Source organism: Veillonella sp. 3_1_44 (genome assembly GCF_000163715.1).
Lineage (GTDB): Bacteria > Bacillota > Negativicutes > Veillonellales > Veillonellaceae > Veillonella > Veillonella parvula_A.
Genome location: NZ_GG770199.1, coordinates 289,687 through 341,954, shown reverse-complemented (window position 1 = coordinate 341,954; position 52,268 = coordinate 289,687). Strand labels below are relative to the sequence as shown.

Below are 52,268 nucleotides of genomic sequence, written 5' to 3'. Positions count from 1 at the left end.
CTACGTTGTTTTATTTTATACTGATATTTTATTTTAGATATTCTGCTAATGCTTTATCAATATATGCTGCTTCATCGGCCGTTGGTTCACACATTGGTAAATTAAATTTTCCCACAGGTAAGCCAATTTTACGGGCTGCATATTTAACAGGAATCGGATTTGTGGTGATGAACATCGCTTTTATAATTTCTGATAAAGCTTGATGAATACGAATCGCTTCGTAGTTATGGCCAGATTCATAAGCTTGAATCATAGCATTCATATCTTTGCCTGCTACATGAGATACTACAGATACGACTCCACATCCTCCAATAGATAACATCGGTAATGTAAGACCATCGTCCCCACTATATACCATGAAATCATCTCCAGGCATTAAACGCTTAATTTCAGAAGCAATCATTAAATTACCACTTGCCTCTTTGATAGCACAAATATGTGGATATTCGTTATGTAGTTGAACTAAGGTAGTTGGGAAAATACCTGTCCCCACACGACTTGGTACATTATACACCATAATTGGCAATGTAGTAGCTTCTGCAATAGTTTTAAAATGCAAATATTGGCCTTGTTGGTTCGGTTTATTGTAATAAGGTACTACAACTAGCAAACCATCGATACCATCGATTTTAGAGACTTCCTTTACAAATTCTGCAGAAGCCATTGTATCGTTACTACCTACATTGGCAATAATCGAACCTTTATGTCCACATTCTTTTGCAATCGCATTAAATAGAGCTAATTTTTCGTCTCTAGACATAGTTGGGTTTTCACCCGTTGTACCACAAACTACAAGACCATCAGAGCCATTATCTAACAGATGATTGGCGATAGCAACACAATTTTCAATATTTACGGATCCATCATTATTAAAGGATGTCACCATAGCTGTTAACACTCGACCAAAGGTTTTCATATATGTCCTCCCCTTGATAGATTAAAATGCTTGTTTTTCCACCAAGTACTCAGCAATTTGCAACGCGTTAAGAGCTGCACCTTTACGAATTTGATCCCCTACAATCCAGAAGTTCATACCTTTGTCATTATATAAGTCTTTACGAATACGACCAATTTCACAGTCGTTTTGATTAGATGTATACAATGGCATAGGGTAAATTTGTTCAGCAGGATTATCTTTAACTTGTAAACCAGGGAATTTTTCACATGCCGCCTTGAAAGCCTCTACAGATACAGGCTCCGCTGTTTCTACCAAGACAGATTCAGAATGGGAGCGATATACAGGAACACGAACTGTAGTTGGGACTACTTGAATAGTTTCGTCATGAAGAATTTTTTGCGTTTCGTAAACCATCTTCATTTCTTCTTTAGTATAATCATTTTCTAAGAACACATCAATTTGTGGCAATAAGTTAAATGCTACAGGATAGTGTTTAGGAGCAGAGCCGGTTGGCAACAGATTTGCTGTCATTTCTTCGCCTGCAGTATATTGTTTTACTTGATTTTCAAGTTCTTCAATACCTTCTTTACCTGCCCCAGATACAGCTTGGTATGTACTTACAACTACACGTTTAATTGGAGAGAGATCATGAAGAGGTTTTAATCCTAAACTCATGATAATTGTAGAGCAGTTAGGATTTGCAATGATACCTTTATGTTTCAAGATATCTTCTGGGTTAACTTCTGGTACTACGAGTGGAACTTCAGGATCCATACGGAATGCACTAGAGTTATCGATTACAATAGCACCGCGTTTAGCGGCTTCTGGCGCTAATGTTTTAGATATAGAGCCACCTGCAAATAGCGCAATATCAATATTATCAAAAGATTCAGGTTTTGCTTCTTCTACAATATATGTTTTACCATTCACAGTAAGTTCTGTACCTGCAGAACGAGCGGAAGCTAATAGTTTTAAGTTTTCATAAGGAAAGTTACGTTCTTCAATAAGTGTAATAAATTCAGCACCTACTGCACCAGTAGCACCTAGAATTGCAATATTAGGTTTTTTCATTGATACATCTCCTTGCACAAATATTATAAATAATGTTCTAAACCGTATGTTAAGCCAGTTTTAGAACTAATTTTTTTACATGCTAATACTACGCCTGGCATAAAAGATAAACGGCTTAAGCTATCATGACGTATGGTTAATGTTTCATCATAACCACCAAATAATACTTCTTGATGAGCCACATAACCTGGAAGGCGTACACTATGAATTGTTACATCGTCAACCTTAGCACCACGAGCACCTAGTAAGCTTTCACGAGTCAAATCCTCATCAGCAGTTACCTTAGCAGCTTGTTTAGCATCGTTAATCAATTTAGCTGTTAAAATAGCTGTGCCAGAAGGCGCATCGTATTTGTGATTATGATGTAATTCTATAATTTCTACATTAGGGAAATATGGAGCGAGCTCTGCAGACACTTTCATCATCATTACCGCCCCAAGAGAAAAGTTTGGCGCCACTAAGCAATTCGCTTGATTGGAACGACCTATTGTATCAAGTTCATCACGTTGTTCTGCGGTCAATCCTGTAGTACCGATGACTACATGAATACCAGCGGATAACATTTTCTTCGCGTTTTCATAAATAACTGCAGGATTAGTGAAATCTACAATCACATCAGGTTTATTTGTATCTAATACCTCATCGATGGAGGCATTCATCTTGATACCTAATTGTTCGATTCCTGCTACAGAGCCTACATCTTCCCCTGCCTTAGTCGGATCAATACCACCAACTAATGTTAAATCAGGATCGTTATGTACTGCTTTGACCACTTCACGACCCATTTTGCCGCCAGCGCCATTTACCATTACTCGAATCATATATACCTCCAAAAAAGCCAGTGGATGCATCCACTGGCCTTATAGATTATATAGCTATATATACTCTTACGAAAAGCTCAATGATAGCACTCCACCAATACAAGATTGATGACAGTTGTCTATCTATTAAATAGACAACCAGAACGATGAGTCGCAATCATCGAACTTCGGCAAGCATCCCTTTTATCATGGATCAATGCATGCCTACTCCTCATGATTACTCTTAATACTCGCACCTCTATCAACATATTCATTTAATACTATTAGTATAAGTAATTATGCGATTTTAGTCAATTAAAATGGTCAATAAGTTCTTTCGCCGCCGCAAGTGCTGTAGCAGACATTCCCTTACCAGACATCATAGACGCAATTTGTGTTACTCGTTCTTCCTCATTTAAGACTACTAATGTAGAGATTGTACGATCATCTTGCTCGATTTTAGATAGATGATAGTGTTGTTTCGCAATACTTGCAGTTTGAGGCAAATGGGTAATACAAAATACTTGATTTGTTCTAGATAAATTAAGTATTTTTTCTGCCACCTTAAGTGCTATATCACCACTGATACCAACGTCAATTTCGTCAAATACCATCGTTTTAAAAGCGTCACTGCGGAATACTGATTTAAAGGCTAATGCAATGCGAGCTAACTCACCGCCAGATGCTACTTTATGTAGAGGTAATAACTGTTCCCCTTTATTCGCAGAGAATAACATTTCAATAGACTTTGCACCTAATGAGGATAACTCAGTCCCCTCTTCAATATGAAATTGAATATCCCCTTTGGGCATCCCTAGATCCACTAATTCTTGATGTAAGGCCGTAGCAATATCTTTTGCATTTTTTTGACGTACCTCGTGTAAAACTGTTAACGCTTCTTCTGCTACCTTTTTTGCTTCTTCAAGACGAGTTTCTAATTCATCTTGAGCAAATACAAGGCCTTCTAGTTCTTCTAAACGAGATTGCGCCTTTTCTTCGTATGCTAGAATATCTTCTACGGTTTCACCATATTTTTTCTTTAAGCTATAAATTGTGGTATCTCTGTCTTGGCAATACTTATAACGCTCTTCATCGTAGCTGATAGTATCCCTGTAACGATCTAAAGATTGTGCAGCTTCTTCTAGTTGGAAATAAGCAGAGTCCACCATTTCTGAGACTTCTTTTAACTCGCTGTCATATTTTACTAGATCATTAACCTCTACCTTAATCAAGTTAATCGTATCAAGTAATGGTTGACGTCCATTATAAAAGGCATCATAACAAGAACCTAAAACCTTATCAATATGTTCAAAACTGTCAAGACGCTTAAGTTCTTCTGCAATAGTTACATCTTCACCAACACTCAGACCAGCATCTTCAATTTCGTCGATTTGGTATCTAAGCATATCAAGCTCCCGGGCTCGCTCAGACATATTTTCTTGTAAATGATCTACATCTTGTTTTGCTTGCTTATACATTTTATACGCATCAGTATAAGCTTTATAGGCTTCTTTTCCTTCTTTATTAAAAGTATCTAAATATTCATGATGTGTATCAGCGTCTAGTAAACGTTGGTTGCTATATTGTCCGTGAATATCTGCTAAGTATTGACCAATCTCCTTTAAAGCTTTTAAAGGTATTGGTTGATCATTAGCCAATATACTAGATTTGCCATTACGGTTAAAAGATCTAGATAGAATTAACTGGCCTTCTTCTATCATGATATTTTTAGACTCTAATAGGTCTTGAATACTTTGGTGATTAGCAATATCAAATATTCCATCAATAACAAAACTATCTTTACCGTGACGAATAAACTCGCTACTTGCGCGTTCTCCTAATAGGATACTAAAGGCATCCATAAGAATGGATTTCCCTGCCCCAGTTTCGCCGGTAAAGATAGTAATGCCATCATTAAATGAAATATTCATTTGCTCAATCAACGCAAAGTTGCGAATGCTCATTTGCGTTAACATATTATTAGTCCTTCATTAAATCTTGAATTTTCGCTAAAATTGCTGGAACTTCAGCTTCGGATTTTGCAATTAACAAAATAGTATCGTCCCCTGCTAATGTACCAATAATTTCAGTCCATTTTGCATGGTCGATAGAAAATGCTACAGATTGAGCAGAACCAGGGATTGTATGTAATACAACTTGGTTTAAACTGTGATCAACCTTAATCAAAGAATCTTGGAATAGTCGGTTAATACGACTACGAGATAAAACTACATTTTCCTCTGGAGATAATGCATAACGATAATGTCCATCGCCTGTAGGAATTTTGATTAACATTAATTCCTTAATATCACGAGAAACTGTAGCTTGTGTAACTTCAATACCTTCTTCTAGTAAAGCCGCAGCTAATTCCTCTTGTGTTTCAATCGCCTTGGACTGCACGATCTCTTTAATTTTGTTATAGCGATAGCGTTTCATTTTGAACTCCCTTTTTTAAACCTTGCACATAAAAGAGAATAGTATCTTTCTGATAATATTATACCATATATTCATAATTAATATATGGTATAAATCGCATATATTATACGTCTTATGCATATTATATTAATATTTAAAATATTGTTAATATTCTATATATTGATAACGTGCAAATTCATAGCTCATAAAGTTCATCTATTTATAGGGAATTAATAATTTAAAAATAAAAAAATATACATGTATAATTAAAATCCCCTATAAAGGGGGTTTTACTAACTGAGTATGAGTTTTATTCATAATGAATAAAGATATATTTCGTTTTATCGTTTTTGCAATATAAATAACTCAGGTGGATTATGTATTTGGTTCATCGGATGCCAATGACATACATTATATATTTTCTGATTTAAATCTGATAAATACGATTTAAGAGACTGCATTTCTTCAAATCCCTCTGTTGTTCCAGGGTAAGCAACTATTGTAATAACTCCAGACTTGGAAAGTTTGTGTAAACCTTCATTTATGGCATCAATGGTTTGATGCGGTTTTGTTACAACCTGGTGATCTCCTCCAGGTAAATATCCTAGGTTAAAAATCATTAAATCAATAACTTCATCCTTTAATTGATGAGCTACCGCCAAATCATGAGAGTCATGAATAAATGTTAAACTCACTTCTGGCGCAATATCATTTGATTGTAAAAGCTCCTTGCTAGTTTTAATAGCTTTCATTTGAATATCAATTCCATATAGATGGCATGCTTTTTGTGCCCGTTTAGAAAGGTATAAAAGATCATGGCCATTACCACATGTAGCATCTACTACCACTTTGGCATTTTCCATACATCTATCCCAGATTAAATGTTGGAATTGAACAGCATTGTTAATGTTAATCACAAAACCACCCCACTTGAGATTTGGTTATAACAATTCATCTCGACGAGATGCTAACTTTTTAAATAGTGTACCAAAGAAACATTGATCCTTGAATCGTACAAATAAACAATATACAGGGTTAGAGCTTATATGTAAGGTTTCTTTATTTGTAAAAGTATAGTCAAATGTACCATCAATACAAATATGTAATTGTGGTTCTCTTTCCGGCATTGTAATTTGAATCGTATCATGTTCCTCTAAAACAAGGCTTACACCTTGAATTAAATGTGGTGCTACTGGGGTGACAATGATAGATCGATTATCTGGTTTCATGATTGGACCACCAGCCGATAGATTATAGCCCGTAGAACCTGTAGCAGAGGAAATAATTAAACCATCCGATGGATACATTTGCGTGTGTTGATTATTTATGGACATATTAATTCGAGCCATTTTAGCAGGCTCAGCACGAGTGATAACAATTTCGTTAATGATAGGAACTAGTTCTTCCTCTTTACCCTCATGACGTTCTATATAAGCATATAAATGTCCACGCTTTTCAATATTATAATCACCATTAGCAATACGTTTAATATGACTTTGCATTTGATGAATTTCAATTTGATTTAAAAAACCTAGTTCGCCAAGATTAATACCACAAACAGGTACATTATATGGATAAATTTGTCTTGCAAGATGGATGATGGTACCATCACCACCAAAACTAAAGGCAATATCTATTTGTTTGAAGATTTCTGGGCGACTTAAAATATGAGTTTCAGGAATCTTAAGTACTCGTGCAGGTGCATCTGATTCGAGATCATCTGGCAAAAATACTTCGATACCTTCATCTTTACAAATATGTGCAGCCATTTTTAGAACTGCCATAATATTGCTTTTCCCCATATTGGGAAAGAATCCGATACGCATAGTAATCTCCTATAATGAATGAGCTTCTGCAACCACTGTATCAATCAAAGTATCATCAATGGTTAAGGCCCCTTCTTCGTACTTTTTAAAATAACCTAAAAACTCTATATTACCTTCCATACCTTTAATTGGTGAGAAAGTTAAGCCATGTGTATACAATCCACAATCATACGCAACATGTAGAATACGATGTAATACTTCTTTATGGATTTCACTATCTCGCACTATACCGCCCTTACCAACATTTTCTTTACCAGCCTCAAATTGTGGTTTTATTAAGGCCACAAGTGAGCCCGTATCTTTTAATAAATTAGTAGCTACTGGTAAAACTTTGTCTAAAGAAATAAATGCTACATCAATAGAAATAAAATCAACAAGTTCACCTATTTGTTCAGCAGTAACAGTACGGATATTTTGCTTCTCCATATTAATTACACGTGAATCTTGGCGTAATTTCCAAGCTAATTGATTATATCCTACATCGATGGCAAAGACCTTAGACGCACCGTTTTGTAATGCGCAATCTGTAAAACCACCTGTACTAGCTCCTATATCAATCATCACAGCCCCATGTAAATCGATAGGGTAAGTTTGAATAGCCTTTTCTAATTTAAGTCCTCCACGGCTTACATAAGGTAAAGTATTGCCTTTTACAATAATATTAGCATCCGCAGGAATCTTGGTGCCTGCTTTATCTATGCGCGTAGTATCCATAAATATAAGGCCCGCCATAATAGCTGCTTTTGCTTTTTCTCTACTTTCAAAAAGGCCTCGATTAACGAGGAGTATATCTAATCGTTCTTTATTGTTCATATTACACCATGATAAATACAATAAAACTGAATAAAGGCCACAAGAATACCGAGAATTAAACCACCAAATACTTCGATAGGTGTATGTCCCAACAACTCTTTTAATGCTTCTTTACGTGTAATGACAACAGGTATATTCTTTTTGGTAAAATAATCTACAATTTGATTAAGTATTTGAGCTTGTCGTCCTGCCTCTAATCGTACACCAGACGCATCATACATAACAACAATTGAAAATACTAAGGATAATATAAATAGATCCGTTACACCATTTTTAAGGTAAATCGCTGTTGTTGTAGCAATTACAAATGATGTATGTGAACTTGGAAAACCACCAGATCCAACAAGGCGCTCTGGTCGGAATTTACCATGTCTTAAGAGTTGCCATACAAATTTGATAGCTTGAGCCGTAAACCAGCCCCAAAATGCAGCTTGTGCGATATAATTATGTGCTATTTGTGGTAATATATCAATCATTGTTTATACCTTCTACAGGTAATACCCATTAATTCGTACGTTCTAAAAGATAATCAATTAATGCTGATAGTATAGTTGTATCATAAGAAACCAAGTTTAACGCATCATGAGCTTGGCTACCTACTAGGTAGGCTTGATGTTTTGCTTGCTCTAAACCTAGTAAAGATACATAGGTAGATTTATGTTGGCGAATATCACTACCGGGTGTTTTCCCTAATTCTTCAATAGTACCGGTTACATCTAAAATATCATCAGTAATTTGGAATAATAATCCCAGGCAATTAGAATATTCCATAAGGAATGTTCGCGTGGTATTATTAGCACATCCAAGAATAAGACCTAATTCTACAGAAGCGTTAAATAGTGCACCTGTTTTACCAGTATGTAAAACCTTTAATTCTTCTAAAGGAATATGTTTATCTTCACTGAGCAAATCAAAGGCTTGTCCCCCAACCATACCTTCTGGACCAGCCGCAGTAGCAACACATTGTATAGCATCTAGTTTTTGCTGTGCACTAGCAACTGTATTTGAAGTCATCAATTGAAAGGCATATGTTAATAACCCATCACCGGCTAAAATAGCAAGTCCCTCACCGTATACTTTGTGATTGGTCAAATTACCTCTGCGATAATCATCATTATCCATAGCTGGTAAATCATCATGAACTAATGAATACGTATGGATACACTCCATAGCACATAGAAATTCCTTATAATCAGCTGGCTCTTTATGAAGCATTTCTAACACAGCCTTAGTTAAAATAGGTCGTATTCGTTTGCCACCTTGCATTAAACTATAATTCATAGATTCATAAAGTTGTTCAAATTCTTGATTTGGGCTATTAAGTACTTCGCCTAACCATTGTTCAATATTTTGTTTGCTAGATGCTAAATAATCTTTGAACATAGAATCTCCTTATTCGCTGATGCGGACTTCTTCGATAATTTGTTGTACTTCATTTTCAACAGAATCGAGCATTTCAGCACATTCTTTTACCAAAGTTAAGCCCTTTTTATATTGTGATAAAAGCTCAGAAATGGTCATATCCCCATCATCTAATTGCTTAACAATATCTTCTAAGGCCTTATATTTTTTCTCATAACTTTTTAGTGATGCGGCCATCCTTGTGCGCCTCCTTTACCGTAGCAGTAATATAACCATCAGCTAGTGTAACTCGTATATCGTCATTTGGTTGTAATTGGGCAACCGAAGTAATAGGTTTGTTATCATGCTCAACCTTTGCAAAACCTTTAATCATCATTTGTAATGGATTTAGTGACTCTAACTGTTGTGCCAATAATGCTAAGCTATGTCTCTCTGCATTACATCGTTCTTTAGTTGCATTAGTTAGAGTTTGAGAAAGCTCTTGTAAGTGTGATTTTTGCTTATGTAAAAATTGCAGAGCTGGAATGCCAAGTTTTCGATTAAAGAGCAATGTTAAATCTGTACGTTTTTGTTGTAGTGTATAGCGTATATATTCGTGTAAATACTCTTCTTTTTCTGTCAACTGATCTTGTAATATAGTAATTGGAAGTACTGCCATTTCTGCAGCATGGCTAGGCGTAGCACCACGTACATCAGCTACATAATCACATAAGGTGTAATCTGTTTCATGACCTACCGCCGAAATAATCGGTGTATGAGCATTATAAATTGCCTCTACAACAGCTCTATCATTGAAACACCACAAGTCCTCCATAGATCCACCACCACGACCAACGATGATGACATCAATATCTGGATCAGCATCTGCCGTAGCAATTCCTTTTGCTATAATTGGGCCTGCGGTACTACCTTGTACAGGAACGGAAAACAATTTAAATTGAACTAGTGGATTGCGTTGTTTACTAACATGTAGAATATCATGTAATACAGCACCAGATTGGGATGTAACAATACCAATGCAACTCGCCATATAGGGTAAACCTACTTTATGGCTATCATCAAAGTACCCCAAAGCAGTTAACTCTCGTTTTAGAGCGTCAAATTCGAGCTGTAACGGACTTTTAGCACCTATTTGCATATCTGATGCAATGAGATTTAAACGGCCCATTTTATTGTAAAAGTTAACAGATGCTTTTACAGTTACTAATAAACCATTTTGAATGGCATTAGCTAGTCCCTTTTGCATGACGGTACTAGACCACATTGTCACATCAATAGCAGATTCCTCATCTTTTAAAGAAAAATACATATGACCACTGCTATGACGTTTTGCATTAATAATGGTACCACTTACATATACATTCTTTAATAGATATTCACGATCTAAGGTACGTTTTATGAGATTGTTTAATTGTGTAATGGTTAATACATTCACGATTATCCTCTAGATTCTTGTAAATAAGCAGCACCAAAAGCATTACCTGTGGCATTATCAACAGAGAATTGTGGTTGCGCCACATGTAATTGGAGATGATTTCGTTTACAATAGGTTTCCATCCGCTTACGAAGTAAACTATTACTCATCACACCACCTACAGCAATGAGTGCACGTACAGGTTTCTCTTTAGTATGATAAGTAATCATTTTTTCTAGAGCATTTCCAATGGAAGTAAAAACAGCTCTAGCTAACTTAGATTTATCTATATCACTCATAGCGTTATTTATACGCCGCATAGCAGCACTACAAGGACCGGCAAAGCTAATCCATCCGTCTTTTACAGATGATGGCAATGGTTCATATTCTGTAGTTTGTAATGCTAATGCCTCTAAATGTTTACCTGCAGGAAATGGTAAGCCCAACGCGACACCTATGCGATCAACATATTGTCCCCCTTGTAAATCTCTAGAACCACCAACGATATGAGATTCAAAAATACCGTTTCCTTGATAATGGCAATATAATAGTTCTGTCGTGCCACCTGATAGATGTAATGCCAAAAATGGGTCATTAGGAATATTTTTTAAATCCCTCAAAGCAGCTAATATATGATTCTCTTGATGTGCAAAAATATGTAAAGGCACATTCATAAGATGACTCAAGGTTTGCCCCTGTCCTAACCCGACCATAAAGGCAGGCATATAAGAGCGTTCTTCACGGCGCGGAAAGCCACTAACACCTATGCCGCTAATTGGTACCTGAGGCAACTCTGACATTAACTTAGGCAACGCCTTTGTATGCTGAAAGACCATATTTGATTGTTGTAGTCCTCGCTCACCCAGTTTTACCTCTAAGATTTTACGTGCTTCCCCTACTATGTGAAAGTCGCTATCTACAATGGCACAACTTGTGGTGTAACAACTCGTATCAATGCCTAAGTAATATCGTTTCATTATTTACTCTTATTATATGCGTCTAAGATTGCATTAATTAATTTATAAGATGCATCAGAGCCAAACTCTTTAGCTAATTGAATGGCTTCATTAATAGCAATAGATGGCTCTAAAGGTTCCACTTTATTGTTCATTTCCCAAACTGCAATACGTAAGATAGAACGATCCACCTTATCTAAATTTGCTACTTTACGAGATTTACAGAATGGCTGTAATGTAGCATCAATTGCTTCAACATTTGATAGTACACCCTCTATAATACTATTTGCATATGCCTTATCCATTGCTTTATGAATGTTTCCTTCGGGAAATTGAACATCATTTTGATCAGTATGAAATTCATTGGCATATAACATTTGGAATGCGTATTGACGAGCCTCTCGCCGATTTCGCTTAGTTACCATGTAAAACTGGCTCCTTTTCTTTTACAATACCTTCAATATGCACATCAACCTTAATATGATCAAGATCTAGCATATTTTTTAAGGTTTGTTTGATTTCTAATTGCAATTGTTTCGATAATTCAATGAGATTATATCCATACAATGCTTTAATATAAATATTAATTTCAATAAAACCTTTACGATGCTTTACATTGATACCAGGTAAGCTACGCTGACCAAAAGCATGGGTAATACCCTCTACCAACTCATCGTAAAAGCGTGGGCTTAAAGAATGAATACCAGGAATGGTTCCTAAAGTTTTTGTTGCTACATCAATGATGACAGAATCTGCAATATCAATGGTATCCGTGTCTAAACCATAATTTAATTGATTATCTGAACTCATAGAGATACCTCCTATGGCTGTTGAGGTGTTACTAAATCATCAAAAATAATGTCTTGTACAACTACATCAATAGTTTGAACCTCAATTTCTGTATAAGAGACTAAAGCAGTTTTAATGCGCTCTTGTAGACGTAAAACAACATCAGGAATACGATATCCATACTGAATGCACACATATAGTGTAACTGATATTGCTCCTTCATCGTTAAAGGATATCTTAACACCTTCATGATCGGATTTACGTCTAAAAAAAGTGTTAACGCCATCATTAAAGGTGGAACTCATATGATGAATTCCCTTTGTGTCAAGCGCTGTCATTGTTACAATTGTAGCATATACATCATCATTAATCTTAATCTTACCCGACTCTAGTTCAGTATTTTTCTTGGTCATACTGGCCTCTTTCAAAAAAAGCACCTGTCCCTATATATAATTACATAGACGACAAGTGCTTACAGTGCAAATGTTACGATATATGGGGAATAAGATTCCTTGAAAAGATCTTGCCCCAATACATATCAATGAGTATTAGGCACGTTCGATGTATTGTCCTGTACGAGTATCAATACGAAGTACATCATCTACTTCAATGAAGAGAGGTACTTTTACAGTGTAGCCTGTTTCTAATACGGCTGGTTTATTACCACCAGTTGCAGTATCGCCACGGATACCAGGATCTGTTTCAACTACGCGAAGTTCAACAGCTACAGGTAAATCAATACCGATTACGATACCTTGGAAGAACATGATGGATACTTCCATATTTTCAAGAAGGAAGTTTTTAGCATCACCTAATTGTTCAAGGGTAAGTTCAACTTGATCATAAGTTTCGTTATCCATGAATGTATAAGAGCCATCAGATTCATATAAGTATTGCATACGACGACGATCAACATGTGCTTTAGGCACTTTTTCACCTGCATTAAATGTACGCTCAACTACAGAACCAGTTTGCAAGTTTTTCATTTTAGTACGTACGAATGCAGCACCTTTACCTGGTTTAACGTGTTGGAAATCAACTACTTGCCATACATTACCGTCAATTTCAACGGTTACACCTGGACGAAAATCATTACTGGAAATCATCTAACTCTTCTCCTTCTAAATACCTATTTCAATTAACTCTTTTGGACTATGTGTCAACACCTCATAGCCGTCAGATTTGACGATGACACTATCCTCTATTCTCAATCCGATAGTACCTGTTATATAAATGCCAGGTTCTACCGTAATGATCATATTTTCTGTAAATACCGTATCGGATTTAGTATTGGCTACTGGTTCTTCGTGAATCTCAAGACCTACGCCATGTCCAGTACCATGATTAAATTCCTTGGTATATCCATGTTCTTTAATATAATCACGACAAACTGCATCAAGTTCTTTACCAGTAATACCAGCCCGAACTGCAGCTACGCCACGTTTTTGTGCTTCTAAAACTATACCATACAGCTTCTTTTGTAATTCAGAGGCAGGCCCCATTACAATAGTTCTAGTCATATCAGAATGATAACCCTTATATACCGCACCAAAGTCAAAGGTAACAAAATCACCTGCTTCAATGACCTTATCACTGGCTACACCATGAGGCATACTAGAACGATTACCAGAAGCAACAATGGTTGCAAAGGAAGGTTCCTCTGATCCACGTTTTAACATTTCTGATTCTAATATAATGCGCGCTTCGTTTTCTGTCATCTCTACCTTTAGTTGTGGTAGCAAGGCAGCAAAAGCATCATCACCAATTTTAGCGGCTTTACGCAATAAGTCTAATTCGTCTTCACGCTTAACCGCACGTAGTTTTGCAAAATTGATAGATGTAAAATTAAAGCGTTCATCTAATGTATCACATAAAGTTTCATACGTATCCACAGGCATTTGTTTGCCTTCTATACCGAATAAACCTTCGTGAATATGATGTTCATTGAATATATCTACAAGAGTATCCATAACAGTTGTTTCATATTGAATAACTGTGTACCCTTCACATTGTTTTGTTGCTTGTTCAGTATATCTGAAATCAGTAATCATAAAGGCTTTATCTTGAGTAATGATAGCAAAGCCTGTAGTACCAGTAAAGCCTGCAAAATAATGTAGATTTATAGGGCTTATTAAAATGACGCCTGTTAATTCTTGCTCTTTAATATACTGTTGTAGCAGATTTAATCCATTCATAATCTTGCTCCTAGTCTATAAAGTACAATTAATCTTACCATAAAATACCTATATTGAATAGAATTTTATGCTATTTTTTAAAGCCCTCTATCTGTTCAACGGTCAATTCCATTGCAGAACCAACCTCTTCAATGCCACTTAAATCAATATGACCAATCGTAAGACGTTTCAAATATGTTACAGTACCACCTGCAGCACCAATCATGCGCTTAACTTGATGATACTTACCTTCTTCAATTGTTACATGTACTGAATGTAACGATACAAATTCAATTTCTGCCGGTTTACATTGCGTACCATCTCCAAGAAGAATTCCCTCTTTAATACGTTGTATACCTTCATCAGATAGCGTTCCTTCAAATTCTACGTAATAAACCTTAGGCACATGTTTATTACCATTGATGATAGAATGTCCCCACACACCATCATTAGTTAATAGTAAAAGTCCTTCTGTATCCTTATCTAATCTGCCTACTGGAACTACTCCCATTTTTATGAATTCTGGAGGGAGTAAATCCATAACAACAGGGTGACTAGAATCTTCTACGGCGGTAACATAGCCCTTTGGCTTATGAAATTTTACATAATATAGTTGAGTAGTACTAACAATCTTACCATCAACAGCAACTATATCAACATCAATATCAATATGAGTATCTTTTTTCGTTGTTATACTACCATTGATGGTAACCCTTCTATCTTTTATGATTTGATGGACTTCTTTTCGACTACCATAAGCTTTATTGGCTAATAATTTATCTAGTCGCATTATGCATGACCTTGTAATACATCTACGTGTGCTGTATCATTGAGCAAGTTTAAAATATTATGATCAAATTCTCCCATGCCATTATAGAATATACGATTTATTGCTGTATTACCTTGACTAAAATTCCAACAATGACTAATGGAAATATCTAATAATTTACACAATAATGTTCGTATAGTTCCACCATGACAAGCAATGAGAAGTGTTTCCTCCTCATTATTAACATTGATGAATTCCTCTAGACCTGCCCATGCACGGTCTTGTAAATTCTTAAAGCTTTCACCATTAGGAACCTTAACTAGATGTGGTCGCAAATACATTTCATCTATCAAACCAGGCCAACGATCTTCGATATCTGAAAATAACATAGCTTCCCAATCACCAAAATTAAGTTCTCGTAAGCGTTTATCTACCGTAATAGGAGTAGTACGTTCACCGCGAATGACTTCAGCTGTAACTAAAGCACGACTCAAATCACTAGATAATATGCGATCAAATTTAACATCTTTAAGAGCCTGACCACATGCCTTTGCTTGATTTAAACCATTTTCATTAAGTGGAACATCTGTGATGCCTTGGTATTTTCCCATTTTGTTCCAATCAGTTTCACCATGGCGCACAATATACAATGTTTTCATAGTCTTCCTATACTTTCAAAATATCTGTTAATTTTTCTACTAACTTAACATTAGTATCATGATCTTTTATTGCAACGCGAACCCATTGATTATTTAATCCCATATAAGAATCACAGTTGCGAACAATCATATTATATTTTTTAAGCGCTTCATTAATCGACTCTGCTGTTATTCCTTCTTGTTCAATGTGGAACAATATAAAATTAGCTGAAGGCGGATATACAGTAATACCATTTATAGTATCTAATGAGTTATACATAAAAAGTTGCTCTTCATGTAATACTTGTTTTGTTCGTTTCACATACTCTACATCATTCAAAGCCGCCTCTGTATAGGATTGAGCTAATGTGTTAACAGACCAAGTTGGAATAAAACTATTTAGTTGCTCAATGATAAGAGGATTGCTGAAAGCAGCACCAATTCGTAGCCCTGGCACGGCATAGAATTTTGTAAAAGAATGAACCACGATAATATTATCAAACTCGTTAACTAGGGAGCGCATGGAGTATTCATTATCTTGTAATGTGTCGTTACCAACAAAATCGATAAAGGACTCATCTATAACAAGTAAACTATTAGCATCTTTCAGCATGCTTGCAATAGTACGAATATGGTTCTTATCAAGTAACGTACCATCTGGATTATTGGGATTACCTAGAAATACAATAATACGACCATCTTGCCCTTTTAACTCGGCTGCAAAAGTTTCTAATGCTAAATAAGGAACCTCAAAATAAGGTTTTCCATGTTCATCTTCCCGTGGTCTATAATAAATATCGCGTACTGGAATTCTACTTGCTTCTAAAGCCGCTTTATATTCAGAAAAACCTGGTGCGGGAACAAAAGCGCCCGTATAGCCAGGTAACCGACAAATTGCATATAATAGCTCTGCCGCTCCATTGCCAACTACAATTTGATTTTTATTCATACCATAGATATCAGCAATGGCATTTAATATATCATCATTTGTAGCATCCGGATAATGTGATATATATCGCAATTGAGGTTCTAATGCAGATAAGCCACGTTGGCTAGGGCCTAGTGGATTGATATTAGCACTAAAGTCAATAACCTCATATGGTTCAATTCGTTGTTCATGGGCAAACTGAAAGATATTGCCCCCATGTATTTTAGACATACTATTCTCTTTCTATGAAATACTTTATCGTTTGATATAAGTTAATCCTTCATTCGTAGTTTCAACCGTATCTACATAGGATAATTGTGGCAACTTACGCAAAATCTCATTCTTACAATCATTAATACGACCATAATCAACGGGGAATAATAGTCCCATAATGGTTCCGCTATGAGCGATGATTGTTCCTACACTATTATAAGAATTACCTACATCGTGAAAGTCATATAAATTAGGTTTATATAAAATACGCTGATTGCCAAAGGCACTCAATGTAGCAGCTTGGCCAATAAGCTTTATATCATGCGTTGTAAGCCCCTGTTTAAACAAATCAAAGGATTCTTGTATAATAGATTCTTTTTCTAAAATTTTATTTTGTAAATCTGCTTGTTTATTAAAGCTAACTGTATCAATGCTACCGCCTTCGTCAAAAACGAGGATTTTTAAAGGTGGGCACATACCTAATGGCTTAGAGATAGTCCCTTTAATATAATCAAACTGAGTTACACCTTGATAAAAAGAGGCATCTGTAGGCTCTACAGATAGACAAATTTGCTCAAGTTCTTTTAATGATAAATCATAGTCCATGGCCAAAGCTGTAGCCATAGCTGTTACAGAAATATCTGCCGAACTTGAAGCCATGCCTTTTCCTTGTAGAATATCAGATCTTACATACACAGGCGGGCAAATTTGATTTTTATTTTTTTGTTGGACCAACTCTTGTACTAATTTACGAGCTTGTGCAGACTTTGGTTGAAGTGCACAAAATTCTTTAGAAAAAGGTTGTATTACATTACTCAATGCGTAGGAGTATCGATTAATTGGACATGTCACTAAAAATGACTGACCATCAATAGAACCTTGTAGAAATTCCCCACATGTACCTGGGGCTCTTACATAATAGGTCACATTAAACTCCTTTCACATCAAATAAAGTATACGTTCTAAAAATATTAAAACTTTGAAAATCAAAAATTTAGAGTTAGAACATAGTTGGATTATTAACTACCGTAGCTGATAGTATAGATAAAATTATGCTATATACCAGTATCAATAATACTTCAGTTACTTCCACAACAAATCCATATGTATCACCAGTAGTGCCACCTAACGCTTTTACAATATAGCGGTTTAATAATCGGTTAATAATATACGTAATAATCATGCTAACAATATTGATTTGGAAAATACCTATAGTAGCATATACTAACACACCTAATCCTACCAAATATCCTACATCAGGTGCTGATAAAATTGCATAAGCACCATATAAAAGTGTATATAATACTAAACCGATTAATAGTAATAGAATAGGCATAAAGAACGTAGATATGGTGTTATAAGTAATAACATGTTTAGGTGCTAAATTAGCAAATGCTGCCCCCATCCCCTGTTCTCTAGCATATGGATAGGATCGAATACTAAAAACCATAGACCAACGGCTCATTAAAGGCATCATAATGAGTGCCATAGGTATAAATTCAGCCGATGGAATCGAAGCTAATAATTGCCATTTCAAAAGTGTAACAAATACAAAAGCAACAACTCCAAAGGAGCCTATACGACTATCTTTCATGATTTCTAGTTTACGTTCTCTTTCACGGCCGGAAAACAAACCATCGCTTGTATCCATCAAACCATCAGCATGAAGGCCACCAGTTATTAAAAACTCAGCCACAACGATAATTAACATCAATGGCATAATCGGAATAAATGGCGATAATACGCCATATAATATAGCTAATATGAGACCAATAATAAGGCCCACATAAGGAAAGGCTACAACAGATTTACCAAAGTCCTCTACAGACCATTCAGTTTGATTTACAATTTTTAAACGCGTTAAAAATTGTAGTGCTATAAAAAAAGGTGTCATTATACATTCATCCCATAGGTAATGACTGTACTAATGATAACCATTAGTATAGTCGTAACATACATCATATAAATTGTTCGAGTAATATGGTTACGGTTTAGCTTTTCAATAGGATCCCCCATATATTCACGGAAGGTCATTTTTTTGAAATACTGATTGTAACCACCTAAACGGATATGTAAGGCCCCTGCCACAGGTGCTTCTGCATACCCCCCATTAGGACTAGGATGTTTTTTTGCATCACGTAAACCGATTTCTATTGCCTTTTTAGCATCAAAGCGTAAAAAGAATGCAGAAATTACAAATAATACAAAGGTAATTCGGGCAGGAATCCAATTTAATATGTCATCAAAGCGTGCAGCTACGCGACCAAAGTACAAGTACTTTTGATTCTTATAGCCTAACATAGAATCCATAGTATTAGCAGTTCTATAAAGAATAGCCCCCATAGGGCCACCGATAATAAAAAAGAAAAAAGGTGCAATAATACCATCTACCGTATTTTCCGCAATCGTTTCTACTGTAGCCCGAGTGATTTCGCTTTCATCTAAGTCTTCCGTATCTCGTCCCACAATCCATGATAAACGTTTGCGAGCATCTACAATATTACCTTGTTTTATTAACTGACTAATGGTAAAACCTGCGCCAGCCAATGAACGTGGAGAAATGGCAATGTAGAGGATCACTACTTCGAAAGCATAGTATACCCATTCGTCTACTACTCCACCTAGCCATAACAATAAAGATACTATGATATATACCGATATAAGAATTAAACCTACTGCAATACCACCGTACCACAATTTCTTCGTATCATTATCAGTGTCTTTATAAAGAACGGCTTCAAAAAAAGATATTATACGTCCAATAATGGCCACTGGATGATATTTACTATTGGGATCTCCAATAATTAAATCCAATAAAAATGCTAAAACTGGTATGCACACAAAGTTATACTTTGAAAACCAGTGAAAAATTGCTAAATGTTCCATATATCTCCTCTACTATCCCAAGGTAGACATAATATAATCCATATCTAGATGTTCCTCCACAATATCAGCTAAGCGATTATATGCCGCATTTTTATGGTCAAAATAATGGAATACTACATCTAATGGTTGTAATCCCTTGCGTTCACGTAATTGATTGATAATAAAACGTCTAAACTCGTCATTATCAAATACACCGTGAATATATGTACCCATTACTTGATGATTACCATCAATAAAACCATCAATAACATTGACAGCCTCTTCACTGCGACTTGTAATTGTAAAGCAACGAGACACCGAATCTGCTAGTGGCGTAGTATCCCCCATATGAATTTCATAGCCTACTAATTTTTCACCCCTGAAAGTACCATTTAAAAACTGTAAATTAGATACATTGAATTGTACTTGATGGGTAGTTTTTTGAGCCTTCATAGTCGTGGAGGATTCAACAAGGCCAAGTCCTTCAATTTCCTCGATATCACCTTCCATATGATGCGGATCATAAATAGTTTTACCTAACATTTGGTTACCGCCACAAACACCGATAATAGGTGTACCTTGAGCAGCCAATTTTTTGATTTCATCAGCAAAGCCTGTATCACGTAAATATGTTAAGTCAGCCAATGTATTTTTAGAACCAGGTAATATAATTAAATCTGGCGTACCGATAACATCTCCAGGGCCTACAAAACGGACAGATACATCTGGCTCATAATTAAGTGCATCAAAGTCTGTAAAATTAGAGATTTTAGGTGTTTGCATAACTACGACCTGAATATCTTTAGTACCACTATTGCGTTTGTTCTCTAATGCAACAGAATCTTCTTCATCAATATCGAGGTTCTCAATGGCAGGAATAACACCTACCACTTTTTTACCTGTTTTTTCTTCAATAAATGTAAGAGCTGGTTCTAATAGTTTGATATCACCACGGAATTTATTGATAACGATACCTTTAATAAGATCGCGTTCTTCTGGTTCTAATAATTCTAAGGTACCAACAATGGACGCAATAGCACCACCTCGGTCAATATCTGCAATGAGAAAAACTGGAGCTTGAGTCATCTTGGCAATACGCATATTTACAATATCATTTGCTTTTAAGTTAACTTCTGCAGGACTACCGGCACCTTCGATAACCATCATATCAAAATTTGAGTCTAAGAAATCAATAGATTCTTTAACCTTATCTAAAGCGGTTAGTGAATATTTTGTATGATATTCTTTGGCACTATATACGCCAACAGGTTTCCCCATCAATACAACTTGAGACGATTGATTTCCTGTAGGTTTTAATAACACAGGATTCATTTGAACAATTGGATCAATACCAGCGGCTTCGGCTTGAGCGACTTGAGCACGGCCAATTTCATCGCCCCATTTTGTCACATAAGAATTGAGGGCCATATTTTGTGCTTTAAAAGGAACGGTCTTAAAACCTTTTCTATAAAAAATACGGCATAATGCAGTACAAAGAATACTTTTACCTACATTAGAACTCGTTCCTTGAAACATGATTTTCTTAGCCATTTATATGAACCTCCTGTGATTTCAATTCAATGGTAACACCACTAATTGTTAAATAGAGTTTATCTGCAACAGAAGCTACTGCTCGATTCACACGACCAGCAATATCTCTAAAATATCTAGCCAGTTTATTATCCGGCACAATACCTAACCCAATTTCATTGGTCACAAATATAACTGTTTTACCTTCACATGATTGTATCGAGTCTAATAAAGTGTCTAATTCTGAAAGTATTGTCTGTTCTAATCTATTAGCATCTTCTTGACCACGAATGGAGCCATAAGCCATCATGTGATTGGTAGTGAACATGGTTAAACAATCTATAAGAATTACATCTGCTGATTGACTGATATTTTCCCATTCATCAGCTAAATGTAAAGGTACTTCAAAATTATTCCATATTTTTCCTCGTCGCTCTTGATGTTTTTTGATGCGATCCACCATTTCCTCATCAAAAGCTTGGCCCGTAGCTACATAAGCTTTTGGCCCCTTTGTAGCCAATGCTAAACGTTCAGCAAATTCACTTTTTCCACTGCGTGCCCCACCGGAACACAATATAATTTGTGATTTCATAATGCACCTATACAAGAATTTATAATTTCAGTATCATTATAAGTATAACAAAGGAGCGATACTATGGAAATTATGAATATGAAACTAAAAATGATGGCTACGCTATGGGATAATACATATCGTGTTGCCATCGATGACGGACAAGGTAAATATATTGGTACTGCACGAGTAGTAGTGAATGTTCCTCTACCACCAGAAGCTTTACCTGAAAATGCACCGCAAGTTGAAGCACAACTATTAGTATTAGTTGAAGACTTTGATTTCGGCGCTGATAAAATTATAAACTTTGAAACAACATTAGCCAATTTATTAAGAGAAAAATTCCGTTATGAAATTCCTCATATCTTCTTTTACTATCCTAGCCCTCAAGATGTTTTAAACCAAACAATTTCACAATAGGTCTATAACGAGCAAAAAGCTATGTAAAATACATAGCTTTTTTTGTTTATTCAGCTCCAAGTTCTTCCTCTACACGACACAAGATAAAGCAAAGGTCGGATAGACGATTTAAGTATTTTAAATTAGATTCGTGAACACTTTCACCAGCGTCTAATACTCGCCATAAAGCGCGTTCCGCACGTCGAGTAATCGTTCTAGCTACATGTAAATAAGCAGAAGATTGTTTTTCACCGGGAATGACAAAACTAGATAAAGGTTCTAACTTTGCATCAAAGCGATCAATAACTTTTTCTAAATGCTTTACATATTGCTCAGTAATTACCGGAGCAGTATTTAAACTTGCAATATCAGCCATTAATGTCCATAAGTTTCGCTCAATATCGTATAATTCAGCAGCAACACGTGGATTTTCAGCATAAGCGCGAGCCAATCCTAAAAAAGCTTGTAATTCATCGATTGTACCATAAGCTTCTACGCGTAAAGATGATTTCTGTACACGTTCTCCCGTGTATAAACCAGTTGTACCAGCATCACCTGTTTTTGTATAAACACTACTTGCCATATGATTACCTCCTATAGATATACATGGATGTAGAAATAAAAGCTAAATGATCCCAACCTTGAGATTATTTGTATTCAGGGAACCAAAGATGAATTTCACGAGCAGCAGCTTCTGGAGAATCAGAAGCATGTACTACGTTAGCATCCATTGTTAGGGCATAGTCACCACGAATACTACCAGGGGCAGCATCTACAGGATTTGTTGCTCCGTTTAAAGCACGTACGGATACAATTGCGTTCTCACCAGCTAACACAAAAGCAAGAACTGGGCCTGATGTAATAAAATCAACTAATTCACCAAAGAATGGCTTTTCCTTATGTTCTGCATAGTGTTCTTCCGCTAATTCACGAGGTACTTGTAAGAGTTTTAATGATTTAATAACAAGGCCTTTACGTTCATAACGGCTAAGGATTTCACCACTTAATTGACGTTTAACTGCATCTGGTTTAATTAAAACTAATGTTTCTTGCATGATACCCTCCAGTAGATACTAATTATAATATTACCTTTTCTTTATACTTTGGATTCATAGCTTGTTTCTTTAACTTTTGAATACGTTCTTCCGTGCGAGGATGTGTACTAAAAAGATTGCTCAAGCTTTCACCAATTCCCATCATAGGGTTAATAATAAACATATGGGCTGTAGCATTACTTGCATTAGGCAATGCACCATGTTTAGAGTAGTAGTCAATTTTTGCAAGTGCAGAAGCCAGTGCTAATGGGTTGCGACACATATCTCCGCCTCCCTCATCAGCTAAAAACTCACGAGTACGGGAAATACTCATCTGAATAAGACCAGCTGCGATAGGTGCAATAATGATCGTACCAAGAAGCGCCAAAGGGTTAGTGCCTTCTCGATCATCGGAGCGCCCAAATATGGCAGTGAATTGAAGTATATTGGCTATCATAGAAATAGCACCAGCCATCATAGCTGCAATTGTACTAATCAATGTATCTCGATTCTTAACATGTGTTAATTCATGTGCAAGCACACCTTCTAATTCTTCATCAGTTAATAGACGTTGGATACCTTCTGTAACAGCAACTGCTGCATGACTAGGATTTCTACCTGTTGCAAATGCATTCGGTACTTCACTGGGAATGATATAAACCTTTGGCATTGGTAAATTACCATTTTTAGTCAATTTCTCTACCATTGCATATAGTTTTGGATTAGACTGTGCAGTAACAGGTTGAGCATTGTATTGGGCTAAAACGATTTTATCGCTGTACCAATAAGACATAAAATTCATACCCATGGATATGACAAACATCATAATCATACCGCTTCTGCCGCCAATCATATCACCAATAACCACTAAAATGGCCGTTAGCGTAGCTAACAAAAGTGTTGTTTTTATATTGTTCATAGTTTCCTCCAATTATTGTTATGGACTATGCCTAACACTATAATTATACCATAAACTATATAATTAACGCTCCAGTTGTATCAGCTTCTAAGCAATATATTTTATTTTCAATCTCATTTGCTGTGAATACAGCCCCCATAGCCTTTGCTACCTCTTGTACATGAGCTTTATCAACATATGCAATTAGAGTAGAACCCGATCCACTGATAGTTGCACCGTAAGCTCCAGCAACTTTTGCGACTTCAAAAACTTCATCACAATGAGGAATCAATGTCTTACGATAAGGTACATGCAAGTTGTCATCTAAGGCAACAGATAAATTACTTAATTGATGCGTAATTAAGCTTGTTACAAATAATGAAGCATGACTTACATTTTGTACAGCTTCTTTGAATGGAATATGATTTGGTAGCACAGAACGAGCATACTCAGTAGATACCATGACTTCTGGTACTACAACAGCAAAATGTAGCTCCGGAGGAATAGAAATGACCGTGTTTAGTACCTTATTTTTTAAACCTGTAGCACAACATAAATTTCCGTAAATAGCTGGCGCTACATTATCTGGATGACCTTCCATACGATTTGCTATAACCAGTAACTCTTCTTTTGAAAGTGGATGCTTTACTAATGCGTTCGCCAGTAAAAGTCCCCCTACTATAGCCGTACTACTACTACCTAGTCCACGAGAGGGAGGAATCAAGGTTTCAGAAGTTATATGACCATATCGAATTGGTTCTTGAGCAGTAGCAAAAACTTGATCCATAGCGAAACCAATTAGATTCTTTTTAGGATCTTCAGCGCGTAAAATATCTGCACCAAAACCTTCAAAAGTATATGTATATTCTGTAGCATTTTCATCTGGTGTAAAGCTGAATATATTATAAAGATTTAGTGCTAATCCTAAGCAATCAAAACCTGGGCCACAGTTTGCACTAGTGGCAGGTACTTGTACACGAACAGTATTCATAATTAAGCTTCCATAATACGAATAACACTATTAACAGCCTTAACGGAGCGCAAGCTATTAAAAGAGTCTATAAGATTTAAAATATAAGATCTTGGGCATTTAGATGTAACAATGGCAAGAACTGCAGTTTCTGGATCCATATTTCGTTGAACGATGGATAAAACAGAAATTTTTTGTTCTGCTAATTTTGCAGAGATTTTTGCTAGAACACCTGTTTTATTATCCACTGCTAAACGCAAGTAGTAGCTAGATTGGATTTTACCTGGAGAATAAATATCTTTTTGATCATAATAGAACGGTTTCAAGCGCCCTGTTTCATTATAAGAGACATTCTTTGCCACTTCCATTATGTCAGATACTACAGAACTACCTGTCGGTAAGCTACCTGCACCACGACCATATAGCATGACATCATCGATACCATTGCCCTTAACATAAATTGCATTGTAGGATCCTCGAACAGATGCTAATGGATGTGTCGTAGGAATAAATGCAGGATATACATTTAAAGATAATCCTTGAGCAGTTTCTTTAGCAATACCTAATAATTTAATATTGTAACCAAACTCTTTCCCAAATTTTATATCTTCAGTATCAATACAAGTAATACCTTCTACAGTTACATCTTCAAAGAAAATACGACGGTTAAAGCTAATAGATGCAAGGATTGCCAATTTACGAGCTGCATCAAGGCCTTCTACATCAGCTGTAGGATCTGCCTCTGCATATCCTAAATCTTGTGCTTCTTTTAATACATCTTGGTAGCTTAAACCTTCTTCAGACATTTTAGTCAAAATAAAGTTTGTAGTACCATTCATAATACCAATGATTTCAGTAATACGATTACCGGCTAACGATTCATATAATGTGCGGATTATAGGAATACCACCTAGAACAGATGCTTCAAAACGTAGATCTACCCCATTTTTACTCGCTAAGTCTAATAAGTATGGACCAGCTTCTGCTAATAAGTCTTTATTGGCAGTTACCACATTCTTCTTAGCTTTTAAAGCTCCTTCTACGCAATCCTTAGCAAAGCTTGTACCACCCATCAATTCCACTACCATTTGGATGGAATCGTCTTTTAACACTTCATCAATATCAGTTACATATTTAGCTGTTTCTGGTAATGTAATATGACTATATTTTTCTGGATTTCGTACATAAATTTTTGAAATTTCAACATTGACACCTGTACGATTTTTAATTAATTCAGCATTGTCTTGCAATAAGTTAAAAGTACCTTGTGCAACAGTACCAAAACCTAATAAAGCAATTTTTATAGTGGTCATAATCGTCCTACTCTCTTAATTAGCCTATGCTTGGCCTAAAATTTCTACCTTGATAATACCCTTCATAGAGCGAATATCTAGCAATAAATCTTCTAATGAACCTTGTAAATCCTTGGTTTCAAAAGAAATGCTACTATTCGCAATGCCTTGTAATGGAATATCTTGATTAATCGTTAAAATACTACCGTTACGTTCAGCAATGGCTTTCAAAACGCTTGATAACATACCAGATTCATTTGACATAGAAACATAAATACTAACAATTTTCCCTTGAGCAATTTCAAAAAATGGAAAAACATAATCCTTGTATTTATAATACGCAGATCGACTTAAATCCATTTTTTCAACTGCTTCGTTAATTGTTTTAACCTCACCTAGTTTTAGAATTTCTTTTACTTTTATCGTCTTTTTTATAGCCTCTGGTAAAATATCTTCTTGAACCAGATAAAATTTATCTTTTTTTGGTTTAGACATAGAGCACACTCCCTTATTGTTCTCTTGAAGTTTCTTGGGCAACGAATTGTCGTCCATATAATGTTAATACTGCATACATACCGATGAAGAATGGCATATATTCAGCCACAACACGCCATCCTACAGCGATGATGCCCACTGTTCCATTAGGTACAAAGGCACTAAATAATACTACAAATAGACCTTCTGCAATGCCTGTTCCCCCTGGGGTTGGTGCAAAATACAAAATAAGATTTAATAAAATCATGCGATCTAAAATATCGATAATAGGAATATCTGGTGTGAAAGCATACATTAAAGCGGGTGCAATACAATATAAGCATAATAAACTCAAACCAGATTCAATAAAAACTATTAAAGATTGGACAGGTTGTTTATAAAGTAAACCAAGACCTTGATTTAATGTTTCTAATTTAGAAAGCCAATCTTTAGTGTTATGTGCTTTAAATCGTTGTGCTAGATTATAGACAAATTGACGCATATATTTAGTCTGTAATATATAAGTTCCCACTAAGGCCGCTATAACAGCAAGCACGGCAAAAATCAAAAGCATATCACGAGAGATATATGGAATTTCAATAGCATCTCGTAAGAATACTAATGGCAGCATAATGACCAAAAACATAATGGAAAATACGGTACGTATTAATACAATCGGTGTACCTTTAGATATAGGTACGCCATAACTTCTCAACACCAGTACTTGCGCGACAGCACCCCCGCTAGCTCCAGGTGTCAACATAGCCATAAAATAATTACTAAAAATAACTCGTAGCACTGCTCGTATCGATAACTTGTAACCACCAATTTTTACGAGCCTTTGAAGTCGTAATCCATCAAAATACATACCTGCTACTAAAGCAACTACAGCTAATAATAAGGAAATACTATTAAAAGATGATATGGCTTTCAATGCATCTAAATCAATAGTATAGTAAATGATACCAATTGATACAGCCAACAACAAGAGAAACATAAAGATGCCTCTCTTCATCATTTTACTCATACCAAGTCTCCATAATTAATGAGCTCTATATCATGTTGACTTATATATAATCGCGTATGACTGGAACAGAGTGCTTGCAACTCATCTTCCCAATGATAACCCCAATTATAAAGCTTACTAAGAATACTACTATTACTACCTGGGTGAACCATCAATTCATGGGTACCAGAATGTTTATTTACCGCTTTTAGGATACCCATTAGAGATTTCTGATTTATATGGCCTCCATTTACCATGCCCCAAAAATATTGGGTTGTAGTCATACAATTATTTCGTATGATTGGTCGCGCATTAGCCGCAACCGTTGATAAACCAACTTTACCAAGAAATCGAATTGGGGAATACATATAATTCATAAAACCAGTAGACTCATCGGGTATACGTATAGCATGTATACCAAAGGATTTTGCCTGTTCAATCACAATTGGCAATACCGTTGGTAGAACATGCATATGTTGATGTCCATCAATATGAGTTACCCTTAAGCCGGTATCCATTATTTGAGCTATTTGTCCATGAATCTCTTTACGTAATTCACTATAATTGATTTTGCCAGAGTAAATACGTTTAATAAATTCTACATAGTTCTCTGGAAATACACCTTCTGGTGTGAGAAGTGATGAAACTTCTGATGGATCACATACTGGTTTCACCCCACCTACCAAGGTAATATGAATACCAATGCCCAACTTAGGGTTTTGTTTTGCCATACTTACGGCTTCTGTAAAAGCTTCTCCTCCTGCCATTAAAGAGGTACTGGTAATAATACCCCTACGATGACCATCAATAATACCAGCATTAACTGCACTATGAAGGCCAAAATCGTCTGCATTTACAATTAATTTGGACATAGTTATCTTCCTTTTCATGAAAAAAAGGGAGAACTTTGTTCTCCCACAAAGGATATATGTTATTGTACCAAATACACAACTAAAAAATCAATACAAAAGCCCTCTACTTGTATACTAGTAGAGGACTTTTTATAAGGTCATAAATTTTTATCATATATACTAAGGCATCAATTGTTCTTGTACTTTATACATACATAATGCAGCAGCTACGCTTACATTTAAGGATTCCATATCACCATACATAGGAATCATAATACGATTTGTACATAGATTCATAACCTCTGGTGTTACGCCATTCCCTTCGTTTCCTAATACTAGCATAGTTCGCTTAGCATAACGTACAGTATGATAAGGATTGGAATGTTCTAAAGCAGTTACATAGGTAGTCATATTAGACTCAGTTACCATATCATGTAACAGAGATAAGGTAATATCCTCATATAAAGGTATTTTATGTAAGGCGCTCATAGTACTGCGCACTGTCTTGTCATTAAAAGGGTCCACAGTTCCTTTCATCAAAAATATACCTTTTACACCTGCTGCAACTGCTGTACGAATTATGGTACCTAGATTGCCAGGATCTTGAACTCCATCTAATGTAATATATAAGCCATCATCAATGTGAATGCTTTCCATATCGTATTTTGGTTTTGATACAATAGCAACTACACCTTGTCCATTTACGGTATTATCCACCTTATCAAATATTGGATCTTGTGCAATAAATTTAGGTACAAATTGAACAGTATCTAAGTCTAATAAATCTAATACATGTTTATCTTGCGCTTTAGATTCACGTATAACAATTGTTTTTACTGCCCCCATAGCTGCAATATCTCGAATAGATCGAATACCTTCAACAATGTACTCTCCATATTTTTGGCGATTTTTACGCTGCCCTAATGAGATAATTCGCTTAATGGTCTTATTATCTTTAGATTGGATACATTCCATACTAACTCCCACTGTGTTGATTATTCCAGAGATTATAAAAGGTCCCTTTTAAGTTGATAAGTTCATCAAAAGATCCTATTTCTATTATTTTACCATATTCCATATACACTATTTTATTGGCATCTTTTACTGTTGAAAGGCGATGAGCAATACTTACAATTGTTTTACTACCTCGAATATTTTCAATACTTGCTTGAATTTGCTTCTCCGTATGACTATCAATGTTAGCCGTTGCTTCATCTAACAATAGAATAGGTGTTTTTTTAATCAAGGTACGGCCAAAAGCCAACAATTGCTTTTGCCCATCAGATAGTAAGGAGCCTAAATAACCAACCGGTGTGTCATACCCTTCCGGAAGGTGTTCAATCATAGAATGCAAGTTAACTTGTTTTGCTGCATTGACCATATCCTCATTAGAAATTGATGTATCAAAAAGTGTTAAATTATCTCTAATGGAACCCTTAAATAGATAAGCTTGCTGAAAAACATATCCCATTAAATGACGAAGTACAGAACTATCATATTGGGCAATATTTATACCGTTAATATAGATAGCCCCTCTTGTTGGTTTGTAGATTCCCATCAACAATGACAAAAGTGTTGATTTACCACTACCAGAAGGCCCTACAATACCTATGAATTCTCCAGCTTTAATAGTGAATGTAAAGTCCTCTAGCGCATAAACGTCGTTATTTTCATAGGAAAACCATACATGCTCGAATTCAATCGTCTCTATATATTTAAATTCATCAGGAACTTCATTAGCCATCTGACGCTCTTCTTCCTCTAATAAGGGAACTAATCTTTCAGCACCAGCTAATGCGCTTTGTAGAGAGTTATATTTATCTGCAATTTCCTTTAATGGTTGGAAGAATCGGTCCATATATTGTATAAAGGCAAATACTGTACCAGCATCAGCTACGGAGTCTATTAAATTCGTAGTTGTAAAAATAACAATTAACGCAACAAAGAATAGACTATCTACGAGCGGTCTAAAAATAGAAAATGTGGTAACCTCAAAAAGACCTGCTTCTAAGAAACCTTTATTAACAGTATTATAACGTTCCTCAATTGCTCTTTCGCCACCATAGGATTTTACGATTACAATATAATTTAACAGTTCCTTGATGCTTGCATTAGAAGCAGCTACAGAACGTCTTACCTGACGGAATGCTTTGCGAGAAAACTTTTGAAACACCCAAATAATTCCACCCATTATAGGTAGTAAAATTGTCATGATTATTGCTAAAGGTACATTAATGGCATACATAAATCCTAATATACCAATAATCATTAAACCGCTACTTGCCAAATTCAGAATTACATCTGTATATAATGTACGTAATGACTCTACATCATTAGTAATGCGAGTTACCCAATTCCCAATTGGCAACTTATAGAACTCATCATGTGGTTTATTAAGAATCTTTTGGAATATAATACTACGAATATTATAGATAATTTTTTGACCAAAACTTTTTAAAAAGTAATTCTCTACAAAGATAAACAATACACTACCAATTATAGTAAAGCCATACATTAAAGCATAGTATTCAATAACAGCGATATCATTAGTGGCAAATCCAAGATCGATAACTTGCTTAGTTAAATATGGGCGTAAAAGTAATAGTACTAAATTTCCTGCGAGCGCAACCGTTGCTAAAAATAGAATACCTAAATAAGGCTTAATGTAGCCAGTTATATAGGAGAATAGAGCCCAGTCATTTCTTAGATCACGCTTCTTCATGATGGCCCCCTCCATTCTGCGCTTCATATAAGGTACGGTATAAACCATTGTTACCTAATAATTCTTCATGAGTACCTTCTTCTACGATACGCCCCTCATCAAATACTAGTATTTTATCTGCTTTCTCTACAACCTCTAATCGTTGTGAAATACATAGAATCGTCTGATCTTTTACATTATGTAATGAATTTAATATGGTTGTAACTGTTACTGCATCTAAAGCGGAAAAACAATCATCTAGCAATACATATGGCGCATTTTTATAAAAGCCGCGAGCCATATTGATTCGCTGCTTCTGTCCACCTGATAAATCATGACCTTCTTCAGCAAGCTCATGTAAATCATCGTTTAACAAATCGCCTAAATCTCTATATAAGTCTGCCTTTTGTGCTGCCAACTCTACAGTTTCATGCATGGATAAATCTTTACCAAATTTAATATTATCAGCAATGGTCGTACTTAATAGGTAAGATTGTGTCGGCACATAAGCAATTGAGTTTCTAAGCTTTGATAAAGAAACAGTAGCTAAATCTTGACTGCCAAAATAAATAGATTTTTCCGGACACTCTTGTAATCCAATAAGCAATTTAAACAATGTACTTTTGCCAGAACCGGGTTTACCAACTAAACCAATAAAAGAACCTTTTGGTATTGTCGTTGTCAACTGAGATAATGCATGCCCTTTAGAGTTTTCATAAGTAAAATCTAAGTATCGAATATGAATATCCTCAAGCGGCAGTACTTCATCGGTATCATCTATTGTTTCTGTAGGCAAATGTAAGAAATCCATAATACGATCTAAAGAAGCAAGACCTTTTTGTACAATAGAAATAAGGCCACCAAACCCTATTAAAGGTCCCACAATTAACATTATGAATGAATTAATAGTAACAAATTCGCCTATAGTCATTTTGCCTTCTACAGCTAAATGTCCACAAATAAAAATACTAATACTGATACAAATAAAGGGTGCAATTCTTGTCAACGGTGTTAATATTGCATCTAGTAGTGCAACATCCATATTCTTCTTATAATTAAGTTTATTTATTTTTTCAAAAGAATTAGAGATAATGCTTTCACGATTAAAAGCGCGAATAACATCCATCCCTTGAAATAACTCTTGTCCAAACTCTGTTAAATCGCTATAAGTAGCTTGTGCACTACGTTGTTTAATACGTAGCTTTCTGCCTAGTACAAATATAGCCACAATAATTAAGAATACAGGTGTCATAATTTTAAAAGCTAATACAGTATTAATCTTTTGAATTAAAATTATGGAGCCCACAATGGAATAGAAAATAATATCCACTATAATCATTACACCTAGACCAAGGGCAACACGTAGCGATGTTACATCGTTAGTCATGAGCGCCATAACCTTACCAGGTCCATTAGCCTCATAGTACGTTGTTTTTACTTGTAATGCTTTACTACACAAAATCTCACGAAAAAGATACTCCATGCGACGAATAGAGCCTAATAGGGTTCTGCGTGAGATAACTTTTAAAATAGTGATAATAATAAATAATAAAATGAAATAAAAAATATAAGTGACTAACCCTTCCTTATTATTGCTCAACGTATCTATAGCATTACCAATAAATTGAGGAACAAATAAAAAAGCCACGTCAATTGCCATCAACATAGTTAAGCCAATGGCATAGATCCAGCCTTCACGCCGGAAAAACTGCATAAATAAATCTATTGGTTTCATAGGTCCTCTCTAACATATCCTATTAAGTCTAATCAAAATCATTGCCTATATAATTACTAGTATCATTATATTGTAAATGAATTTAAATCAATACTGTAAAAGCTAAATCAACAAATTTTATTACGTTAACTTTTCTCTTTATAGTATACACATTTTTTATGATACATTAATACACCTATACGTATAACAGTTAGATTAAATATTTTATTACAGTAGTAGTTCTATTTCATCAATATTAATATTAGTTAAATGGCCTCTTTAAATTTTTACAGTAATCAATCGTAACGATCTTTTTAATTAATACTATATCGAATTTTTTAGTTTACTTATGGTAATGTAAATGTTATACTATGCATATAAAGAAATTATATTTTACATAATTAGAATTAAAACTCTTAGGAGGAATACAACATGGAAAAACGTACTGGCGTAGTAACATTTGCAGGTGGCCCTATCACATTAGTTGGCCCAGAAATTAAAGTAGGTCAACAAGCTCCAGACTTCACTGTATTGAGCAATGACTTGCAAGCTAAAACTTTAAAAGACTTCGAAGGTAAAGTAAAAGTTATCTCCGTTGTTCCTTCCCTTGATACAGGTGTTTGTGATGCTCAAACTCGTTGGTTCAACCAAGATGCAACAGCACTTTCCGAAGATGTAGTCGTATTGACAATTTCTATGGACTTACCATTCGCTCAAAAACGTTGGTGTGGTGCTGCAGGCGTAGATAAAGTTGTTACTTTGTCTGACCACAAAGATGCTTCCTTCGGTGAAAACTATGGTTTCTTGATTGAAGAGCTTCGTCTTTTAACTCGTGGCGTTGTAGTAATCAACAAAGATAACAAAGTAACTTATGTTGAATATGTACCTGAAGTAACTCAAGCAGTTAACTTCGATGCTGCATTAGAAGCTATTAAAGCTGATATCTAATTCGTAGATATTCATTTGATTATAGTACAATGTAATCGAAAAAGACCGTACGGTGTACGGTCTTTTTTATGTAGTATAATATTTAGATTTTTATTGTAGGTGAATTATATATGTGGATTCGTATTTCTAAACTATTATTAACGATAAAAAATATAGCCCTTGTAGGCGTTGGTATTGCACTTTGTATTGCACTTATTAATACATTGATTAGTCTTGTCTATGTTACGTGGGCGAATATTCAAGGTTATAGTACATACTCTTTATTGATTGAAGAACTAATTACCTTCTTTCTATACTTTGAGTTTATTGCACTCATCGTTAAATACTTTAAAAATAACTTCCACTTTCCACTTAACTTCTTTTTATACATTGGCATAACTGCAATTGTAAGACTTCTAATTATCAATCATGAATCATCATTTGATAATTTAATTTGGTCTGTTGCAATTTTTGTACTTGTATGTAGCTTAGTATTAGTAGAAAAATTTATTGGACATAACGAATAAAATTTAAATCGTTTTGTTTGAATATATCTAATTTATTTAGATATATTTAAATGAAAAATGGCCTCTACCGTAGTAGAGGCCATTTTTATTAATAAATTGATTTTATTAGAAGATATTTTTAGCGTAGTTAGCGTACTTAGCTTCTAATTCTTCCATTTTATCATTCATTTCGATTTGTAATTGGGATGCTAAATCATATTCACCATCATTAAGTGCATCAATTAAACGAGTGAATAAGGATTTACGATCATCACTATCTTTCGCAAGGTAGAAACGTAAGTCATTAACTTCTGCAAAGCGTTTATCATCTACACTATTTCGGCTGTCAGTATGAATTGCAACCATGCTACGAACTGTATCCAAATTGTTTGGGATTAAGCGGTTAGCCAATACTAGTTTCCAGCGTTTAAGAATGGAGGCAATAAAGGAGTCCATTAAATCTTTAGCAAATGCATTGCCTTGAGCCAATGTTTCTACTAATTCAGGATTATTTTGGTAACCCTTTATGTTTTCCCATACAGTAGCTGGAGCAACACCAAACATTTGATTACGTTCTTCTTGTGTGAAATCATCAAACACATCTTTTTCAGTACGGTATGCACGATTTGTAGCAAGATAATCAGATGTTTCACCTACTTCTTTGGAAAGCTCTGCTTCCAATTGAGCTTGTGTTTTACCAGATGTAATGGCATATTTCATACCATCAAATGCAGAAATAAAGATCAACGCTAAAGCAGTATATGTATTGGTGTAAGGATTTGGAGAACGCAATTCATAACGTGTCGCCATAGGATTATCGATATCTCGAATTAAACCGCAAAGGATTGTACGGTTACGGCTAGGTTCAGATGGATCAGTACCTAAAGATGTAACAATACATACTGGCGCTTCAAACCCAGGTTTTAAACGGTTTAAAGAATCTGTTGTAGAGCTGATGAATGGATTAATGGCTTCATAGTGTTTTAAAAGTCCCATAATTGCACCAATGCCTAAAGAGCTAGCAGATTCTTTACGCATATCTTCTGGGCTAAATAAGTTAACAACTTTACCAGATTTTAATTTAGCCATAACACCAAAATGAGTATGTTCACCAGAACCAGCTACACCAATTATTGGTTTTGCATTAAATGTTACATCAAGACCATTTTCACGGAATACTTCACGAACAATGATACGAGCTTGTAATTCATTATCTGCTGTTTGTAATGGATTATTTGAGAATTTCCAGTCGATTTCTAATTGTTCTAATACAACGGCTTCATGACCATCTTCATCAAGTTTAGCTTTAACGCCACCTACTTCTTTATGACCCATTTCAGCAACCATACCATATCTATCAAGACGTTCAACAGCTTGTTCTAATGCAGTGCGAACTGTACCATGAGTACGTTGCCAGTATTGTTCTTGTAATTTTTGGGATACGGATAATTCTTTTTTGGTAACTGTTCTAGATGGAGTTTTTACCCAGAATTCTAGTTCTGTTGCAGATGTGAAAATGATATCTACAACTTCATCAGCTTTCACATGCGGCATACCAGGTAAACCATGTTCTTTAATCAAAGCCAATAATTCAGCACGTACATAGTCGCAGCTGCGTTTTAAAATAGAACGAGAATCTACATAGCGATAGTTATGCATCAAGAATGCAGGAATACGAAGTGTACCAGTTGGTAATCCTGTAACAGGATCAATATTTTCGTAGTTGTAATCAACAAACCAGTTTACACTTGGATCGCCCCACATATCTACACGAGCATTATTTAATGTAGCAATATTTGTAAGTACTACAGAGGAACCATCTGTTTGAACAGCACGACCTTCAAAGAAAGATTCGTAGTCATCGAAGAATGCTGAGATAGGAATCTTTTCATCAGTATCATTACCTGCTAAGTCAATACCTACAAGAGATACGAACTTGATTTCAGGATGTTGTTCTAATAATGCAAGAACGCCTTCTTTCCCATATTGACCCGCCGGAATGTAATATAATAATTCGTTAGTTGTCGACATATTTGTTCCTCCTAAAAGAAAAAGACTCCAACAAATAAATATATAAATCTATATATCTAAAGTGGAGTCTTCGTTGACCAATTATTTTATTGAGTTCATATTATCATATGTTGAAAATATATGTCAATAACTTTCTATAGAATTTCATTATTCTTTTAAAGTTACATCTAACACATCCAATACTATCAACTTTAATCAATAACTGTATATAGAATGGTCGTTGATATCACTATATATTATCCAAGTAATTCTTTAACAATATTATTGACAACCTTACCATCTGCACGCCCTTTTGTTTTTGGCATTACATGTTTCATAACATTGCCCATATTTACGTTATCACCACATGCAGCAATGGCTTCTTGTACAATTGTACGAATTTCATCTTCTTTCAATTGCTCTGGTAAGTATTTTTGCAATACAGCCATTTCTTCTTTTACATGACTAATTAAGTCCTCACGTCCCGCTTTTTCAAATTCTGTTAAGGAATCTTGACGAGTTTTCATTTCTTTAGCTAAAATGCCAAGAATGCCAGCATCATCTAGCTCAATTTTGTCATTGATTTCTGTATTTTTTATGGCACTATTGACCATACGAATTACAGATAACGCTGTTTTACCTTCTTCACGAGCTTTCATAGCTGCTTTCATATCTTCCTTTAATTGATCTTTTAAACTCATATTTCCTCCTTATGTATATAATAAAGAAACCCTAATTCTGGATTTCATAAAGCCATGAAAAGGCAGAATTAGGGTAATCATCTTATGCTCTGAATTTGCGTTTTCTTGCTGCTTCAGATTTTTTCTTTCTTTTTACGCTTGGTTTTTCATAGTGTTCGCGTTTTCTTACTTCAGACAAAACACCCGCTTTTTGGCAGGAGCGTTTGAATCGACGAAGAGCACTTTCAAGCGTTTCGTTTTTACCGACTTTGATTTCAGACATCTATATCCCTCCCTCCAAAAATAATCTCGGGAAGTGCTGATAATTTACATACGCACATATAATATTATATGTATAGGTATAGATGTTGTCAATATTTTCAAGTATATTTTATAGGTTTTTTAATGAGTATTATAAAAAGAATGCATAATACTCAAAATTAGGCTTCTGGCCAGCCCATCTCTTCTCCACCTAAAAGGTGTGCATGCATATGGAATACAGTTTGGCCTGCTTTTTCACCAGTATTAAAAATTAAACGATATCCATCTTTAGAGATACCAAGCTCTTTTGCTACATCACGAACAAATGGCAGTAACCCTTCAACATAATCTGCATTCTTTTCATTAAGATGTGCAATATTAGACACGTGATTTTTAGGTACGATTAATACATGAACTTTTTTTACAGGTTGAATATCATAAAAAGCATAGAATTTATCATTTTCTAACACTTTTTTAGACGGAATTTCACCATTGATAATTTTGCAAAAAATGCAGTCACTCATAATCTAACTCCTTACTCAATAATTAAATAATTATCTTCTAAACCTACAACAGTTCCACCAACGAGATCACCAATTTTACGTGTCCCATCAGACTTAACTTTACCATTTATATATTCATTTGTTAAGCCCATATAGTATCCATTCTCTTCCTTTTCGATGAGAATCTCACCAGGCTTACCAATGCGAGATTTTGCGTATCGTTCATAACCAGATTGGCTAAGGCCATTTAAAAGTGCTACACGAGTCTTCTTAACAGCTTCTGGTACTTGATCCGCCATGGTGGCTGCAGGTGTACCCTCACGAATGGAGTATGGGAAGGCATGAATGTGCGTAAATCCAATTTCACGTACTGTATTCAATGTTTCTTCGAAGTCTTCATCAGTTTCTTGAGGGAAACCAGCAATAATATCAGTTGTAATTGATAAATCTTTAATACGAGAACGTAAACTTGTAATTAAATCTTTATATTCTTGTAATGTATAATGGCGTTTCATCAACTTTAATACATGATCAGAACCAGCTTGTAATGGTAAATGTAAATGAGGACAAACACGTTTATTGGTAGCCATTAATTCTACTAACTCATCAGAAACCTCTACGGATTCAATGGACCCGAAACGAATGCGGTATAAATTAGGAATCTCTAATAAAGCTTTTACCACATCAGCTAATGTTGGACGACCTGGTAATTCGACACCGTAATTACCCAAATGTATACCAGTTAATACGATTTCATGGAATCCATGATCTACTAAACGTTTTGCCTCTTGTACAATATCATCAACTTTACGAGATTTTAATTTTCCTCGAGTATAAGGAATGATACAAAAGGCGCAATAGTTATTACAACCTTCTTGAATTTTCATGAACGCACGAGCTTTGTCAGATTCATTACCATATAACGGCATTTCCTCGAAGTTAGATTCCTTCATGATATCCCGAACAGCATTGATTTGTCGTTCTGTAGATTCTAATTGCTCTACTAATTCAACAATTTTAGAGCGATTATTTGTACCAATAACGAGATTAACACCATCTATAGCGGCAATCGCATCTGGATCAAGCTGAGCATAACAACCAGTTACAATAACATAGGCATCTTCATTTTGACGCTTTGCCTTGCGGATTAATTGACGGGATTTCTTTTCCCCCATATTCGTTACAGAACAGGTATTAATTACATATATATCAGCTTTTTCATCGAAGTCTACCGCTTCGTAATTATTTTGTAAAAATAAACCTTTCATGGCATCTGTATCATATTGGTTTACGCGACACCCTAAGGTTGTAAAAGCAACGGTTTTCATTGCACCTCTCTATTCTTATTTAATTTATAATTCTAATTCATATCGAATCATCGCTAACGATCCAATAGCAGCAGTTTCAGCCCGTAAAATTGTATTTCCCAGCGATACTGATTTTCCACCATATTTTATAATAGCATTGATTTCCTTCTCTTGATAGCCCCCTTCAGGACCTATACAAATTAAAACATCAGTTACAGACTTATCGGAATGTAAAGTTTTAAGTACATCTTTGATAGTCTGACCTGCTTCATTTTCATAGGCTACCAATTTCAACGCCTCAGATTCAATGTCTAATGCTTGTAAAAGCGTCTCTCCTACTACTAGTGTAGGCAAGTGATTTCGTCCACATTGTTGAGCTGCTTCTAGCATTATTTTTTCCCAACGATTTACTTTTGATTGAAGCTTTTTTTCATCATATTTAGCTACGCAGTTAGCTGTGGGCACAAGATAAATTGTATCCACATTTAACTCCGTCGCCTTTTGTAACACCCATTCTAGCTTTTCACCTTTTAATAATGATTGAACTAGAATAGTACGATACGATGCTAGATTTCCTTCTACATATTCAATCAGTTTTGCTTGAGCTTTACCATCTACTTCTGCTGTAATTTGATATGTACCACAACGATTGTCGCTGCCGGTTACAGTTATAGGCTTCTCCATATTATGGCGAAATACATGTAGTACATGATGGGTTACATCTTTCGGCAATTCTATTATTTCATCTAATGGTGTAGGAATAAAAATCTTTTTCATCGTTTTTCTAGCGCAAACGTATGCCAAGGCCCTGCAACGCGCTCCTCAATAATATGCCAATGAGCCTCAATATATGGCATGATTTCATCATAACGATCATCAATAATGCCACTAATAATCAAAATGCCCCTATCATCCAGTTTCTTACCAATTTGAGGTAATAGTATTTTAAGGGGATCCACTGTTAGATTAGCTAAAATTAATTGGGCAGTACCATTGAAATCACTATCCAAATTACCACAAATGATTTCAGCAGATACATGATTATTCTCACAGTTAATTCTAGCTTGATTTGCAGCATACTCTTCTATATCTATACCAACTAAATTTTTAATACCTAAATGGGCTGCTACTAATAAAAGAATACCTGTGCCAGTACCAATATCCAAACAAGTAACTGTATCAAGATCCATAGATTTACTATAGGATTTTAATAGCTCTGCACAAGTCCGTGTCGTCTCATGAGACCCGGTACCAAAGGAAATATCTGAATCAATTTCAATAATAATTTTATTATCTACATTATTGTATTCCTGCCATGCTGGTTTAATGATTAAGTTAGGTAAAATTTCTGTAGGTTCAATATACTGTTGCCAAGAGTTTAACCAAGTTGACTCATCAAGAATATCTGTATCTATTGATATAACCTTGATATTGGCCTCAGTAAGCCGTTTTACTAAATCCGCCTTAATCATATTCATATCGAGTGATATATCAGCATACATAGTTAATTTTATTAAATTAGGCTGATTTTCAACATCTTCTTCTATAATTCCATTGTCTGCATAATCGTCAAAAAGAGTAGTCACCTCATCGGTGGCTACTCTTTCACAGACAATGGATACTTCTATCCATTGCATATATGCTCCTTTATAGGGAATGTGATGGAACAAACCATTCCTTCACATGAGCTGTTCATTTAGTCAAACAGTCCTTGATTTTTTCAAAGAGACTTTTGCTCACTTGTAAGTTATTTACATCTTCATTACTTTCATTTGCAAAGCGTAACAATAGCTCACGTTGAGTGTCTGTCAACTTCTTAGGCGTTTGGACGGTTACCACAATGTGTTGGTCACCCCTTTGGTTAGGGTTACGCAAATATGGTATACCTTTGCCCTTTACGCGGAATGCCGTTCCCGTTTGAGTACCTTCCGGAATCTTTAACTCTACTTTACCATCTAAAGTGTTAACTTGTATAGTCGCACCAAGAGCAGCTTGAGCAAAGCTAATATTTACACGGCTAATAACGTCATTACCATTTCGTTCAAATTCCTTGTGAGGACGAACAAAGATATATACATAGAGATCCCCTTTAGGACCGCCTAAAATACCAGGTTCCCCTTCATTGGCTACACGTAAACGAGATCCGCTATCTACACCAGCTGGAATTTTAATGGAAATCTTCCGTTTAGCCAACATTTCGCCAGTACCACGGCATTTAGAGCAAGGTTTTTCAATGCTTTTACCCGTACCATGACAGCGGGAACAAGTGCGAACGGACTGCATACGTCCAAATGGAGTATTTTGAATAACCGCTTCTTGACCAGAACCATGACAGTTTGGACAAGTATCGACACGAGAGCCTGGTTCACCACCAGTACCATGACAGTGATCACATTCTTCATGACGATGCACTTCAATTTCCATAGATTTACCAAAGGCTGCATCTTCAAAGGAAATATCGATATCTTCACGCAAGTCATTACCTTTTTGAGGGCCTTGTTGTTGGCGTCCACCACCAAACATGCCACCAAAAATGTCGCCAAAGATATCACCAAAGCCTCCAGCTTGACCACCGAAACCGCCAAAGCCGCCTTGGAAACCACCGGCACCAGCGCCGCCTCCTTGTTTGAAGGCGTCGTGGCCGAATTGGTCATATTGAGCTTTTTTAGTTTCATCAGACAAGACTTCATAAGCTTCGTTAGCTTCTTTAAACTTTGCTTCCGCTTCCTTTGGATTATCTTTATTTACATCTGGGTGGTATTGGCGTGCCTTTTTACGGAAGGCTTTTTTGATTTCATCTTGAGAGGCATTTTTACTAACCCCTAGGATGTCATAATAATCTCGTGCCATTCGTTACCAACCCTTCTTATTTCTTGTCATCATCCACTACTGTGTAATCAGCATCAACTACATTGTCATCAGATTTTGTTTGTTGTTGACCTTGTTCAGCACCACCAGCTGCTTGTTGAGCTTGTTGAGCTGCTGCATACATTTGTTCTGCTAATTTATGTAATGGTTGTTCCAAAGCTTCACTATCTTTTTTGATGTCTTCGATATTGCCAGCTTCGATAGATTTTTTCAATTTATCTTTCGCTTCTTCTACTTCTTTCATCAAAGCAGCATCGCCTTTACCTTCAAGGTCTTTCAATGCTTTCTCAGCTTGATATACTAAGGAATCAGCATTGTTTTTAACATCTAATTCTTCTTTTCTAGCTTTATCTTCCGCTGCATGAGCTTCAGCTTCTTTAACCATGCGGTCAATTTCTTCTTCTTTCAAGCCGCTAGAAGAAGTAATGGTAATCTTTTGTTCCTTTTGAGTACCTAAATCTTTAGCTTTTACATGTACGATACCATTAGCATCGATGTCAAATGTTACTTCGATTTGAGGAACCCCACGAGGAGCAGCTGGGATACCATCCAAGTTGAAACGACCCAATGTTTTATTATCTGCTGCGAACTCACGTTCACCTTGCAATACATGGATATCTACAGATGGTTGGTTATCTGCGGCAGTGGAGAATACTTGAGATTTAGATGTAGGGATTGTAGTGTTACGATCGATAATACGTGTGAATACGCCACCCATTGTTTCGATACCAAGGGACAATGGCGTTACGTCAAGTAACAATACGTCTTTAACTTCACCTACTAATACGCCACCTTGAATAGCAGCACCAATAGCTACACATTCATCAGGGTTAACATTTTTAGTTGGTTCTTTACCCAATACTTTTTTGATTGCTTCTTGTACAGCTGGAATACGGCTAGAACCACCAACTAACAATACTTTATCGATATCGGATGCAGATAAGCCAGCATCACTCATAGCTTTACGAGTAGGTTCTATAGTAGCTTGTACCAAATCAGCAGTTAATTCTTCAAATTTAGCACGAGTCAATGTTACATCCAAATGTTTAGGACCAGTAGCATCAGCTGTGATAAATGGCAAGTTGATATTTGTGCTAGCTACGCCAGACAATTCAATTTTTGCTTTTTCAGCAGCTTCTTTTAAACGTTGATCAGCTAATTTATCATTGGATAAATCGATACCAGTTTCTTTTTTGAACTCTTCAATAAGGTAGTTCATAATGCGTTGGTCGAAGTCATCCCCACCAAGGTGGTTATTACCAGATGTTGCTAATACTTCAAATACACCGTCACCAAGTTCAAGGATAGATACGTCGAATGTACCACCACCAAGGTCAAATACAAGAACTTTACCATCTTCATCTTTATCTACACCATATGCAAGAGCAGCTGCTGTAGGTTCGTTGATGATACGAAGTACTTCAAGACCTGCAATGGCACCTGCGTCTTTTGTAGCTTGACGTTGAGCATCTGTAAAGTATGCAGGAACTGTAATAACAGCTTGTTTTACAGGTTCGCCCAAGTAAGCTTCTGCATCAGCTTTGATTTTTTGAAGAATCATTGCAGAAATTTCTTGAGGAGTATAAGATTTACCTTCTACAGTTACTTTGTAGTCTGTACCCATGTGACGTTTAATAGAAATGATTGTATTTTCTGGGTTAGATACAGCTTGACGTTTAGCCAATTGACCAACTAAACGTTCTCCATTTTTTGCAAACCCAACAACGGAAGGAGTTGTACGTGCACCTTCTTGATTTGTAATAACCGTAGGTTCGCCGCCTTCCATAACAGCAACACAAGAGTTTGTTGTCCCTAAATCAATACCAATTACCTTTGCCATAATATATACCTCCTAAAACTTTATAATCTATTCAACAACTTTTACCATTGCTGGACGTATACAACGACCATCAACAGTATAGCCAGTTTGCAATACTTCACACACCGTATCGGATTCATATTCATCTGACGGTACACGCATAATCGCTTGATGGAAATTTGGATCAAATGGTTGCCCCACAGCTTCAATAACAGCTAAACCATGTTTAGATAACATAGCCATCAAATTTTGATGAATCATAATGAATCCATCGAGGAATACTTTTGCTTCCCCTTCTGCAGGACTTTGAACGGCCCGTTCAAAGTTATCCAATACAGGAAGAAGGTCCGTTAATACATCCCCTTTTACATATCCAGCAAGTTGCTCTTTTTCCTGGTTAGTACGACGTTTGAAATTTTCAAAGTCCGCTTGTAACCGTTTATAGCGATTATCAAAGTCGGCTTTAAGTTCTTCTAACACTTGAGCAGCATCAGCCACAGCTTCTTCAGTTTTTTCAACAGTTGGTTCCTCTACATTCGTAGTATCCTCTGTTTCCTCCACTGTTTCTTGTTTAATGTCTTGTTCTTCAGCCATTATTTGCCCTTTCTGTTTTGTTCTTTTACCATAGTTTCCATTATATGTTTCATATGGGACAACATGCCGATGATACGTCCGTATTCCATCCGCGTTGGACCAAGAATAGCAAGAGTTCCGATAGGCTGATCTTGATTCGTAAAATCAGCTTGTACCACACTCATTGAATGTAGCGCTTCAGTTTCATTCTCAATACCAATCTTGACCTTAACAGGTGTTGGAGAATCATCTTTTAATAACTGTCCTAATTGATTTTGTTCTTCCACTAAGGAAAGCAAGGGTTGTACCTTCTCAACAGACTTAAACTCTGGTTGATTTAACAACTCTGTGGTACCTACCGAATAGAACAACTTACGTTTATTAATAGCTCGTAATAATGTCTCCGAAAGGATTAATAAAATTCCCTGCGGTCCTTCCATATGGACCAATATAGATCCTAAGGCCTCAGCCGTTACATGACCAATACTTACATTCTGTAGTGCATTGCTAAATTGTATGGCTAGACTTTGTAAAAGCTCTGGTGAAACACTTTCACCAAAGTACATCAACTCATTATCGAGTGCTCCTGTTTCAGTAATAACTACCATAATGGCTTGATGACTATCTAGCGGTAATACATGAATGTATTTGATTAATGCTCTATCATGGGCTGGTGCTAAGAATAAACTCATGCTATGACTTACCTGTGAAAGTAGTTTAGCCATATTTAGAAAGAGTTCACTCGTTGATCCATTGGAACGTTTCCATAACATTTCAATTTTTTCAGCATCCTGTAATGGAACAGGTTGTCGACTCAGCATAGAATCAACATATAAGCGATAGCCCTTAGCTGAAGGAATACGCCCAGCCGATGTATGAGGTTGCTCTAAATAGCCTAATTCCTCTAAATCGGACATTTCGTTCCGCACCGTAGCAGGACTGATGCCAAGATCATAATTTTTAGCAATCGTTCGAGATCCTACAGGTTCTGCGGACTTAACATAGTCTTCAATTATGGCTCGCAAGATGCGCTGTTTTCTTTCATCCATAATGACACCTCTTGTTAGCACTCATTAACTTTGAGTGCTAATCGCATGTATAATATTATCATATTCAAAAAAAATGTCAAGCAGAAAAATCCTTAAAAAGTCAAATAATATCTATTTAGTCAAAAAGACAATTCAATATTTTTAATTAATTGGTCAAAAAATCAAAGTGTAACAATAAGAAAACACTTATACTATCTACGTTTATGTCATATCCTAAAATTTAAATATTAGAATATATTGGTCTAATAAAATTTATATTATTAAAACCTGAAATAGTATAAGTGTTTATATATAATAATTTAGTTGTCAATAAACTCTTAGTTAAAATACTTTTTTGGCCCAAGAATTTACGGACTATAAACTATAAATCAATTAGAACTAAAATGTACTAATTAATTTATAGATCTACCCCTTCTAATGGATTACCAAGACGCTCCAACAGTTTCCCCATACGTTCACGAGGTTCACCATATTTAGCATACCAATCAATCAAAATATCTACAGCTTTTTTAGATTGCTCAATAGTTAGTTTTCTTGCTAAAATTTTTCCTGCTTCAGGTCTCATGCCTGTATTACCACCAACAGCCAACATAAAACCTTGAGATGTACCGATAAAGGCAATATCCTTTACCATTGCATCTGGGCAGTTACGTCCACATCCACTGATGCCGATTTTGCACTTGTGAGAGGTTTTTCGGCCGTAATGTTTTCTCTCTACATAATCAGCCAATTCTTTAGTTTCCATTTGTCCATTTTTACAATGGCCTTTACCTACACAAGCAATTAAGGAATTAACACCTCTATGAATAACAGTTGTCACGCCATCAGGCAATTCAGAAATAAACTGTTCCTTATCATCTTTTTCAATACCTGTAATTTGTATACCTGTTACAACATGACGGAAGGATCCACCATATTTTTCAGCAAGTTCTATGCATGCTTTCATTTGATCTAAAGTAAATTCATTATGTAAACCGTGTAATATTACAGATGTCTTCATCGCTCCTCCTCAAATCTAGCATGCTTATTCACCATCATCCTATTTATACTAACATATTAGATTTTGAGAAACTGTGAGAAATTACTCACGAATAAATTGACTAAATACATAGTTCCCATGCTTGGCACCTTCAGCGGTTAAATGATAACTTCCATTTTGATACTCTAATAGACCTTTACTAACTAAATCATCTAAAGCAGTACCAAATAAATCATGGACAGATACGCCAAATTTATCTTCGAATTTTTGCTCATCAAGGCCCCATTTAGTGCGAAGGGCTAAAAAGGAAAAATCCTCTTGAGCTCGCTCTAAAGTAATCGTCTCCGTATCAATAGTAGGCATAATATATCTGTCAACAGATTGTATATAGGGCATTACATTACGATTATTACTACGGCGTACTCCGTCATAGAAGGAATGAGCACCAGCACCAAAGCCTAAATAATCTATATAGTGCCAATATTTTAAATTATGACGACTATAGGAATTAGCCTTGGCGAAATTTGAAATCTCATATCGTTCAAAACCCAATTCTTTTAAACCAGCCATCATTGTATCATACATTGATTCATCTATACTTTCACTAGGAATGAAAATAAGATTTTTCTGAACTAAATGATATAAATAGGTCCCCACTTCTACTTGTAATCCATAAGTAGAAATATGATTAATAGGCAACTCTTCTACGACTGCTAAATTACGTTTAATATCGTCTAAGGATTGTCTTGGTAATCCATAAATCAAATCAATATTAATATCAGCAAAGCCCGCCTCTTTAGCATCATAAACGGCTTGTTTTGCCTGTTCCCCGTTGTGACTGCGATGAAGCATGGTAAGTGCCTTATCGTCAAATGTTTGAACACCAAAGCTAATACGATTAAAACCAAATTTAACTAATTTCGTTAAATAATGTAAATTTACTTCCCCAGGATTCGATTCAATAGTCATATGACAATCGTCAGTAATTGTAAAAGTGTTTTTGATTTTATCAAGAATCATCTGTAGATGTTGAATCGATAATTCTGTAGGCGTACCTCCACCAAAATAAATTGTATCAATAGCTTTAGATGTTGACTCTGGATGTTCAGAGACCCATAAATCGATTTCTTGAACTAAAGCATATACATAGGTTTCGTAATAATCTTTTAAATTTTGGTAAGCAGGAAAATCACAATACATACATTTCTGTTTACAAAAAGGGATATGGACATATAGCCCCATATCCCTCAGTGTAGACAGATTCAGAATATCAGAATCTGTTTTCATTTTATTAGTCCTCAACCTTGAGAATCGCCATGAATGCTTCTTGCGGGATCTCTACGGAACCGACGGACTTCATGCGTTTCTTACCGGCTTTTTGTTTTTCAAGTAATTTACGCTTACGAGAAATATCACCACCGTAACATTTTGCCAAAACATCCTTACGCCAAGCTTTTACAGTTTCACGAGCCACAATTTTTGTACCTACCGCCGCTTGAATAGGAATTTCAAACATTTGACGAGGAATCAATTCTTTCAATTTCTCAGCTAATGCACGACCACGTGCAGCTGCACGGTCTTTGTGTACAATAATGGATAATGCATCCACAGGATCTCCATTTAAGAGAATATCCATCTTAACCATTGGAGATTGTTTATATCCAATCAATTCGTAGTCAAGAGATGCATATCCCTTTGTAGCGGATTTTAATTTATCAAAGTAATCATAAATGATTTCACTCAATGGCAAGTGATAAACGACAGATACGCGTGTTTCATCCAAATATTCCATAGATTGATATTCACCGCGTTTATCTTGAGATAATTCCATGATAGTACCAACAAAATCTTTAGGTACAATTGTTGTAGCCTTTACATAAGGCTCTTCGATATAGTCAATTTCCGTTGGAGGTGGTAATTTAGCAGGATTATCGACTTCGAGCATTTCCCCATTTGTTTTGTACACTTTGTAATTTACAGATGGAGCCGTCGTAATAAGCGTCAAGTTATATTCACGTTCTAAACGTTCTTGAATTACGTCCATATGCAAAAGACCGAGAAACCCACAACGGAAACCAAAACCCAATGCCAATGATGTTTCTGCTTCATATTCTAAGGCAGCATCATTAAGCTGTAACTTTTCTAATGCATCCCGAAGGTTTTCATAATCTTTAGATTCTGTTGGATAAAGGCCACAGTACACCATAGATACAGCCTTACGATAACCAGGCAATGGTTCTGATGCAGGATTATTAGCTAATGTTACAGTATCGCCTACATGGCAATCTTTTACATTTTTGATGCTAGCTGCAATACAACCTACTGAGCCACATGGTAATTCTTGCACAGGTACAAGATTGGGAGTAAAAATACCGAGTTCTGTAACATCAAAGTCCTTTTTATCATGCATCATGCGAATTGTATCTTTTGCTTTTATAGACCCTTCTTTTACGCGGACATAAGCAATAGCACCTTTATACACATCAAAACGGCTATCAAAAATCAAGGCTCTTGTTGGCTTATCAGATTTATCTGGTGGTGCAGGAACTTTATTTACAATAGCTTCTAAAATATCAGGAATACCGATACCTGATTTGGCAGAGCATAATACAGCATCAGAAGCGTCTAAACCAATAATATCTTCAATTTCTTGTTTAACGCGATCAGGATCTGCTGACGGCAAATCAATCTTGTTAATAACAGGAATGATTTCAAGATCATGTTCTAAAGCGAGATATACATTTGCCAACGTTTGTGCTTCCACACCTTGTGCAGCATCGACTACGAGTAATGCCCCTTCACAAGCTGCAAGAGAACGAGATACTTCATAGCTGAAATCGACGTGGCCCGGAGTATCAATGAGATTCAAAATATATTCTTCACCGTCTTGAGCTTTATACAAAATACGAACAGATTGCGCTTTAATAGTAATGCCGCGTTCACGTTCAAGGTCCATGGAGTCCAAAACTTGAGCCTCCATTTCACGTTTTTGTAATGTACCAGTATATTCAATTAATCTATCAGCGATGGTTGATTTACCATGGTCGATATGAGCTATAATACAGAAGTTTCGAATCTTTTTCGTTGACATACCATGTAAACAAGTTCAAAGAACTTGTATTCTCCTTTCTAACATACGCGATCGATAACAGCACCTCCCAATAATTGAGTGCCATTATAAAAGGCTACAGACTGACCTGGGGTAATAGCCCGTTGTGGTTCTTCAAAAATAACCTCCATTGTATCGTCATCGAGGATACGTGCTGTGCAAGGAGAAGGATTAGCTGCATAGCGAATTTTTCCTTCTGCCTTCAATTCCTTATGAATTGTATCATCTAAGAAGTTATAGAACTTACAAATCATGCGATTTGTAAAGAGATGTTCGTTAGGACCCACGATGACCTCATTACGATCCCCATTAAATCCAATAACATATAAAGGGTGTTTATAAGCAATACCAAGGCCTTTACGTTGACCAATCGTATAATTAAATAAGCCGTTGTGCTTACCTAATACCTCACCATCTTCGGTAACGATATTACCAGACTCTGGCTTACCCTTCATTTCTTCTACCACAAGCTTTTGATAATTCCCATGAGGCAAGAAACAAATATCTACACTATCTGGTTTTTTAGCGACTGGCAAATCATATTCAGCAGCTAATTTACGTGTTTCAGTCTTACATTGACCACCTAATGGGAACATAAGATGACTCAAAATACGTTGGTTCATATTGTACATAACATAACTTTGGTCTTTTGTAGGATCAACACCTTTATGTAACTCATATAGACCTGTTTTTTCATTATAATTTACTTGTGCATAATGACCAGTTACCATATGTGTGGCACCTAATTCAAGAGCACGATTAAGCATCAAGTCAAACTTGATGTTCTTGTTACAAAATACACAAGGATTTGGCGTACGACCATAGGCATATTCTTTTACAAAGTAATCTACTACGTTTTCGTAGAATACATCACGAGCATCGATAACATGATGCTCGATACCAAGAAAATCACACATCTTCTTAGCATCAGTTACGGCAAGAGGCACCTCATCATAGGGCGTACCACTCACCCATAACCATAGGGTAATACCAAATACTTTATAGCCTTGTTTTAATAGCATTGCAGCAGTTAAAGAACTGTCTACGCCGCCACTCATAGCTACAGCGATAACTTTTTCCATACTTTCTCCTTTTAATGATCTCTTGATCATAAAACTAATCAGGGTGAAAGCCTGACGTGTAAAACACTAGTTCGGTGTAAAAGTCCGAGTAGTATTGCTATAAAATTATAGCAACTTATATTATAGCCTAGAAATAGGTATATTGAAAAGATTTGAAATAAAAAGAATCCCTTTCACAAAAGAAAGAGATTCTAAACATTATCTATGTTTTAATAGTTCTTCAGCAGCTCCTAAAATACCAAGCATGGAATGTTCAAACACTAGGCCACCCTGCATGAAAATTGTATATGGTGGACGTATAGGACCATCGGCACTGAGTTCAATAGAGGAACCTTGTACAAAGGTACCACCAGCCATGATGATTTTATCTTCGTACCCAGGCATATCCCCAGGAATAGGATGTACGTGAGCATCTACAGGAGAATAGGCTTGCATACCTACACAGAAATGCTCCATTTCTTCCCCATTTTTCAGATTAATGGCTTGAATCAAATCATAGCGATCAGCATTTACCTTAGGGAATACATCATAACCTAGTAACTCACCTACAGCAGCCGTATATACAGCACCTTTAAGAGCTTGTAATACTACGTGAGGTGCCATAAATAAACCTTGGAAGAACAAGCGATAACCAGGAGCATATGAACCCATATGATCGCCAAGTCCAGGAGCTGTCAATTGATACGCTGCATCCTCTACAAGGTTTTCTCTACCAACAATATAACCACCAGTTGGTGCTAAACCGCCACCTGCATTTTTAATGAGAGAGCCAGCCATAATATCAGCACCAGCTTCTAATGGTTCTTGCAGCTCTGTAAATTCACCGTAACAATTATCTACGAAACAAATCGTTTTAGAGTTTTTAGCTTTTACAGCATCTACAATAACCTTAACATCTGCAATAGATAAAGGTTCACGTGTGCTATAGCCTCGAGACCGTTGAATCACTACTACCCGCGTATTATCGTTAACAGCGTTAGCAATAGCTTCAACATCATAGGTATTATCTTTCAATGGAACCTCAGTATAGGTAAAGCCTTTTTCTACTAAAGAACCACGTACTTCACGAGCGGCACCGATAACGGATTGCATTGTATCATAAGGAGCCCCTACGGCATAGATAAACTCTGTCCCTTTAGAGCCATTTCCCATCAAAGAAATTAATGTAGTAGCTAACGCATGTGTACCAGAAACAAAATGAGGACGAACGATAGCCTTTTCACC

At 35.9% G+C, this 52,268-nt stretch carries 56 protein-coding genes and 1 riboswitch (1 of these 57 running past the window's edge); of the genes, 3 read left to right on the top strand and 53 right to left on the bottom strand.

Annotation, left to right across the window (positions count from 1 at the left end; all coding sequences use genetic code 11):
• Positions 1-28: 28 nt before the first annotated feature.
• The 26 genes from dapA to cobU all read right to left on the bottom strand — a co-directional run bounded on the left by dapA (position 29) and on the right by cobU (position 22,053).
• Entirely contained in the window at positions 29-916 is an 888-nt protein-coding gene (dapA, locus tag HMPREF0873_RS01635; protein WP_008713920.1) for a 4-hydroxy-tetrahydrodipicolinate synthase, read from the bottom strand.
• Positions 917-937: 21 nt separating this feature from the next.
• Positions 938-1,969 carry an aspartate-semialdehyde dehydrogenase gene (locus tag HMPREF0873_RS01630; protein WP_004695831.1) on the bottom strand — a complete coding sequence of 344 codons (1,032 nt, stop codon included), beginning with the start codon at positions 1,967-1,969 and terminating at the stop codon, positions 938-940.
• 23 nt (positions 1,970-1,992) lie between these two features.
• Entirely contained in the window at positions 1,993-2,790 is a 798-nt protein-coding gene (gene dapB / locus HMPREF0873_RS01625) for a 4-hydroxy-tetrahydrodipicolinate reductase (RefSeq protein WP_008713918.1), read from the bottom strand.
• Between the two features lie 76 nt (positions 2,791-2,866).
• A riboswitch (Lysine riboswitch) is annotated at positions 2,867-3,039 on the bottom strand.
• 41 nt (positions 3,040-3,080) lie between these two features.
• Complete coding sequence (recN, locus tag HMPREF0873_RS01620; protein WP_008713916.1) at positions 3,081-4,745, bottom strand: DNA repair protein RecN; 1,665 nt, start codon at positions 4,743-4,745, stop codon at positions 3,081-3,083.
• Positions 4,746-4,749: 4 nt separating this feature from the next.
• The gene (gene argR, locus HMPREF0873_RS01615; RefSeq protein WP_004695825.1) at positions 4,750-5,205 is read right to left on the bottom strand and encodes an arginine repressor; all 456 of its coding nucleotides are present in this window, start codon (positions 5,203-5,205) and stop codon (positions 4,750-4,752) included.
• A 320-nt stretch (positions 5,206-5,525) separates the two neighbouring features.
• The gene (locus HMPREF0873_RS01610; RefSeq protein ID WP_008713914.1) at positions 5,526-6,101 is read right to left on the bottom strand and encodes a class I SAM-dependent methyltransferase; all 576 of its coding nucleotides are present in this window, start codon (positions 6,099-6,101) and stop codon (positions 5,526-5,528) included.
• Positions 6,102-6,125: 24 nt separating this feature from the next.
• Positions 6,126-7,010 carry an NAD(+)/NADH kinase gene (locus HMPREF0873_RS01605; protein ID WP_024061669.1) on the bottom strand — a complete coding sequence of 295 codons (885 nt, stop codon included), beginning with the start codon at positions 7,008-7,010 and terminating at the stop codon, positions 6,126-6,128.
• A 9-nt stretch (positions 7,011-7,019) separates the two neighbouring features.
• On the bottom strand, positions 7,020-7,823 hold the full coding sequence (locus HMPREF0873_RS01600; protein ID WP_008713910.1) for a TlyA family RNA methyltransferase: 804 nt from the start codon (positions 7,821-7,823) through the stop codon (positions 7,020-7,022).
• Positions 7,820-8,299: a divergent PAP2 family protein gene (locus HMPREF0873_RS01595; protein ID WP_004695814.1), complete on the bottom strand. Its 480-nt coding sequence runs from the start codon at positions 8,297-8,299 to the stop codon at positions 7,820-7,822. The genes HMPREF0873_RS01600 and HMPREF0873_RS01595 overlap by 4 nt, the downstream gene beginning before the upstream one ends.
• A 28-nt stretch (positions 8,300-8,327) precedes the next feature.
• Positions 8,328-9,206 carry a polyprenyl synthetase family protein gene (locus HMPREF0873_RS01590; protein ID WP_008713907.1) on the bottom strand — a complete coding sequence of 293 codons (879 nt, stop codon included), beginning with the start codon at positions 9,204-9,206 and terminating at the stop codon, positions 8,328-8,330.
• 9 nt (positions 9,207-9,215) lie between these two features.
• A complete protein-coding gene (gene xseB / locus HMPREF0873_RS01585) occupies positions 9,216-9,422 on the bottom strand; it encodes an exodeoxyribonuclease VII small subunit (protein ID WP_008713906.1) in 207 nt (68 codons plus the stop codon).
• The gene (gene xseA, locus HMPREF0873_RS01580) at positions 9,397-10,620 is read right to left on the bottom strand and encodes an exodeoxyribonuclease VII large subunit (protein ID WP_008713905.1); all 1,224 of its coding nucleotides are present in this window, start codon (positions 10,618-10,620) and stop codon (positions 9,397-9,399) included. The genes xseB and xseA overlap by 26 nt, the downstream gene beginning before the upstream one ends.
• Before the next feature lie 2 nt (positions 10,621-10,622).
• Positions 10,623-11,576, bottom strand: coding sequence for a metallohydrolase (locus HMPREF0873_RS01575; RefSeq protein WP_008713902.1), 954 nt, complete (start codon positions 11,574-11,576; stop codon positions 10,623-10,625).
• Positions 11,576-11,980 carry a transcription antitermination factor NusB gene (nusB, locus tag HMPREF0873_RS01570; protein ID WP_008713900.1) on the bottom strand — a complete coding sequence of 135 codons (405 nt, stop codon included), beginning with the start codon at positions 11,978-11,980 and terminating at the stop codon, positions 11,576-11,578. The genes HMPREF0873_RS01575 and nusB overlap by 1 nt, the downstream gene beginning before the upstream one ends.
• Entirely contained in the window at positions 11,970-12,365 is a 396-nt protein-coding gene (locus tag HMPREF0873_RS01565; RefSeq protein ID WP_004695803.1) for an Asp23/Gls24 family envelope stress response protein, read from the bottom strand. The genes nusB and HMPREF0873_RS01565 overlap by 11 nt, the downstream gene beginning before the upstream one ends.
• Before the next feature lie 11 nt (positions 12,366-12,376).
• On the bottom strand, positions 12,377-12,757 hold the full coding sequence (locus HMPREF0873_RS01560) for an Asp23/Gls24 family envelope stress response protein (RefSeq protein ID WP_004695801.1): 381 nt from the start codon (positions 12,755-12,757) through the stop codon (positions 12,377-12,379).
• 135 nt (positions 12,758-12,892) lie between these two features.
• Positions 12,893-13,450 (bottom strand): elongation factor P, encoded by a 558-nt coding sequence (gene efp / locus HMPREF0873_RS01555; protein ID WP_004695799.1) that lies wholly within the window; start codon positions 13,448-13,450, stop codon positions 12,893-12,895.
• A 15-nt stretch (positions 13,451-13,465) separates the two neighbouring features.
• On the bottom strand, positions 13,466-14,539 hold the full coding sequence (locus HMPREF0873_RS01550) for a Xaa-Pro peptidase family protein (protein WP_008713897.1): 1,074 nt from the start codon (positions 14,537-14,539) through the stop codon (positions 13,466-13,468).
• Positions 14,540-14,609: 70 nt separating this feature from the next.
• Positions 14,610-15,308 (bottom strand): pseudouridine synthase, encoded by a 699-nt coding sequence (locus tag HMPREF0873_RS01545; protein ID WP_008713895.1) that lies wholly within the window; start codon positions 15,306-15,308, stop codon positions 14,610-14,612.
• Positions 15,308-15,946 (bottom strand): alpha-ribazole phosphatase, encoded by a 639-nt coding sequence (gene cobC / locus HMPREF0873_RS01540; RefSeq protein WP_004697091.1) that lies wholly within the window; start codon positions 15,944-15,946, stop codon positions 15,308-15,310. Before cobC ends, HMPREF0873_RS01545 begins: the two co-directional genes overlap by 1 nt.
• A gap of 7 nt (positions 15,947-15,953) precedes the next feature.
• Entirely contained in the window at positions 15,954-17,084 is a 1,131-nt protein-coding gene (locus HMPREF0873_RS01535) for a histidinol-phosphate transaminase (protein WP_008713893.1), read from the bottom strand.
• A 24-nt stretch (positions 17,085-17,108) separates the two neighbouring features.
• Positions 17,109-17,993, bottom strand: coding sequence for a GHMP kinase (locus HMPREF0873_RS01530; RefSeq protein ID WP_008713891.1), 885 nt, complete (start codon positions 17,991-17,993; stop codon positions 17,109-17,111).
• Between the two features lie 73 nt (positions 17,994-18,066).
• A complete protein-coding gene (cobS, locus tag HMPREF0873_RS01525; RefSeq protein WP_004695787.1) occupies positions 18,067-18,960 on the bottom strand; it encodes an adenosylcobinamide-GDP ribazoletransferase in 894 nt (297 codons plus the stop codon).
• Positions 18,960-19,952, bottom strand: a complete 993-nt coding sequence (cbiB, locus tag HMPREF0873_RS01520) for an adenosylcobinamide-phosphate synthase CbiB (RefSeq protein ID WP_004695785.1) — start codon at positions 19,950-19,952, stop codon at positions 18,960-18,962. The genes cobS and cbiB overlap by 1 nt, the downstream gene beginning before the upstream one ends.
• A gap of 12 nt (positions 19,953-19,964) precedes the next feature.
• On the bottom strand, positions 19,965-21,482 hold the full coding sequence (locus HMPREF0873_RS01515; RefSeq protein WP_004695784.1) for a cobyric acid synthase: 1,518 nt from the start codon (positions 21,480-21,482) through the stop codon (positions 19,965-19,967).
• Positions 21,475-22,053 carry a bifunctional adenosylcobinamide kinase/adenosylcobinamide-phosphate guanylyltransferase gene (gene cobU, locus HMPREF0873_RS01510; RefSeq protein WP_004695782.1) on the bottom strand — a complete coding sequence of 193 codons (579 nt, stop codon included), beginning with the start codon at positions 22,051-22,053 and terminating at the stop codon, positions 21,475-21,477. The genes HMPREF0873_RS01515 and cobU overlap by 8 nt, the downstream gene beginning before the upstream one ends.
• Before the next feature lie 63 nt (positions 22,054-22,116).
• Here cobU and HMPREF0873_RS01505 point away from each other — a divergent pair, with 63 nt between their 5' ends.
• Positions 22,117-22,452 (top strand): hypothetical protein, encoded by a 336-nt coding sequence (locus tag HMPREF0873_RS01505; RefSeq protein ID WP_004695781.1) that lies wholly within the window; start codon positions 22,117-22,119, stop codon positions 22,450-22,452.
• A 46-nt stretch (positions 22,453-22,498) separates the two neighbouring features.
• Here HMPREF0873_RS01505 and HMPREF0873_RS01500 read toward each other — a convergent pair whose 3' ends face one another.
• The 11 genes from HMPREF0873_RS01500 to HMPREF0873_RS01450 form a co-directional block, all read right to left on the bottom strand.
• Positions 22,499-23,014, bottom strand: coding sequence for a cob(I)yrinic acid a,c-diamide adenosyltransferase (locus HMPREF0873_RS01500; RefSeq protein ID WP_004695779.1), 516 nt, complete (start codon positions 23,012-23,014; stop codon positions 22,499-22,501).
• 64 nt (positions 23,015-23,078) lie between these two features.
• Positions 23,079-23,486: a nucleoside-diphosphate kinase gene (gene ndk, locus HMPREF0873_RS01495; RefSeq protein WP_038125354.1), complete on the bottom strand. Its 408-nt coding sequence runs from the start codon at positions 23,484-23,486 to the stop codon at positions 23,079-23,081.
• 22 nt (positions 23,487-23,508) lie between these two features.
• Positions 23,509-24,384, bottom strand: coding sequence for a zinc metalloprotease HtpX (gene htpX / locus HMPREF0873_RS01490; RefSeq protein WP_004695776.1), 876 nt, complete (start codon positions 24,382-24,384; stop codon positions 23,509-23,511).
• 55 nt (positions 24,385-24,439) lie between these two features.
• Positions 24,440-25,354: a homoserine kinase gene (thrB, locus tag HMPREF0873_RS01485; protein WP_008713888.1), complete on the bottom strand. Its 915-nt coding sequence runs from the start codon at positions 25,352-25,354 to the stop codon at positions 24,440-24,442.
• Between the two features lie 2 nt (positions 25,355-25,356).
• Positions 25,357-26,646 carry a homoserine dehydrogenase gene (locus tag HMPREF0873_RS01480; protein WP_004695772.1) on the bottom strand — a complete coding sequence of 430 codons (1,290 nt, stop codon included), beginning with the start codon at positions 26,644-26,646 and terminating at the stop codon, positions 25,357-25,359.
• 24 nt (positions 26,647-26,670) lie between these two features.
• Positions 26,671-27,120, bottom strand: a complete 450-nt coding sequence (locus HMPREF0873_RS01475; RefSeq protein WP_004695770.1) for an ACT domain-containing protein — start codon at positions 27,118-27,120, stop codon at positions 26,671-26,673.
• A gap of 13 nt (positions 27,121-27,133) precedes the next feature.
• Positions 27,134-28,126, bottom strand: a complete 993-nt coding sequence (locus HMPREF0873_RS01470; RefSeq protein WP_004695768.1) for a lysylphosphatidylglycerol synthase transmembrane domain-containing protein — start codon at positions 28,124-28,126, stop codon at positions 27,134-27,136.
• The gene (locus tag HMPREF0873_RS01465) at positions 28,123-28,977 is read right to left on the bottom strand and encodes a ChbG/HpnK family deacetylase (RefSeq protein WP_004695765.1); all 855 of its coding nucleotides are present in this window, start codon (positions 28,975-28,977) and stop codon (positions 28,123-28,125) included. The genes HMPREF0873_RS01470 and HMPREF0873_RS01465 overlap by 4 nt, the downstream gene beginning before the upstream one ends.
• 159 nt (positions 28,978-29,136) lie before the next feature.
• Positions 29,137-29,931: an RNA methyltransferase gene (locus tag HMPREF0873_RS01460; RefSeq protein WP_004695763.1), complete on the bottom strand. Its 795-nt coding sequence runs from the start codon at positions 29,929-29,931 to the stop codon at positions 29,137-29,139.
• 1 nt (position 29,932) lies between these two features.
• Positions 29,933-31,678 (bottom strand): ABC transporter ATP-binding protein, encoded by a 1,746-nt coding sequence (locus tag HMPREF0873_RS01455; protein ID WP_038125353.1) that lies wholly within the window; start codon positions 31,676-31,678, stop codon positions 29,933-29,935.
• Positions 31,665-33,392 carry an ABC transporter ATP-binding protein gene (locus tag HMPREF0873_RS01450; protein WP_004695760.1) on the bottom strand — a complete coding sequence of 576 codons (1,728 nt, stop codon included), beginning with the start codon at positions 33,390-33,392 and terminating at the stop codon, positions 31,665-31,667. The genes HMPREF0873_RS01455 and HMPREF0873_RS01450 overlap by 14 nt, the downstream gene beginning before the upstream one ends.
• A gap of 411 nt (positions 33,393-33,803) precedes the next feature.
• Between HMPREF0873_RS01450 and tpx the strand changes: the two genes are divergently transcribed.
• Positions 33,804-34,319, top strand: coding sequence for a thiol peroxidase (gene tpx / locus HMPREF0873_RS01445; RefSeq protein WP_004695758.1), 516 nt, complete (start codon positions 33,804-33,806; stop codon positions 34,317-34,319).
• 110 nt (positions 34,320-34,429) lie between these two features.
• A complete protein-coding gene (locus HMPREF0873_RS01440) occupies positions 34,430-34,825 on the top strand; it encodes a phosphate-starvation-inducible protein PsiE (protein ID WP_004695756.1) in 396 nt (131 codons plus the stop codon).
• Positions 34,826-34,930: 105 nt separating this feature from the next.
• Here HMPREF0873_RS01440 and HMPREF0873_RS01435 read toward each other — a convergent pair whose 3' ends face one another.
• From HMPREF0873_RS01435 to HMPREF0873_RS01360, 16 genes are all read right to left on the bottom strand, one after another.
• Entirely contained in the window at positions 34,931-36,835 is a 1,905-nt protein-coding gene (locus HMPREF0873_RS01435; protein ID WP_008713883.1) for a glutamine synthetase, read from the bottom strand.
• 236 nt (positions 36,836-37,071) lie between these two features.
• Positions 37,072-37,515: a GatB/YqeY domain-containing protein gene (locus tag HMPREF0873_RS01430; protein ID WP_004695753.1), complete on the bottom strand. Its 444-nt coding sequence runs from the start codon at positions 37,513-37,515 to the stop codon at positions 37,072-37,074.
• 82 nt (positions 37,516-37,597) lie between these two features.
• Positions 37,598-37,777 (bottom strand): 30S ribosomal protein S21, encoded by a 180-nt coding sequence (gene rpsU / locus HMPREF0873_RS01425; RefSeq protein ID WP_004695751.1) that lies wholly within the window; start codon positions 37,775-37,777, stop codon positions 37,598-37,600.
• Positions 37,778-37,934: 157 nt separating this feature from the next.
• Complete coding sequence (locus HMPREF0873_RS01420; RefSeq protein ID WP_004695748.1) at positions 37,935-38,279, bottom strand: histidine triad nucleotide-binding protein; 345 nt, start codon at positions 38,277-38,279, stop codon at positions 37,935-37,937.
• Between the two features lie 11 nt (positions 38,280-38,290).
• Entirely contained in the window at positions 38,291-39,586 is a 1,296-nt protein-coding gene (mtaB, locus tag HMPREF0873_RS01415; RefSeq protein ID WP_004695745.1) for a tRNA (N(6)-L-threonylcarbamoyladenosine(37)-C(2))-methylthiotransferase MtaB, read from the bottom strand.
• 24 nt (positions 39,587-39,610) lie between these two features.
• Entirely contained in the window at positions 39,611-40,342 is a 732-nt protein-coding gene (locus tag HMPREF0873_RS01410; RefSeq protein ID WP_004695742.1) for a 16S rRNA (uracil(1498)-N(3))-methyltransferase, read from the bottom strand.
• A complete protein-coding gene (locus HMPREF0873_RS01405; RefSeq protein ID WP_008713878.1) occupies positions 40,339-41,202 on the bottom strand; it encodes a 50S ribosomal protein L11 methyltransferase in 864 nt (287 codons plus the stop codon). Before HMPREF0873_RS01405 ends, HMPREF0873_RS01410 begins: the two co-directional genes overlap by 4 nt.
• 55 nt (positions 41,203-41,257) lie before the next feature.
• Complete coding sequence (gene dnaJ, locus HMPREF0873_RS01400) at positions 41,258-42,415, bottom strand: molecular chaperone DnaJ (RefSeq protein WP_004695739.1); 1,158 nt, start codon at positions 42,413-42,415, stop codon at positions 41,258-41,260.
• 16 nt (positions 42,416-42,431) lie between these two features.
• A complete protein-coding gene (dnaK, locus tag HMPREF0873_RS01395) occupies positions 42,432-44,273 on the bottom strand; it encodes a molecular chaperone DnaK (protein WP_004697142.1) in 1,842 nt (613 codons plus the stop codon).
• A 27-nt stretch (positions 44,274-44,300) separates the two neighbouring features.
• A complete protein-coding gene (grpE, locus tag HMPREF0873_RS01390; protein WP_004696996.1) occupies positions 44,301-44,846 on the bottom strand; it encodes a nucleotide exchange factor GrpE in 546 nt (181 codons plus the stop codon).
• On the bottom strand, positions 44,846-45,874 hold the full coding sequence (gene hrcA, locus HMPREF0873_RS01385) for a heat-inducible transcriptional repressor HrcA (protein WP_021148127.1): 1,029 nt from the start codon (positions 45,872-45,874) through the stop codon (positions 44,846-44,848). Before hrcA ends, grpE begins: the two co-directional genes overlap by 1 nt.
• Positions 45,875-46,271: 397 nt before the next feature.
• On the bottom strand, positions 46,272-46,874 hold the full coding sequence (locus HMPREF0873_RS01380; RefSeq protein WP_004695732.1) for a nitrite and sulphite reductase 4Fe-4S domain protein: 603 nt from the start codon (positions 46,872-46,874) through the stop codon (positions 46,272-46,274).
• Positions 46,875-46,955: 81 nt separating this feature from the next.
• Positions 46,956-48,140, bottom strand: a complete 1,185-nt coding sequence (hemW, locus tag HMPREF0873_RS01375) for a radical SAM family heme chaperone HemW (RefSeq protein ID WP_008713872.1) — start codon at positions 48,138-48,140, stop codon at positions 46,956-46,958.
• 4 nt (positions 48,141-48,144) lie between these two features.
• On the bottom strand, positions 48,145-49,944 hold the full coding sequence (gene lepA, locus HMPREF0873_RS01370) for a translation elongation factor 4 (RefSeq protein ID WP_008713870.1): 1,800 nt from the start codon (positions 49,942-49,944) through the stop codon (positions 48,145-48,147).
• Between the two features lie 38 nt (positions 49,945-49,982).
• Positions 49,983-51,044: a tRNA 2-thiouridine(34) synthase MnmA gene (gene mnmA, locus HMPREF0873_RS01365; protein ID WP_038125351.1), complete on the bottom strand. Its 1,062-nt coding sequence runs from the start codon at positions 51,042-51,044 to the stop codon at positions 49,983-49,985.
• A gap of 198 nt (positions 51,045-51,242) precedes the next feature.
• Positions 51,243-52,268, bottom strand: partial view of a methionine gamma-lyase family protein gene (locus HMPREF0873_RS01360; protein WP_008713866.1) — the 3' portion only. It continues 213 nt past the right edge of the window; only the last 1,026 of its 1,239 coding nucleotides appear in the window; its start codon lies off the right edge, out of view; the stop codon is at positions 51,243-51,245.

Excerpts from the sequence above, each read along its gene's own strand:
- HMPREF0873_RS01475 (WP_004695770.1), bottom strand. The coding sequence starts at position 27,120 with ATGTCTAAACCAAAAAAAGATAAATTTTATCTGGTTCAAGAAGATATT.
- HMPREF0873_RS01515 (WP_004695784.1), bottom strand. The coding sequence starts at position 21,482 with ATGGCTAAGAAAATCATGTTTCAAGGAACGAGTTCTAATGTAGGTAAA.
- grpE (WP_004696996.1), bottom strand. The coding sequence starts at position 44,846 with ATGGCTGAAGAACAAGACATTAAACAAGAAACAGTGGAGGAAACAGAG.
- HMPREF0873_RS01590 (WP_008713907.1), bottom strand. The coding sequence starts at position 9,206 with ATGTTCAAAGATTATTTAGCATCTAGCAAACAAAATATTGAACAATGG.
- tpx (WP_004695758.1), top strand. The coding sequence starts at position 33,804 with ATGGAAAAACGTACTGGCGTAGTAACATTTGCAGGTGGCCCTATCACA.
- HMPREF0873_RS01435 (WP_008713883.1), bottom strand. The coding sequence starts at position 36,835 with ATGTCGACAACTAACGAATTATTATATTACATTCCGGCGGGTCAATAT.
- dnaJ (WP_004695739.1), bottom strand. The coding sequence starts at position 42,415 with ATGGCACGAGATTATTATGACATCCTAGGGGTTAGTAAAAATGCCTCT.
- HMPREF0873_RS01480 (WP_004695772.1), bottom strand. The coding sequence starts at position 26,646 with ATGACCACTATAAAAATTGCTTTATTAGGTTTTGGTACTGTTGCACAA.
- HMPREF0873_RS01565 (WP_004695803.1), bottom strand. The coding sequence starts at position 12,365 with ATGAGTTCAGATAATCAATTAAATTATGGTTTAGACACGGATACCATT.
- HMPREF0873_RS01605 (WP_024061669.1), bottom strand. The coding sequence starts at position 7,010 with ATGCGTATCGGATTCTTTCCCAATATGGGGAAAAGCAATATTATGGCA.
- cobU (WP_004695782.1), bottom strand. The coding sequence starts at position 22,053 with ATGAAATCACAAATTATATTGTGTTCCGGTGGGGCACGCAGTGGAAAA.
- HMPREF0873_RS01450 (WP_004695760.1), bottom strand. The coding sequence starts at position 33,392 with ATGAAACCAATAGATTTATTTATGCAGTTTTTCCGGCGTGAAGGCTGG.
- cobS (WP_004695787.1), bottom strand. The coding sequence starts at position 18,960 with ATGACACCTTTTTTTATAGCACTACAATTTTTAACGCGTTTAAAAATT.
- HMPREF0873_RS01460 (WP_004695763.1), bottom strand. The coding sequence starts at position 29,931 with ATGGAATGTATCCAATCTAAAGATAATAAGACCATTAAGCGAATTATC.
- xseB (WP_008713906.1), bottom strand. The coding sequence starts at position 9,422 with ATGGCCGCATCACTAAAAAGTTATGAGAAAAAATATAAGGCCTTAGAA.
- HMPREF0873_RS01595 (WP_004695814.1), bottom strand. The coding sequence starts at position 8,299 with ATGATTGATATATTACCACAAATAGCACATAATTATATCGCACAAGCT.
- HMPREF0873_RS01545 (WP_008713895.1), bottom strand. The coding sequence starts at position 15,308 with ATGCGACTAGATAAATTATTAGCCAATAAAGCTTATGGTAGTCGAAAA.
- efp (WP_004695799.1), bottom strand. The coding sequence starts at position 13,450 with ATGATTTCCAGTAATGATTTTCGTCCAGGTGTAACCGTTGAAATTGAC.
- HMPREF0873_RS01500 (WP_004695779.1), bottom strand. The coding sequence starts at position 23,014 with ATGGCAAGTAGTGTTTATACAAAAACAGGTGATGCTGGTACAACTGGT.
- HMPREF0873_RS01405 (WP_008713878.1), bottom strand. The coding sequence starts at position 41,202 with ATGCAATGGATAGAAGTATCCATTGTCTGTGAAAGAGTAGCCACCGAT.
- hrcA (WP_021148127.1), bottom strand. The coding sequence starts at position 45,874 with ATGGATGAAAGAAAACAGCGCATCTTGCGAGCCATAATTGAAGACTAT.
- HMPREF0873_RS01455 (WP_038125353.1), bottom strand. The coding sequence starts at position 31,678 with ATGAAGAAGCGTGATCTAAGAAATGACTGGGCTCTATTCTCCTATATA.
- HMPREF0873_RS01470 (WP_004695768.1), bottom strand. The coding sequence starts at position 28,126 with ATGAGTAAAATGATGAAGAGAGGCATCTTTATGTTTCTCTTGTTGTTG.
- HMPREF0873_RS01440 (WP_004695756.1), top strand. The coding sequence starts at position 34,430 with ATGTGGATTCGTATTTCTAAACTATTATTAACGATAAAAAATATAGCC.
- lepA (WP_008713870.1), bottom strand. The coding sequence starts at position 49,944 with ATGTCAACGAAAAAGATTCGAAACTTCTGTATTATAGCTCATATCGAC.
- mnmA (WP_038125351.1), bottom strand. The coding sequence starts at position 51,044 with ATGGAAAAAGTTATCGCTGTAGCTATGAGTGGCGGCGTAGACAGTTCT.
- htpX (WP_004695776.1), bottom strand. The coding sequence starts at position 24,384 with ATGAACAATATAAAAACAACACTTTTGTTAGCTACGCTAACGGCCATT.
- thrB (WP_008713888.1), bottom strand. The coding sequence starts at position 25,354 with ATGAATACTGTTCGTGTACAAGTACCTGCCACTAGTGCAAACTGTGGC.
- dnaK (WP_004697142.1), bottom strand. The coding sequence starts at position 44,273 with ATGGCAAAGGTAATTGGTATTGATTTAGGGACAACAAACTCTTGTGTT.
- HMPREF0873_RS01535 (WP_008713893.1), bottom strand. The coding sequence starts at position 17,084 with ATGTCTAAAATACATGGGGGCAATATCTTTCAGTTTGCCCATGAACAA.
- argR (WP_004695825.1), bottom strand. The coding sequence starts at position 5,205 with ATGAAACGCTATCGCTATAACAAAATTAAAGAGATCGTGCAGTCCAAG.
- ndk (WP_038125354.1), bottom strand. The coding sequence starts at position 23,486 with ATGCAAGAAACATTAGTTTTAATTAAACCAGATGCAGTTAAACGTCAA.
- dapA (WP_008713920.1), bottom strand. The coding sequence starts at position 916 with ATGAAAACCTTTGGTCGAGTGTTAACAGCTATGGTGACATCCTTTAAT.
- HMPREF0873_RS01505 (WP_004695781.1), top strand. The coding sequence starts at position 22,117 with ATGGAAATTATGAATATGAAACTAAAAATGATGGCTACGCTATGGGAT.
- HMPREF0873_RS01430 (WP_004695753.1), bottom strand. The coding sequence starts at position 37,515 with ATGAGTTTAAAAGATCAATTAAAGGAAGATATGAAAGCAGCTATGAAA.
- HMPREF0873_RS01465 (WP_004695765.1), bottom strand. The coding sequence starts at position 28,977 with ATGTCCAAATTAATTGTAAATGCAGACGATTTTGGCCTTCATAGTGCA.
- HMPREF0873_RS01630 (WP_004695831.1), bottom strand. The coding sequence starts at position 1,969 with ATGAAAAAACCTAATATTGCAATTCTAGGTGCTACTGGTGCAGTAGGT.
- dapB (WP_008713918.1), bottom strand. The coding sequence starts at position 2,790 with ATGATTCGAGTAATGGTAAATGGCGCTGGCGGCAAAATGGGTCGTGAA.
- HMPREF0873_RS01420 (WP_004695748.1), bottom strand. The coding sequence starts at position 38,279 with ATGAGTGACTGCATTTTTTGCAAAATTATCAATGGTGAAATTCCGTCT.
- HMPREF0873_RS01560 (WP_004695801.1), bottom strand. The coding sequence starts at position 12,757 with ATGACCAAGAAAAATACTGAACTAGAGTCGGGTAAGATTAAGATTAAT.
- hemW (WP_008713872.1), bottom strand. The coding sequence starts at position 48,140 with ATGAAAACAGATTCTGATATTCTGAATCTGTCTACACTGAGGGATATG.
- HMPREF0873_RS01380 (WP_004695732.1), bottom strand. The coding sequence starts at position 46,874 with ATGAAGACATCTGTAATATTACACGGTTTACATAATGAATTTACTTTA.
- HMPREF0873_RS01575 (WP_008713902.1), bottom strand. The coding sequence starts at position 11,576 with ATGAAACGATATTACTTAGGCATTGATACGAGTTGTTACACCACAAGT.
- HMPREF0873_RS01550 (WP_008713897.1), bottom strand. The coding sequence starts at position 14,539 with ATGAATGGATTAAATCTGCTACAACAGTATATTAAAGAGCAAGAATTA.
- rpsU (WP_004695751.1), bottom strand. The coding sequence starts at position 37,777 with ATGTCTGAAATCAAAGTCGGTAAAAACGAAACGCTTGAAAGTGCTCTT.
- mtaB (WP_004695745.1), bottom strand. The coding sequence starts at position 39,586 with ATGAAAACCGTTGCTTTTACAACCTTAGGGTGTCGCGTAAACCAATAT.
- nusB (WP_008713900.1), bottom strand. The coding sequence starts at position 11,980 with ATGGTAACTAAGCGAAATCGGCGAGAGGCTCGTCAATACGCATTCCAA.
- HMPREF0873_RS01410 (WP_004695742.1), bottom strand. The coding sequence starts at position 40,342 with ATGAAAAAGATTTTTATTCCTACACCATTAGATGAAATAATAGAATTG.
- cbiB (WP_004695785.1), bottom strand. The coding sequence starts at position 19,952 with ATGGAACATTTAGCAATTTTTCACTGGTTTTCAAAGTATAACTTTGTG.
- HMPREF0873_RS01600 (WP_008713910.1), bottom strand. The coding sequence starts at position 7,823 with ATGAACAATAAAGAACGATTAGATATACTCCTCGTTAATCGAGGCCTT.
- recN (WP_008713916.1), bottom strand. The coding sequence starts at position 4,745 with ATGTTAACGCAAATGAGCATTCGCAACTTTGCGTTGATTGAGCAAATG.
- cobC (WP_004697091.1), bottom strand. The coding sequence starts at position 15,946 with ATGAAAACATTGTATATTGTGCGCCATGGTGAAACTGATTGGAACAAA.